This window comes from Pseudomonas soli (assembly GCF_900110655.1).
GTDB lineage: Bacteria > Pseudomonadota > Gammaproteobacteria > Pseudomonadales > Pseudomonadaceae > Aquipseudomonas > Aquipseudomonas soli.
In genome coordinates this window covers 622,987-679,020 of record NZ_FOEQ01000001.1, presented here as the reverse complement: position 1 = coordinate 679,020, position 56,034 = coordinate 622,987, and the positions used below count along the sequence as shown (strand labels likewise).

56 protein-coding genes (2 of these 56 cut by a window edge) are annotated in these 56,034 nt (G+C 63.3%); 35 read left to right on the top strand and 21 right to left on the bottom strand.

All coding sequences use genetic code 11. The annotated features are described in order from the left end of the window. The 4 genes from BMY03_RS03145 to lpxC all read left to right on the top strand — a co-directional run. Positions 1-481 carry the 3' portion of a cell division protein FtsQ/DivIB gene (locus tag BMY03_RS03145; RefSeq protein ID WP_023629819.1) on the top strand. 389 nt of this gene lie to the left of the window's left edge, so 481 of the gene's 870 nt are visible here — the last part of the coding sequence; its start codon lies beyond the left edge, outside the window; its stop codon occupies positions 479-481. Between the two features lie 14 nt (positions 482-495). Continuing rightward, entirely contained in the window at positions 496-1,764 is a 1,269-nt protein-coding gene (gene ftsA, locus BMY03_RS03140) for a cell division protein FtsA (RefSeq protein ID WP_094010215.1), read from the top strand. Positions 1,765-1,819: 55 nt separating this feature from the next. After that, on the top strand, positions 1,820-3,016 hold the full coding sequence (ftsZ, locus tag BMY03_RS03135; protein WP_023629818.1) for a cell division protein FtsZ: 1,197 nt from the start codon (positions 1,820-1,822) through the stop codon (positions 3,014-3,016). A 112-nt stretch (positions 3,017-3,128) separates the two neighbouring features. Then, the gene (gene lpxC, locus BMY03_RS03130; RefSeq protein ID WP_023629817.1) at positions 3,129-4,040 is read left to right on the top strand and encodes a UDP-3-O-acyl-N-acetylglucosamine deacetylase; all 912 of its coding nucleotides are present in this window, start codon (positions 3,129-3,131) and stop codon (positions 4,038-4,040) included. 104 nt (positions 4,041-4,144) lie between these two features. On the opposite strand, the gene BMY03_RS03125 is transcribed toward lpxC, so the two are convergent. After that, positions 4,145-4,594, bottom strand: a complete 450-nt coding sequence (locus BMY03_RS03125; protein ID WP_023629816.1) for a DUF721 domain-containing protein — start codon at positions 4,592-4,594, stop codon at positions 4,145-4,147. A 351-nt stretch (positions 4,595-4,945) separates the two neighbouring features. Between BMY03_RS03125 and secA the strand changes: the two genes are divergently transcribed. From secA to BMY03_RS03105, 4 genes are all read left to right on the top strand, one after another. Next, a complete protein-coding gene (gene secA / locus BMY03_RS03120; protein WP_031314821.1) occupies positions 4,946-7,681 on the top strand; it encodes a preprotein translocase subunit SecA in 2,736 nt (911 codons plus the stop codon). Positions 7,682-7,769: 88 nt separating this feature from the next. After that, the gene (gene argJ, locus BMY03_RS03115; RefSeq protein WP_038707417.1) at positions 7,770-8,987 is read left to right on the top strand and encodes a bifunctional glutamate N-acetyltransferase/amino-acid acetyltransferase ArgJ; all 1,218 of its coding nucleotides are present in this window, start codon (positions 7,770-7,772) and stop codon (positions 8,985-8,987) included. A 54-nt stretch (positions 8,988-9,041) separates the two neighbouring features. Further along, on the top strand, positions 9,042-9,674 hold the full coding sequence (locus tag BMY03_RS03110) for a glutathione S-transferase family protein (protein WP_038707418.1): 633 nt from the start codon (positions 9,042-9,044) through the stop codon (positions 9,672-9,674). Continuing rightward, entirely contained in the window at positions 9,671-10,615 is a 945-nt protein-coding gene (locus BMY03_RS03105) for a Nudix family hydrolase (protein WP_038707419.1), read from the top strand. Before BMY03_RS03110 ends, BMY03_RS03105 begins: the two co-directional genes overlap by 4 nt. A gap of 66 nt (positions 10,616-10,681) precedes the next feature. On the opposite strand, the gene BMY03_RS03100 is transcribed toward BMY03_RS03105, so the two are convergent. From BMY03_RS03100 to BMY03_RS03090, 3 genes are read right to left on the bottom strand one after another with little or no spacing between them, the layout of a single operon-like run. Beyond that, positions 10,682-11,245, bottom strand: coding sequence for a cob(I)yrinic acid a,c-diamide adenosyltransferase (locus tag BMY03_RS03100; RefSeq protein WP_094010214.1), 564 nt, complete (start codon positions 11,243-11,245; stop codon positions 10,682-10,684). Position 11,246: 1 nt separating this feature from the next. Beyond that, complete coding sequence (locus BMY03_RS03095) at positions 11,247-13,274, bottom strand: sensor histidine kinase (protein WP_038707420.1); 2,028 nt, start codon at positions 13,272-13,274, stop codon at positions 11,247-11,249. Between the two features lie 37 nt (positions 13,275-13,311). Then, positions 13,312-14,229, bottom strand: coding sequence for a putative 2-dehydropantoate 2-reductase (locus BMY03_RS03090; protein ID WP_094010213.1), 918 nt, complete (start codon positions 14,227-14,229; stop codon positions 13,312-13,314). A 100-nt stretch (positions 14,230-14,329) separates the two neighbouring features. On the opposite strand from BMY03_RS03090, the gene BMY03_RS03085 reads away from it, so the two are divergent. From BMY03_RS03085 to BMY03_RS03075, 3 genes are all read left to right on the top strand, one after another. Next, complete coding sequence (locus BMY03_RS03085; protein WP_011535522.1) at positions 14,330-14,815, top strand: YajQ family cyclic di-GMP-binding protein; 486 nt, start codon at positions 14,330-14,332, stop codon at positions 14,813-14,815. A gap of 113 nt (positions 14,816-14,928) precedes the next feature. Beyond that, complete coding sequence (locus BMY03_RS03080) at positions 14,929-15,765, top strand: mechanosensitive ion channel family protein (RefSeq protein ID WP_023631294.1); 837 nt, start codon at positions 14,929-14,931, stop codon at positions 15,763-15,765. A 198-nt stretch (positions 15,766-15,963) separates the two neighbouring features. Then, entirely contained in the window at positions 15,964-17,208 is a 1,245-nt protein-coding gene (locus BMY03_RS03075; protein ID WP_094010362.1) for an MFS transporter, read from the top strand. Positions 17,209-17,295: 87 nt separating this feature from the next. Here BMY03_RS03075 and BMY03_RS03070 read toward each other — a convergent pair whose 3' ends face one another. Next, the gene (locus BMY03_RS03070; protein WP_023631292.1) at positions 17,296-18,843 is read right to left on the bottom strand and encodes an AmpG family muropeptide MFS transporter; all 1,548 of its coding nucleotides are present in this window, start codon (positions 18,841-18,843) and stop codon (positions 17,296-17,298) included. 44 nt (positions 18,844-18,887) lie between these two features. Next, on the bottom strand, positions 18,888-19,241 hold the full coding sequence (locus BMY03_RS03065; protein ID WP_038707422.1) for an MGMT family protein: 354 nt from the start codon (positions 19,239-19,241) through the stop codon (positions 18,888-18,890). A gap of 152 nt (positions 19,242-19,393) precedes the next feature. On the opposite strand from BMY03_RS03065, the gene BMY03_RS03060 reads away from it, so the two are divergent. The 5 genes from BMY03_RS03060 (at position 19,394) to groL (ending at position 24,051) form a co-directional block, all read left to right on the top strand. Next, positions 19,394-20,401 (top strand): DUF481 domain-containing protein, encoded by a 1,008-nt coding sequence (locus tag BMY03_RS03060; RefSeq protein ID WP_023629773.1) that lies wholly within the window; start codon positions 19,394-19,396, stop codon positions 20,399-20,401. 133 nt (positions 20,402-20,534) lie between these two features. After that, positions 20,535-21,260 carry a HugZ family pyridoxamine 5'-phosphate oxidase gene (locus tag BMY03_RS03055; protein ID WP_023629772.1) on the top strand — a complete coding sequence of 242 codons (726 nt, stop codon included), beginning with the start codon at positions 20,535-20,537 and terminating at the stop codon, positions 21,258-21,260. A gap of 66 nt (positions 21,261-21,326) precedes the next feature. Continuing rightward, the gene (locus tag BMY03_RS03050; protein WP_023629771.1) at positions 21,327-21,788 is read left to right on the top strand and encodes an FxsA family protein; all 462 of its coding nucleotides are present in this window, start codon (positions 21,327-21,329) and stop codon (positions 21,786-21,788) included. A gap of 280 nt (positions 21,789-22,068) precedes the next feature. After that, entirely contained in the window at positions 22,069-22,362 is a 294-nt protein-coding gene (locus BMY03_RS03045; protein ID WP_003260750.1) for a co-chaperone GroES, read from the top strand. Between the two features lie 48 nt (positions 22,363-22,410). Next, positions 22,411-24,051 carry a chaperonin GroEL gene (gene groL / locus BMY03_RS03040; protein ID WP_023629770.1) on the top strand — a complete coding sequence of 547 codons (1,641 nt, stop codon included), beginning with the start codon at positions 22,411-22,413 and terminating at the stop codon, positions 24,049-24,051. An 82-nt stretch (positions 24,052-24,133) separates the two neighbouring features. Here the strand turns inward: groL and BMY03_RS03035 are convergent, their stop codons facing one another. Further along, positions 24,134-24,862, bottom strand: a complete 729-nt coding sequence (locus tag BMY03_RS03035) for a phosphatase PAP2 family protein (protein ID WP_023629769.1) — start codon at positions 24,860-24,862, stop codon at positions 24,134-24,136. Positions 24,863-25,041: 179 nt separating this feature from the next. Here BMY03_RS03035 and colR point away from each other — a divergent pair, with 179 nt between their 5' ends. The 5 genes from colR to BMY03_RS03010 all read left to right on the top strand — a co-directional run bounded on the left by colR (position 25,042) and on the right by BMY03_RS03010 (position 28,757). Continuing rightward, complete coding sequence (gene colR / locus BMY03_RS03030; protein ID WP_023629768.1) at positions 25,042-25,725, top strand: two-component system response regulator ColR; 684 nt, start codon at positions 25,042-25,044, stop codon at positions 25,723-25,725. Further along, complete coding sequence (locus BMY03_RS03025) at positions 25,715-27,034, top strand: sensor histidine kinase (RefSeq protein ID WP_023629767.1); 1,320 nt, start codon at positions 25,715-25,717, stop codon at positions 27,032-27,034. Before colR ends, BMY03_RS03025 begins: the two co-directional genes overlap by 11 nt. Before the next feature lie 107 nt (positions 27,035-27,141). Further along, positions 27,142-27,822: a class I SAM-dependent methyltransferase gene (locus BMY03_RS03020; RefSeq protein WP_094010212.1), complete on the top strand. Its 681-nt coding sequence runs from the start codon at positions 27,142-27,144 to the stop codon at positions 27,820-27,822. 6 nt (positions 27,823-27,828) lie between these two features. Then, positions 27,829-28,530, top strand: coding sequence for a lipopolysaccharide kinase InaA family protein (locus BMY03_RS03015; RefSeq protein ID WP_023629765.1), 702 nt, complete (start codon positions 27,829-27,831; stop codon positions 28,528-28,530). Further along, positions 28,527-28,757 carry a hypothetical protein gene (locus tag BMY03_RS03010; protein ID WP_023629764.1) on the top strand — a complete coding sequence of 77 codons (231 nt, stop codon included), beginning with the start codon at positions 28,527-28,529 and terminating at the stop codon, positions 28,755-28,757. The genes BMY03_RS03015 and BMY03_RS03010 overlap by 4 nt, the downstream gene beginning before the upstream one ends. Before the next feature lie 57 nt (positions 28,758-28,814). On the opposite strand, the gene BMY03_RS03005 is transcribed toward BMY03_RS03010, so the two are convergent. From BMY03_RS03005 to gatC, 6 genes are all read right to left on the bottom strand, one after another. Continuing rightward, positions 28,815-29,201 (bottom strand): carboxymuconolactone decarboxylase family protein, encoded by a 387-nt coding sequence (locus tag BMY03_RS03005; RefSeq protein WP_023629763.1) that lies wholly within the window; start codon positions 29,199-29,201, stop codon positions 28,815-28,817. Positions 29,202-29,211: 10 nt separating this feature from the next. Next, the gene (locus BMY03_RS03000) at positions 29,212-30,255 is read right to left on the bottom strand and encodes a calcium/sodium antiporter (RefSeq protein WP_038707423.1); all 1,044 of its coding nucleotides are present in this window, start codon (positions 30,253-30,255) and stop codon (positions 29,212-29,214) included. 61 nt (positions 30,256-30,316) lie between these two features. Next, on the bottom strand, positions 30,317-30,691 hold the full coding sequence (locus BMY03_RS02995) for a septal ring lytic transglycosylase RlpA family protein (RefSeq protein WP_031315376.1): 375 nt from the start codon (positions 30,689-30,691) through the stop codon (positions 30,317-30,319). 104 nt (positions 30,692-30,795) lie between these two features. Next, entirely contained in the window at positions 30,796-32,241 is a 1,446-nt protein-coding gene (gene gatB / locus BMY03_RS02990) for an Asp-tRNA(Asn)/Glu-tRNA(Gln) amidotransferase subunit GatB (protein ID WP_094010211.1), read from the bottom strand. Positions 32,242-32,252: 11 nt separating this feature from the next. Further along, on the bottom strand, positions 32,253-33,704 hold the full coding sequence (gatA, locus tag BMY03_RS02985; RefSeq protein WP_094010210.1) for an Asp-tRNA(Asn)/Glu-tRNA(Gln) amidotransferase subunit GatA: 1,452 nt from the start codon (positions 33,702-33,704) through the stop codon (positions 32,253-32,255). Between the two features lie 15 nt (positions 33,705-33,719). Continuing rightward, the gene (gatC, locus tag BMY03_RS02980; RefSeq protein WP_094010209.1) at positions 33,720-34,007 is read right to left on the bottom strand and encodes an Asp-tRNA(Asn)/Glu-tRNA(Gln) amidotransferase subunit GatC; all 288 of its coding nucleotides are present in this window, start codon (positions 34,005-34,007) and stop codon (positions 33,720-33,722) included. Positions 34,008-34,210: 203 nt separating this feature from the next. Here gatC and mreB point away from each other — a divergent pair, with 203 nt between their 5' ends. The 8 genes from mreB to tldD all read left to right on the top strand — a co-directional run bounded on the left by mreB (position 34,211) and on the right by tldD (position 45,281). Further along, positions 34,211-35,248: a rod shape-determining protein MreB gene (mreB, locus tag BMY03_RS02975; RefSeq protein WP_003255163.1), complete on the top strand. Its 1,038-nt coding sequence runs from the start codon at positions 34,211-34,213 to the stop codon at positions 35,246-35,248. A gap of 212 nt (positions 35,249-35,460) precedes the next feature. Further along, the gene (gene mreC / locus BMY03_RS02970; protein ID WP_232888049.1) at positions 35,461-36,450 is read left to right on the top strand and encodes a rod shape-determining protein MreC; all 990 of its coding nucleotides are present in this window, start codon (positions 35,461-35,463) and stop codon (positions 36,448-36,450) included. Next, entirely contained in the window at positions 36,450-36,938 is a 489-nt protein-coding gene (mreD, locus tag BMY03_RS02965) for a rod shape-determining protein MreD (protein WP_023630854.1), read from the top strand. The genes mreC and mreD overlap by 1 nt, the downstream gene beginning before the upstream one ends. A 29-nt stretch (positions 36,939-36,967) precedes the next feature. Further along, complete coding sequence (locus tag BMY03_RS02960; RefSeq protein ID WP_094010207.1) at positions 36,968-37,567, top strand: Maf family protein; 600 nt, start codon at positions 36,968-36,970, stop codon at positions 37,565-37,567. 54 nt (positions 37,568-37,621) lie between these two features. Beyond that, positions 37,622-39,079: a ribonuclease G gene (rng, locus tag BMY03_RS02955; RefSeq protein WP_023630855.1), complete on the top strand. Its 1,458-nt coding sequence runs from the start codon at positions 37,622-37,624 to the stop codon at positions 39,077-39,079. 88 nt (positions 39,080-39,167) lie between these two features. Beyond that, positions 39,168-42,974, top strand: coding sequence for a YhdP family protein (locus BMY03_RS02950; RefSeq protein ID WP_094010206.1), 3,807 nt, complete (start codon positions 39,168-39,170; stop codon positions 42,972-42,974). A gap of 13 nt (positions 42,975-42,987) precedes the next feature. After that, entirely contained in the window at positions 42,988-43,839 is an 852-nt protein-coding gene (locus tag BMY03_RS02945; protein ID WP_094010205.1) for a carbon-nitrogen hydrolase family protein, read from the top strand. A gap of 2 nt (positions 43,840-43,841) precedes the next feature. Beyond that, positions 43,842-45,281, top strand: a complete 1,440-nt coding sequence (gene tldD / locus BMY03_RS02940; RefSeq protein ID WP_094010204.1) for a metalloprotease TldD — start codon at positions 43,842-43,844, stop codon at positions 45,279-45,281. A 97-nt stretch (positions 45,282-45,378) separates the two neighbouring features. Here tldD and yjgA read toward each other — a convergent pair whose 3' ends face one another. Continuing rightward, a complete protein-coding gene (gene yjgA / locus BMY03_RS02935; protein ID WP_023632090.1) occupies positions 45,379-45,900 on the bottom strand; it encodes a ribosome biogenesis factor YjgA in 522 nt (173 codons plus the stop codon). 109 nt (positions 45,901-46,009) lie between these two features. On the opposite strand from yjgA, the gene pmbA reads away from it, so the two are divergent. The 6 genes from pmbA (at position 46,010) to BMY03_RS02905 (ending at position 51,327) form a co-directional block, all read left to right on the top strand. Continuing rightward, positions 46,010-47,356: a metalloprotease PmbA gene (gene pmbA, locus BMY03_RS02930; protein ID WP_038707428.1), complete on the top strand. Its 1,347-nt coding sequence runs from the start codon at positions 46,010-46,012 to the stop codon at positions 47,354-47,356. A 195-nt stretch (positions 47,357-47,551) separates the two neighbouring features. Further along, the gene (locus BMY03_RS02925; RefSeq protein WP_023632765.1) at positions 47,552-47,953 is read left to right on the top strand and encodes a hypothetical protein; all 402 of its coding nucleotides are present in this window, start codon (positions 47,552-47,554) and stop codon (positions 47,951-47,953) included. Further along, entirely contained in the window at positions 47,946-49,322 is a 1,377-nt protein-coding gene (locus BMY03_RS02920; protein WP_094010203.1) for a class II fumarate hydratase, read from the top strand. Before BMY03_RS02925 ends, BMY03_RS02920 begins: the two co-directional genes overlap by 8 nt. Before the next feature lie 25 nt (positions 49,323-49,347). After that, positions 49,348-49,809 carry a hypothetical protein gene (locus BMY03_RS02915; protein ID WP_094010202.1) on the top strand — a complete coding sequence of 154 codons (462 nt, stop codon included), beginning with the start codon at positions 49,348-49,350 and terminating at the stop codon, positions 49,807-49,809. Position 49,810: 1 nt separating this feature from the next. Then, positions 49,811-50,422 carry a superoxide dismutase gene (locus BMY03_RS02910; protein ID WP_023629090.1) on the top strand — a complete coding sequence of 204 codons (612 nt, stop codon included), beginning with the start codon at positions 49,811-49,813 and terminating at the stop codon, positions 50,420-50,422. Between the two features lie 11 nt (positions 50,423-50,433). Continuing rightward, positions 50,434-51,327 carry a ZIP family metal transporter gene (locus BMY03_RS02905; RefSeq protein ID WP_094010361.1) on the top strand — a complete coding sequence of 298 codons (894 nt, stop codon included), beginning with the start codon at positions 50,434-50,436 and terminating at the stop codon, positions 51,325-51,327. A gap of 164 nt (positions 51,328-51,491) precedes the next feature. On the opposite strand, the gene BMY03_RS02900 is transcribed toward BMY03_RS02905, so the two are convergent. The 7 genes from BMY03_RS02900 to lptA all read right to left on the bottom strand — a co-directional run. Next, positions 51,492-51,764, bottom strand: coding sequence for an HPr family phosphocarrier protein (locus BMY03_RS02900; protein ID WP_023629089.1), 273 nt, complete (start codon positions 51,762-51,764; stop codon positions 51,492-51,494). 19 nt (positions 51,765-51,783) lie between these two features. Then, positions 51,784-52,638: an RNase adapter RapZ gene (gene rapZ / locus BMY03_RS02895; protein ID WP_023629088.1), complete on the bottom strand. Its 855-nt coding sequence runs from the start codon at positions 52,636-52,638 to the stop codon at positions 51,784-51,786. Between the two features lie 2 nt (positions 52,639-52,640). Next, positions 52,641-53,105, bottom strand: coding sequence for a PTS IIA-like nitrogen regulatory protein PtsN (gene ptsN, locus BMY03_RS02890; protein WP_023629087.1), 465 nt, complete (start codon positions 53,103-53,105; stop codon positions 52,641-52,643). A gap of 12 nt (positions 53,106-53,117) precedes the next feature. Beyond that, complete coding sequence (hpf, locus tag BMY03_RS02885) at positions 53,118-53,426, bottom strand: ribosome hibernation-promoting factor, HPF/YfiA family (protein ID WP_023629086.1); 309 nt, start codon at positions 53,424-53,426, stop codon at positions 53,118-53,120. A 78-nt stretch (positions 53,427-53,504) separates the two neighbouring features. Beyond that, positions 53,505-55,001 (bottom strand): RNA polymerase factor sigma-54, encoded by a 1,497-nt coding sequence (locus BMY03_RS02880; protein ID WP_023629085.1) that lies wholly within the window; start codon positions 54,999-55,001, stop codon positions 53,505-53,507. A 174-nt stretch (positions 55,002-55,175) separates the two neighbouring features. Next, positions 55,176-55,901 (bottom strand): LPS export ABC transporter ATP-binding protein, encoded by a 726-nt coding sequence (lptB, locus tag BMY03_RS02875; RefSeq protein ID WP_023629084.1) that lies wholly within the window; start codon positions 55,899-55,901, stop codon positions 55,176-55,178. Further along, a protein-coding gene (gene lptA, locus BMY03_RS02870) for a lipopolysaccharide transport periplasmic protein LptA (protein WP_023629083.1) crosses the window boundary here: on the bottom strand, positions 55,902-56,034 show its final stretch. Its footprint extends 392 nt past the window's final position; only the last 133 of its 525 coding nucleotides appear in the window; its start codon lies beyond the right edge, outside the window; its stop codon occupies positions 55,902-55,904.

Below are 56,034 nucleotides of genomic sequence, written 5' to 3'. Positions count from 1 at the left end.
GTGGCCGGACGAGGTGGTTATCCGCCTGGAAGAACAGTTGCCGGTGGCGCGCTGGGGCGACGAGGCCTTGCTCAACAACCAGGGGCAGGCCTTCACCCCGCGCGAGCTGGCCAACTACGAGCACCTGCCGCAGCTGTTCGGGCCGCAGCGCGCTCAGCAACAAGTCATGCAGCAGTATCAGGTATTGAGCCAGATGCTGCGCCCCATGGGCTTTTCCATCGCTCGCCTGGAGCTGCGCGAGCGAGGCAGCTGGTTCCTGACCACTGGCGCGGGTAGCGCCGGCCCAGGCATCGAGCTGCTGCTGGGGCGCGACCACCTGGTGGAGAAGATGCGCCGTTTCATTGCCATTTACGACAAATCGCTTAAAGACCAGATCACCAATATCGCCCGCATCGATCTGCGTTATTCCAACGGACTTGCCGTTGGTTGGCGGGAACCGAATGCACCGACGACGGCCCAACCCGCCGTTGCGAAGAATTAGAGAGAGGCAGGACCATGGCAAACGCGCATAGCGGCAAAATGATCGTCGGGCTGGACATCGGCACCTCCAAGGTGGTGGCGCTGGTGGGTGAAGTCGGCGAGGACGGCACCCTGGAGATCGTCGGGATCGGCACCCATCCGTCACGCGGCCTGAAGAAGGGCGTGGTGGTGAATATCGAATCGACCGTGCAGTCGATCCAGCGCGCCGTCGAAGAGGCCCAGCTGATGGCCGGCTGCCGCATCCATTCGGCGTTCGTCGGTGTTGCCGGCAACCATATCCGCAGCCTGAACTCCCACGGCATCGTCGCCATCCGCGACCGTGAAGTCAGCACCGCCGACCTCGAGCGCGTGCTCGATGCCGCCCAGGCCGTGGCCATCCCGGCCGACCAGCGGGTGCTGCACACCCTGCCGCAGGACTACGTGATCGACAACCAGGAAGGCGTGCGCGAGCCCCTGGGCATGTCGGGCGTGCGCCTGGAAGCCAAGGTCCACGTGGTTACCTGCGCGGTGAACGCGGCGCAGAACATCGAAAAATGCGTGCGTCGCTGCGGTCTGGAAATCGACGACATCATCCTCGAGCAACTGGCCTCGGCCTACTCGGTGCTGACCGACGACGAGAAAGAGCTGGGCGTGTGCCTGGTGGACATCGGTGGCGGCACCACCGACATCGCCATCTTCACCGAAGGCGCGATCCGCCACACCGCGGTAATTCCGATCGCCGGCGACCAGGTCACCAACGACATCGCCATGGCCCTGCGTACGCCTACGCAGTACGCCGAGGAAATCAAGATCCGCTACGCCTGCGCTCTGGCCAAGCTGGCCGGTGCCGGAGAGACCATCAAGGTGCCGAGCGTGGGTGATCGCCCGCCGCGCGAGCTGTCGCGCCAGGCCTTGGCCGAAGTGGTGGAGCCGCGTTACGACGAGCTGTTCACCCTGATCCAGGCTGAGCTGCGCCGCAGTGGCTACGAGGACCTGGTGCCGGCCGGCATCGTCCTCACCGGCGGTACCGCGAAGATGGAGGGTGCCGTGGAACTGGCCGAGGAAATCTTCCACATGCCGGTACGCCTGGGCGTGCCGCACAGCGTCCGCGGGCTGAGCGACGTGGTCCGCAACCCGATCTATTCCACCGGCGTGGGCCTGCTCACCTACGGCCTGCAGAAGCAGTCCGAGGACCTGTCCCTGACCGGTATCAGCAACAGCAACAGCAGCAACAACAGCTATGGCGATGAACCCAAGGGGCCAGTGCTTGAGCGACTCAAGCGTTGGGTCCAGAGCAACTTCTGAGTTTCAAAGCAGTAGTGGTAGGCGCGACAACTAGAGAACTGTAAGGAGAGGGAAAATGTTCGAGCTCGTAGACAACGTCCCGCAAAGTCCGGTCATCAAGGTGATCGGCGTCGGCGGTGGCGGCGGCAACGCCGTCAACCACATGGTCAAGAGCAGCATCGAGGGCGTGGAATTCATCTGCGCCAACACCGATGCTCAGGCGCTGAAAAATATCGGCGCGCGCACCATCCTGCAACTGGGCACCGGTGTGACCAAGGGCCTGGGTGCTGGCGCCAATCCGGAAGTCGGCCGTCAGGCCGCGCTGGAAGACCGTGAGCGCATCGCCGAAGTGCTGCAGGGCACCAACATGGTATTCATCACCACCGGCATGGGTGGTGGTACCGGTACCGGCGCGGCGCCGATCATCGCCGAAGTGGCCAAGGAAATGGGCATCCTCACCGTCGCGGTGGTGACCCGTCCGTTCCCGTTCGAAGGCCGCAAGCGCATGCAGATCGCCGATGAAGGCATCCGCATGCTGGCTGAAAGCGTCGACTCGCTGATCACCATCCCCAACGAGAAGCTGCTGACCATCCTGGGCAAGGATGCAAGCCTCTTGTCCGCCTTCGCCAAGGCTGACGACGTGCTGGCCGGCGCCGTGCGCGGCATCTCGGACATCATCAAGCGTCCGGGCATGATCAACGTCGACTTCGCCGACGTACGCACCGTGATGGGCGAGATGGGCATGGCGATGATGGGTACCGGCTGCGCCAGCGGCCCGAACCGTGCTCGCGAAGCCACCGAGGCGGCGATCCGCAACCCGTTGCTCGAAGACGTCAACCTGCAGGGCGCTCGCGGCATCCTGGTGAACATCACCGCAGGGCCTGACCTGTCGCTGGGCGAGTACTCCGACGTGGGTAGCATCATCGAGGCCTTCGCCTCCGACCACGCGATGGTCAAGGTCGGCACCGTGATCGACCCGGACATGCGCGACGAGCTGCACGTGACCGTCGTGGCCACTGGCCTGGGCGCGCGCATCGAGAAACCGGTCAAGGTGGTCGACAACACCCTGCAGACTGCTCAGCAGGCATATGAGGCCTCCAATCCTGCCCCGGCTCGCCAGGAGCAGTCGGCCGTCAACTACCGTGACCTGGAGCGCCCGACCGTGATGCGCAACCAAGCCCACGCAGGTGCTGCGGCTGCCGCTAAACTCAACCCCCAGGACGATCTGGATTACCTGGATATCCCGGCGTTCCTGCGTCGTCAGGCCGATTAATGGAATTTATCAGGGGTATAAGGGTGATTGGTGTTCAGCAAAGGCCGGGTCTGTTATCATCCCCAGCCTTTGTTGATACCTGTTCGCAATTTGCGCTGAAGCGGCCAATGCCATGATTAGACAACGCACCCTGAAGAATACCATCCGTGCCACAGGCGTCGGCCTGCACTCCGGGGAGAAGGTCTACCTGACCCTCAAGCCTGCGCCTGTCGACACCGGCATCGTCTTCCGTCGCGCCGACCTCGACCCTGTGGTCGAAATTCCGGCGCGCGCGGCCAACGTCGGCGAGACCACCATGTCGACCACGCTGGTCAACGGTGACGTCAAAGTCGATACGGTCGAGCACCTGCTCTCCGCCATGGCGGGCCTGGGCATCGATAACGCCTACGTCGAGCTCTCCGCCTCGGAAGTGCCGATCATGGATGGCAGTGCCGGACCCTTCGTATTCCTGATCCAATCGGCCGGCCTGGAAGAACAGGACGCACCGAAGAAGTTCATCCGCATCCTGCGTGAAGTGACAGTGGAAGAGGGTGACAAGCGCGCCACTTTCCTGCCCTTCGACGGGTTCAAGGTGAGCTTCGAGATCGATTTCGATCACCCGGTCCTCAAGGGCCAGACCCAGAGCGCTGTTGTCGACTTCTCGAGCACCTCGTTCGTGAAGGAAGTCAGCCGTGCCCGTACCTTCGGTTTCATGCGTGACATCGAGTACCTGCGCAAGCACAACCTTGCGCTGGGTGGTAGTGTCGAGAACGCCATCGTCGTCGACGAGACGGGTGTGCTAAACGAAGACGGCCTTCGTTCCGATGACGAATTCGTCAAGCACAAGATCCTCGACGCCATCGGCGATCTGTACCTGCTGGGCAACAGCCTGATCGGCGAGTTCAAGGGATACAAGTCCGGGCACGCGCTGAACAACCAGCTGCTGCGCAAGCTGATCGCGGAAACCGATGCTTGGGAAGTGGTGACTTTCGAAGATGCCAGCACGGCACCGATCTCGTACATGCGCCCTGTTGCGGCTGTGTAAGTTCGAACACTCTCTCTAGTGATTAAGGCCACCCTCGGGTGGCCTTTTTTATACGCGATGATCCAGGTTGCATCTTATTTGGAGTCGGGTTTGAGCAAAACCGATCAAGTCTTGGCATGTGTCGCCAGCCGCTCCAGCGCCGCCTTGAGCTTGGGATCGCTGATGCCCTCGGCGGACCCGCGGATGCTCAACGCGGCAGTTTCCGTCAGCTCCGGGCCTTGGCCTGCGCGCTTCGCTGGGACCAAGGGCGGCTGTACCTTGAATTGGATGCGGCTGAGGTTGGCGAAGGCTTCCATGGCCTGGAGCTGGCGTTGCAGACGCTTCTGCTGGTAGCGCAGGCGGGTAGCCCAATGGCCGTCGGTTACCACCAGCAACAAGGTGCCTTCCTTCCAGGACGCCACGTGGCAATGCTCCCGGGCGGCCGGTTGCAACTGACTCTCGAGCAGACGCTGCAGATGCTCGATGCGCTCGGCTTGGTTGAGCAGCAAGCGCAGTGGCCGCGCCTTGCGCAGCAGGTCGGCGGGTGGGCGGGCAGGGCTAGGTTTGTAGGCCATGGGATTGCGCTGAAAATGACAGGACCATCAGTCTAACAGTTGGTCATTCATCACGGGGCCCGCTCGGCCCACACGCCGTGATCAGGGGCGGGAGCAGACTGGCCCCGCGATCGTCCGTCGGATCTTGATACAAGTCATTGGCGATACGTTTCATCTATGCGCACCTTGAACTTGTGCAAAAAGGCCCTATGTTAGTCAGGCCCCCTAAAAGCGCTGTGCCAGCATCGTGGAAATCCACCACTTTCCTCACCATCGTTTCCGGGTAGAATGCTCGTTCGCATGCGGCCTCTGGGCTGCACGGGCGACTCATGGGGCCGCCCTCCATCCCTACGTGTGGAAGATCCTGCCGATATGTTTGCGCCTTTGTTAAAAAAACTTTTTGGAAGCAAGAACGAGCGTGAAATCAAACGCATGCTCAAGACGGTGAGCACCGTCAATGCCTTCGAAGAGAAGATGGTGGCCCTCTCCGATGAGCAACTGCGGGGCAAGACCGCAGAGTTCAAGGAACGCCTGGCCAAAGGCGAAACGCTCGACCAACTGCTGCCAGAAGCCTTCGCGGTAGCCCGCGAGGCCGGCAAGCGCGTGATGGGCATGCGTCACTTCGATGTCCAGCTGATCGGCGGCATGACCTTGCACGAAGGCATGATCGCAGAAATGCGTACCGGTGAAGGCAAGACCTTGGTCGGTACCCTGGCCGTCTACCTCAATGCGCTGTCCGGCAAGGGTGTGCACGTGGTCACCGTCAACGACTACCTGGCCCGCCGCGACGCCAACTGGATGCGCCCGCTGTATGAGTTCCTCGGCCTGACCGTCGGCATCGTCTCGGCGTTCCAGCCGCCGGAAGAGAAGCGTGCCGCCTACGCCGCCGACATCACCTACGGCACCAACAACGAATTCGGGTTCGACTACCTGCGCGACAACATGGCGTTCAGCCAGGACGAGAAGTTCCAGCGTGAGCTGAACTTCGCGGTGATCGACGAAGTCGACTCGATCCTCATCGACGAAGCGCGTACCCCTCTGATCATCTCCGGCCAGGCCGAGGACAGCTCCAAGCTGTACATCGAGATCAACCGCCTGATCCCGCGCCTGACCCAGCACATCGAGGAAGTCGAAGGCCAGGTGACCCAAGAGGGTCACTACAGCATCGACGAGAAGAGCCGCCAGGTCGAACTGAACGAGGCCGGCCACCAGTTCATCGAGGACATGCTCACCCAATCCGGCCTGCTGGCCGAGGGCGAGAGCCTGTACTCCGCGCACAATCTGGGCCTGCTGACCCACGTCTACGCCGGCCTGCGGGCGCATAAACTGTTCCACCGCAACGTCGAGTACATCGTCCAGGATGGCCAGATCCTCCTGATCGACGAGCACACCGGCCGCACCATGCCGGGCCGCCGCCTGTCCGAGGGCCTGCACCAGGCCATCGAGGCCAAGGAAAACCTGAACATCCAGGCCGAAAGCCAGACCCTGGCCTCGACCACCTTCCAGAACTACTTCCGTCTGTACACCAAGCTGTCGGGCATGACCGGTACCGCCGACACCGAGGCGTTCGAGTTCGCGCAGATCTACGCGCTCAACGTGATGGTCATCCCGCCGAACAAGCCGTTGGCGCGCAAGGATTTCAACGACCTGGTGTACCTGACCGCCGACGAGAAGTACGCGGCGATCATTGCCGACATCAAGGAAAGCATGGCCCAGGGCCGTCCTGTCCTGGTCGGCACCGCGACCATCGAAACCTCCGAGCACATGTCCAACCTGCTCAAGAAGGAAGGTATCGACCACAAGGTCCTGAACGCCAAGTACCACGAGAAAGAAGCCGAGATCATCGCGCAAGCCGGTGCGCCGGGTGCCCTGACCATCGCTACCAACATGGCCGGCCGTGGTACCGACATCCTGCTGGGCGGTAACTGGGAGGCCGAAGTCGCCGCCCTGGACAACCCGACCGCCGAGCAGATCGCCCAGATCAAGGCCGACTGGCAGAAGCGTCACCAGCAGGTGCTGGAGGCCGGTGGCCTGCACGTGATCGCCTCCGAGCGTCACGAATCGCGCCGTATCGACAACCAGCTGCGTGGCCGTGCCGGCCGTCAGGGCGATGCCGGCTCGAGCCGCTTCTACCTGTCGCTGGAAGACAGCCTGATGCGCATCTTCGCCTCCGACCGGGTGAAAAACTTCATGAAGGCCCTGGGCATGCAGTCCGGCGAGGCCATCGAGCACCGCATGGTGACCAACGCCATCGAAAAAGCGCAGCGCAAGGTCGAGGGTCGCAACTTCGATATCCGCAAGCAGCTGCTCGAATACGACGACGTGGCCAACGAACAGCGCAAGGTGATCTACCACATGCGCAACAGCCTGCTGGCGGCCGAGAACATCGGTGACACCATCGCCGAGTTCCGCCAGGAAGTGCTCGATGCAACCATCAGCCAGCACATCCCGCCGCAGTCGCTGCCCGAGCAGTGGGACGTGGCTGGCCTCGAGGCTTCGCTGTCCAGCGACTTCGCCATGAAGCTGCCGATCCAGCAGTGGCTCGACGAGGACGATCACCTCTACGAGGAGACCCTGCGCGAGAAGCTGCTCAAGGAAATCACCGACGCCTACAACGAGAAGGAAGACCAGGCCGGCATCGACGCCCTGCGTACCTTCGAGAAGCAGATCCTGCTGCGCGTGCTGGACGACCTGTGGAAAGACCACCTGTCGACCATGGACCACCTGCGCCACGGTATCCACCTGCGCGGCTATGCGCAGAAGAACCCCAAGCAGGAGTACAAGCGCGAATCCTTCACCCTGTTCCAGGAGCTGCTCGAGTCGATCAAGCGCGACACCATCCGCGTGCTGTCGCACGTTCAGGTCCGTCGCGAAGACCCGGTCGAGGAAGAAGCCCGTCTGCGCCGCGAGGCCGAGGAACTGGCCAGCCGCATGCAGTTCCAGCACGCCGCCGCACCTGGCCTGGAAGGCGAGCAACTGGCCGAGGAGGGCGCTGAAGTCGCCGTCGCATCGGCCCCTGTGCGCAACGACATGAAGCTCGGTCGCAACGAGCCTTGCTGGTGTGGCTCGGGCAAGAAATTCAAGCATTGCCATGGTCAGATTGAATGATCTGAACCACCTGCAGTAACGTGACACATCCGGGGCCGCTTTGCGGCCCCGCTTTTTGTTCTCAACCGATTTATCTAGGAGCGCTCTAATGGCTGTTGGTCTTGGTCCCCTGCCCACCCTGCACCCGGTTCCCGGTTTCGAACTCGGTATCGCCTCGGCGGGCATCAAGCGCCCGGGGCGCAAGGATGTGGTGGTGATGCGCTGCGCCGAAGGCTCCAGCGTCGCCGGCGTGTTCACCCTCAACGCCTTCTGCGCGGCACCGGTGATCCTCTCCAAGCAGCGCGTGCAGGGCACCGTGCGTTACCTGCTGACCAACACCGGCAACGCCAACGCCGGCACCGGCGCCCCGGGCCTGGCCGCCGCCGAGCGCACCTGCGCCAGGCTGGCCGAACTGGCCGGCGTGCCGGCCGAGTCGGTCCTGCCGTTCTCCACCGGTGTGATCGGCGAGCCGCTGCCGGTCGAGAAGATCGAAGGCGCGCTGCAGGCCGCCCTGGACAATCTGTCGGAAAACAACTGGGCCGAAGCCGCCACCGGCATCATGACCACTGACACCCTGCCCAAGGGCGCCAGCCGTCAGTTCCAGTTCGACGGCAAGACCATCACCGTCACAGGCATCAGCAAGGGCGCGGGGATGATCCGCCCGAACATGGCCACCATGCTCGGCTACATCGCCACCGACGCCAAGGTCGCCCCGGCGGTGTTGAAGGACCTGATGCTCGACGGCGCCAACAAGTCGTTCAACCGCATCACCATCGACGGCGACACCTCGACCAACGACTGCTGCATGCTGATCGCCACCGGCAAGGCCGATGTGCCGGAAGTGACCGAAGCCAGCGGCGCGCTGTTCGAAGCACTGAAGCAAGCGGTGTTCGAAGTGTGCATGGAGGTGGCGCAGGCTATCGTCCGTGACGGCGAAGGCGCCACCAAGTTCGTCACCGTGCAGGTCAACGGTGGTGGCAACCACCAGGAGTGCCTGGACGTCGGCTACGCCGTGGCTCACTCGCCGTTGATCAAGACCGCGCTGTTCGCCTCCGACCCCAACTGGGGCCGCATTCTCGCAGCTGTCGGTCGCGCCGGCGTGCCCGAGCTGGATGTCAGCCTGATCGACGTGTATCTGGACAGCGTGTGCATCGCCAGCAAAGGCGGGCGCAGCCCGAGCTACACCGAGGCGCAAGGCTCGGCGGTGATGGCCCAGGAAGAGATCACCATCCGTATCGACCTCGGCCGTGGCCAGTGCAGCGAAACCATCTGGACCACCGACCTGTCCCACGAGTACGTGAAGATCAACGCCGAATACCGCACCTGATGTCACAGGGGCTGCACAGCAGCCCCAATATCCCGAATTTTATGGAGCCGAACCATGAGCTATCACCTGATCATCGGCGACAAGCTGTATTCCTCCTGGTCGCTACGCGGCGCCCTGGCTCTTGAGCTGGCTGGCACCCCCTACGAAGAAACCCTGGTCAAGCTCAACCAGCCCGACACCCGCCAGCGCCTGCTGGCCTTCTCGGCCACCGCCAAGGTGCCGCTGCTCCAGAGCGAGCATGGTGTGATCGCCGACTCCCTGGCCATCGCCGAATACCTCAACGAACGCCACCCTGAGGCTCGCCTGTGGCCTGAGGACATCGCCGCCCGTGCCCAGGCCCGTTCGGCCTGTGCCCAGATGCACAGCGGCTTCTTCGCCCTGCGCGGCGCCATGCCGTTCGACCTGTCCCGCGACCAGGCGCTGGAAAGCGTGCCGCTGGATGTGCAGGTCGACATCGACCGCATCGTCGCCCTGTGGTCCGAGTGCCGCCTGGTGGCCAAGGATAGCGGCCCGTTCCTGTTTGGCCGGCCGACCCTGGCCGATGCCTTCTTCGCCCCGGTGGCCGTGCGCCTGCGCACCTACCGCGTCGAGGTGCCGGCCGAGGCCGCCGCCTACATCGAAACCATCTACCAGTGGCCGGCCTTCCAGGCCTGGCAGCGGGCGGGCCTGGCGGAGCGTGAAGGGTGAAACGGATTCATGTAGTGGCCGCGGTCATCCGCGGTGCCGATGGTCGCATCCTGATCGCCCGTCGTGCGGATACTCAGCACCAAGGCGGCTTGTGGGAGTTCCCCGGCGGCAAGGTGGAAGCGGGGGAGAGCGTCGAAGCGGCGCTGGCCCGTGAGCTGCGCGAGGAGCTGGGCATCGAGGTCACGGGTTCACGCCCGCTGATCAAGGTCAGCCACGATTACCCGGACAAGCAGGTGTTGCTCGATGTGCGCGAGGTGGATGGCTTTACCGGTGAGCCACATGGGGCAGAAGGGCAGCCTTTGGCGTGGGTGGCTCCGCGTGACCTGGGGCAGTATGCGTTCCCCGAGGCGAACAAGCCGATCGTCGCCGCCGCGCGTTTACCTGATCAATACCTGATCACCCCGGACGGTCTGGAAGTGCCCGAGTTGCTCAAAGGTATCCAGAAGGCCGTGGCCAGCGGTATCAGGCTGATCCAGCTACGGGCACCGGACATGTACGACCCCAAGTACCGCGATGTGGCGGTCGACGCGGTCGGCCTGTGCGCAGGCAAGGCGCAACTGATGCTCAAGGGGCCGCTTGAATGGCTCGGCGACTTCCCGTCTGCCGGCTGGCACCTGACCGCCGCGCAGTTGCGCAAGTACGCGGCCAAGGGCCGGCCGTTCCCGAAGGAGCGCTGGCTGGCGGCGTCCTGCCACAGTGCCGAGGAGCTGGCATTGGCCGAGCAGATGGGGGTGGACTTCGTCACCCTGTCGCCGGTGCAGGCGACGCAGACTCATCCTGAGGCTGAGCCGTTGGGTTGGGATGAGGCACAGCGCTTGATCGCCGGGATCAGCCATCCGGTGTTTCTGCTGGGTGGGGTGGGGCCGGGTGAGCGGGAGCAGGCGTGGGATGCCGGTGCCCAGGGCGTGGCGGGGATTCGGGCGTTCTGGCCTGGGGCTTGAGTCATCCGCCAATCGCGGGGCAAGTCGGGGCGCCGCAGCGCCGCTCCGACTTGCCCCGCGATGCTTTCAGACGGGCTTCTCGGCCGCCTGCCACAGCACTTCGTCGACACCTTGGCGTCGTCCAATGATCCGTGCTGCGACAAACAGCAGGTCCGACAGCCGGTTGATGTAGGCCAGCCCCACTCCCTCCAGCGGCTCCAGCGTGTTCAACTGCTGGCAGCGTCGTTCAGCTGCGCGTGCCGCGCTGCGACATACATGGGCCTGGGCCACCAGCATCGAGCCTCCGGGGAGGATGAAGTTCTTCAGTGGCCCCAACTCGTCGTTCCAGCGGTCTATCGCAGCCTCCAGGCGCTCCACTTCAACGCTGTTCAGCGCCTGGTAAGTGGGCATCGCCAACTCGCCCCCCAGGTCGAACAGCCGATGCTGACAAGGCGCCAGCACCTCGATCAGCTCGCTCAGCCCTGCCTCGGCCAGACCCGCCAGCAACACGCCGAGCTGGCTGTTGAGGCTGTCGACCTCGCCGATCGCCTCGACGCGCGGATGGTCCTTGGGCACCCGGCGCCCGTCGCCCAGGCCGGTTTCACCTTTGTCGCCGGTGCGGGTATAGATCTTCGACAGGCGATAGCCCATGTCATGTCTCCGTGTTCAGGGGGGCCGGTTGGGCCTGGTTCAGGGGCAGGCGCAGGGTGAAGCAGGTACCCTGGCCGGGGGTGGACTGCACTTCCATCTGCCCCTTGTGGTTGTTGGTGATGATGAAATACGACACCGACAGGCCCAGGCCGGTGCCCTGGCCGATCTCCTTGGTGGTAAAGAATGGCTCGAAGGTGCGCTTGCGCACCGTCTCGGGCATGCCGACGCCGTTGTCCTCGACCTGGATTTCCGCCCAGGGCGGGTTGAGCCTGGTGCGCAAGGTGATACGCCCAGGCTCGCTGGGTTGCGGGCGCTGGTGGATGGCCTGGGCGGCATTCTTCAGCAGGTTCAGCAGCACCTGCTCCAGTTCGTTGGCGGTGCAGGGCACCGGCCCCAGCTGTGGGTCGAACTGGCGGACGATGGCCTGTCCCTTGAAGTCGAAGCCGATGGCCAGGTCGAAGTCATTGCCGGCAATCTCCACCGCCTGGTCGATCAACGCCGGCAGGTCGCAAGGGACTAGCTGGCGGTTGCTGCGGCGGCTGAAACTGAGCATATGAGTGACGATCTTCGCGGCCCGCGCGCCGGCTTGCTGGATGCCGTCGAGCAACTGTGGCACCTCGCGGCTGGCCAGGTAGCGATTGATGGTCGGCAGGTCGATGCCCAGCTCGTTGGCCTGCTCCTGATTGCGCGGCAGGTCCGGCGACAGACGGCGGCGGATGTTCTGCACGTTGTGCAGGATCGCGCCCAGCGGGTTGTTGATCTCGTGTGCCATGCCGGCCGCCAGGCCGCCGACAGAGAGCATCTTCTCGGATTGCACCATCATTTCTTCCAGCGATAGACGCTGGGTGATGTCGTCGATACGGATCACCACGCCGCGTCCGCCACCGCCCATCAGCGGGTAGAAGGTCAGCGCGTAGTGACGCAGGTCCTCGCCCTTTGGCCAGGTGACCCGCTCGATCTTGGCCACCCGGTGTTTCTCCACGCTCTCCTTGAGCTGCGGCAGGAACGGCTTGAGCGGCTCGAAGGCGAGGAAGATCGGTTGGTTCAGCGCTTCGTCCAGCGGTGTCCCGGAGAGTACCGTGGCCTCGTGGTTCCACTGGGTGACGTAGAGCTGTTCATCGAGGGCGATCAGCGCCGAGGGCATTGAGTCGATGATGCTGTTGAGGTAGTTCTGGAAACCGGTGAGCTTTTTCTCGATCTTGCTGCGGACCTGGACTTCCAGCTCCAACTTGCGGTTGGTGTGGCGGGTTTCCTCAGCCAAGCCCTGGGCCTGGTCGTAGGCGTTTTGGAATTCGTCCCGGGTGCGTTTGAGTTGCTGTTCACGGGCTTCAATGCGCGACAGCATGGTGTTGAACGCTTCAGCCAGGCCGCCGATCTCGTCGTCATTGCCGCGCTGGGCGCGCAGGGCATAGCTCTCCTCACGGGTGACCTGGCGGGTCAGCTCTTCGAGGCGGTTGATCGGCAGTGTGATCAGGCGTTTGATCTGCCGAGCGATGACTAGCCACAGCAGCACGCTGAAAACCAGGATCGCCAGGCTGGCGGAGAGGGTGCCGGTGTAGAACGCGGTGGGCAACTCGCTGCTGGCCACCAGCAGCAGATGTGCGGGTGGGGCGGCGCTGCGCGGCAGGCGGATCAGCTGAGTACTGCGAAACTCCATCAGGCGCCAGCCATCGATGTTGCGGTAGCGCTTGGGCAGGGTCAGCGGGTCGCCATGCTGTAGTTGCGCCAGCAGGCGGCCATCGCCGCCATAGATCGCCGCGGCACGCAGGGGGGCATAGCTGTCGAGTTCCTTGAGCAGCGCGCTGGCGGTCTCCGGTGTGTCGCCGGCGCGGGCCGACAACTGCGGATTGGACACCAGCTTGCCGATGGTCTGCAGGGCCTGGGGGGCCATACTCTCCTGGGTGATCCAGTAGGCGGCGCTGATGAATGCCAGGTTAGCCACCAGCAGAATGGTCACCAGCAGCACCAGCAGGGCCGCCAGCAGTTTCTGCCCGACCGGGAGGTTTTCCAGGCGTTGACGCAGGGTCATGGGTCTGAGTGTGTCCGTTTCCGATGAATGGGCAGGATCAGTCGCTGCGCAGGCCGCGGGCCTGCAGGTTATCGACAAGGCGTCGGTGCAGGTGTTCCAGTTGCGGCACTGCCAGGCCGTGTCTGCCGGCGGCACGACAGGCGTGGCCGAGCAGGTAGTGGACCTCGGTGCGCCGGCCATGGCGGACATCCTGGTACATGGAAGAATAGTTGGCCGCGGTGGCCAGGATCACTCGCTGTACTTCCTCGTGCAGGTCGCTGGCCGCTTCGGGCTGGCCGCAACGATGCAGCAGGTTGACCAGTTCGTCGCACAGCGGGTCGACTTCGGTCAGGTGCCCGAGCAGGCCGCCATTCTGGCAGTCGTGCAGTACCGTCAGTGGGTTGATCGCACAGTTGAGCGCCAGTTTGCGCCACAGGCGAGCAGGGATGTCGAGCGCCCACTCGGCCGGTATGCCGGCCTCGTGCAGGTCGTCGAACCAGGTCGGCATGCCCGGGCTGGCCGGATCACCCAGCCAGTTGAATCCGTGGCCGGCAAAGCGAACCTGCCAGTCGGCTTCGCGGAACGCGCCCTCGGTGCTGGAGGCGAAGATGCAGCGGGCGTGGGGCACCTGCTCGGCGACCTCGTCCTGGCTGCCCAGGCCGTTCTGCAGCAGTATCAGCTCGGCGCCATGGGCCAGCCTGGGGGCCAGGCGCGCCACGGCAGGCGCGGCGTCATAGGCCTTGCAGGCGACCAGCAGGCGATGGATCGGGCCGGGCGCGTCGAAGCTCTCCGCGGGGATCGCATAGTGGTGCTGGACATCCTGCTCCATCAGGGTCAGCCCGCCCTTGCGTTCATAGGCGGCCAGGCGCTGCTGGTCGCGCAGGATAAGGCGGACTGCCTTGCCCGAGCGGGCCAGGCGGCAGGCCCAGAGGCTGCCGAGGCTGCCGGCGCCGAGAATATGCCAGGTGCTGCTCATCTGCGTTTCGCAACCCGTTATAATGAGTCCGCATTTTAACCATCAAACCCGACGCGCTCCATCTTCAGGCCGAGCGCGCTTTTTTTTCTGGAGATCAACCATGCCTTCGTTCGACGTGGTATCGGAACTGGACAAGCACGAAGTGCAGAACGCTGTCGACAACGCCATCAAGGACCTCGACCGTCGCTACGACTTGAAGGGCAAGGGCACCTTCGAGTTTAAGGACAAGGAGCAGACCGTGCTGCTGACCGCCGAGGAGGAGTTCCAGCTCGAGGCCATGCTGGAAATCCTGCGCCTGGCACTGGTCAAGCGCAAGATCGACGTCAAATGCCTGGAAACCAAGGATCCCTACGCTTCGGGCAAGGAGAAGAAGCAGGAAGCCAAGTTCCGCGAAGGCATCGACAAGGACCTGGCCAAGAAGATCGTTGCCACCATCAAGGACGGCAAGCTCAAGGTCCAGGCCGCCATCCAGGGCGAGCAGGTTCGCGTCACCGGCAAGAAGCGCGATGACCTGCAGGAGGCCATTGCCTTGCTGCGCACCAAGGAATTCGACATGCCGCTGCAGTTCAACAACTTCCGCGACTGATCGTACAGCGGCCCGGAACCTTGATGGCGCATTGATGTCCATCGGGGTCAGGGCCGCTGGCTTTGCGCTGCCCGCTTCACTGTGTACTTGCCGTTCGGCATCAGGAGATAAACATGGATTTGAACGCTGAAGTCGATCAGCTTGTTCGCCAATCGCAGACCTGGGTTCCCTTGATCATGGAGTACGGCAGCCGCCTGTTGCTGGCGCTGCTGACGCTGGCCATCGGCTGGTGGATCATCAACAAACTCAGCGCCCGTCTCGGCAAGCTGGTGGGCCTGCGCGCCGACGCCGCACTGCAGGGCTTCATCAGCACCCTGGCCAATATCGTGTTGAAAGTGCTGCTGATGGTCAGCGTGGCGTCGATGATCGGTATCGAGACCACCTCGTTCGTCGCCGCCATCGGTGCCGCCGGCCTGGCTATCGGCCTGGCCTTGCAAGGCAGCCTGGCCAACTTCGCCGGCGGCGTGTTGATCCTGATGTTCCGCCCCTTCCGTATCGGTGACTGGATCGAGGCCCAAGGGGTCAGCGGTACCGTGGACAGCATCCAGATCTTCCACACCGTGCTGCGCACTGGCGACAACAAGACCGTGATCATGCCCAACGGCAGCCTGTCCAACGGCATCATCACCAACACCAACCGCCAGCCGACCCGTAAGGTGGTGTTCGACGTGGGGGTGGATTACGACGCCGACCTGCAGAAGGCTCGCAATGTACTGCTGGAGCTGGCCCAGGATCCGCGTGTACTGCAGGACCCGGCGCCGCAGGCGGTGATTTCGACCCTGGGCGACAGTTCGATCACCGTGTCGCTGCGCATCTGGACCAAGACCGCCGACTATTGGGACGTGATGTTCATGCTCAACGAACATGCCCGTGATCGGCTCAAGGCCGAAGGCATCGACATTCCCTTTCCACAGCGAGTGATTCGCGTGGTGCAGGAGACCGTGGCGTAACATAAGCGTCCGCGAAATCGGGGCCGCTTCGCGCCCCATCGCCGGCAAGCCGGCTCCCACAGGGTCAACAGTCAACCTGTGGGAGCCGGCTTGCCGGCGATGGGGCGCGAAGCGGCCCTGTTTTTTACACTTGTTCACAGCCAGGCGCTGCCATATCTGGCATACACCCTGATCTTGCCTGCCAATCCGATGTCCGCCATGAAACCTCTGCTGTATATCACTCCCCTGCGCGCCCTGCTGTTCGGCCTCACCCTGGCGCTGTTCGAACTATTGACCTATCTGGCGAGCGACGCGGTCATGCCCGCCATGCCGGTCGTGGTCGGCGATCTCCAGGCCAGCCCCGAATACATTCCCCATGCCCTCAACCTCTACCTGCTGGGTGGCGTGCTGCTGCAATGGCTGATCGGCCCGTTGGCCGACCGCTATGGCCGGCGCCCGCTGTTGCTGGCGGGCTGTGTGTTCTTCGGGGGGGCGTGCCTGGCAACCTTCTGGGCCCAGGATATCGGTGGGTTCAACCTGCTGCGGCTGTTGCAGGGCATCGGCCTGGGTTTCGTCGTCACAGTCAGCTACCCGGCGCTCAACGAGGCATTCAGCGAGGCCGACGCGGTGCGCATGATGGCGCTGCTGGCCAACATCGCGCTGCTGTCGCCGTTGCTTGGCCCACTGGTGGGCACCCTGATGCTGCAGTGGCTGGACTGGCGGTGGCTGTTCGTGGCCTTCGCCGGCGGCGCGGTGCTGTGCTGGCTGCTGCTCTACCGGCTGATGCCGGAAACTCTGGGGGTGGAGCGCCGCGACGGCTCGTGCCTGCCGTTCACGCCCATTCATCTGCTGCCATTGCTGGCAGGTTATGGCCAGTTGCTGGGCAATCGTCGTTTCGTGGCCGGTAGCGCGGCGCTGGGACTGGTAGGTTTGCCTCTTATTGGCTGGATCGGCCTGTCACCTGTGCTGCTGATCCATGATGAAGGCCTGAGCACGATGGAATACGCGCTTTGGCAATTGCCGGTGTTCGGCGGGCTGATCCTGGGTAACCTTATCATCAACCGTATCGCCGATCGCTACCCGCTGCCGGCCTTGGTGCGTGGCGCTCTGTGGCCTTACCTGGCTGGCTTGTCGCTGATGGCCCTGGCAACCTGGCTCTGGCCAACGGTGACCAGCGTGGTTTCCGGCATGTCGCTGTACGCCTTGGGGTTGGGCGTGGCCAACGCGGTGCTGTACCGCATGACGCTGTTCTCCAGTGAGCAGAGCAAGGGCCTGGTGTCGGCGATGCTGGGCATGATCACCATCGCTTTGCTGGGATTGGGCGGTGCGGTGTTGGCGATGCTGGGGGGCGGTGCCAGCCTGATGCACTTTGCCCTGGCTGCGGGCGTGGCGGGCGCGCTTGCGCTGTGGCCCTTGTGGTTCGTGGTAGGCGGGCGTTCGGGGGACGGAACTGCGACACAGTAGAAACATCGCGGGGCAGGCCCGCTCCCACGCAGTCCTCAGACTGAATACGTGGGAGCGGGCTTGCCCCGCGATGAGGCCAGTGAAGGCCTAGTGTTGTTCAGCCGCCGGGCTCTCCACCGGCGCCGGCTTTCCCCGACCGACTTCCTGGCGCCAGTGCAGCGCGATCAGCACCAGCGTCGGCACACCCAGCAGCGCGGTGACCAGGAAGAAGTCGTGATAGCCGAACTTTTCCACCATGACCCCGGAATAGCCGCCGATCAGGCGTGGCAGCAATAGCATGATCGAGCTGAGCAGGGCGTACTGGGTGGCCGAGAACTTCAGGTTGGTCAGGCTCGACAGGTAGGCGACGAAGGCCGAGGTGGCAAGCCCCGAACTGAAGTTGTCCAGCGAGATGGTGACCACCAGCATTTCCAGGTTCGGGCCCATGTCGGCCAGCATCAGGAACAGGATATTGGTGGCTGCCGAGGCCGCGCCGCCGATGAACAGGATCGGCAGGATGCCGAAGCGCACGATCAGCAGGCCCCCGGCGCCGGCGCCGACCAGGGTCATGATCAGGCCGAAGATCTTGCTGACGCTGGCAATCTGGTCCTTGGTGAAGCCCATGTCGATGTAGAACACGTTGGCCATCACGCCCATCACCGTATCGGACATGCGGTAGGTGGCGATCAGCCCAAGCAACAGCAGCGCCTGCCAACGATAGCGCACGATGAAGTCGTTGACCGGCGTGAGTACCGGCGCCAGGCCGCGACGGCCAAGGGATGACAGGCAGGCCCAGGTCAGCAGCACATAGAGGATCAGGCGTAGGAAGGCCCGATCTTCGAGCAGCAGGTCGAGCATGGTCGCGTCGCCGAACGCCACGCTGCCCCAATCGGTGTTGAACATCTGGGTGAAACTTGCCGGCACCGAGACCAGCAGGATGATCAGTACGAACACCGACGCCAGCTGGTGCATCAAGCCATAGCGCGCGGCCGACAGCTGGGTGCGCAGGGGGACCGGCGGCTCACGCATCACCAGGGTGGTGAACACGGCGGGCAGCATCAGCACGCCGAACAGCACGTAGGTGCCGGTCCAGGCTTCGTGCAAGTAGCTGAAACCGGTGGAGCCGAACCACTCGGCGAAGAACAGCGCACCGGCAGTGGCCAGCAGTGCGGCGACCCGGTAGCCGGCCATGTAGCTGGCGGCCAGGGCGGCCTGGCGCTGGTCGTCGGCAATCTCCAGGCGGTAGGCGTCGACGGCGATGTCCTGGGTGGCCGAGGCGAAGGCCACCAGCACTGCCAGGGCGACAAGCCACGACAAGTGTTTCTGCGGATCGCAGAAGCCCATGCCGACCAGCCCTAGCACCACCAGGACCTGCGACAGCAGCAGCCACGAACGGCGCCGGCCCATGCCGCCGAGCAGTGGCAGGCGCCACTGGTCGAGCAGCGGCGACCAGACCCATTTGAAGGCGTAGGCGAGGCCGATCAGGCTGGCGTAGCCAATAGTCTCGCGGGCCACGCCGGCCTCGCGCAACCATACAGAAAGCGTCGAGAACACCAGCATGTACGGTAGGCCGGCGGCGAATCCGAGCAGCAAAAGCACCAAAGTTGACGGGCTGGCATAGGCAGCGAGCGCAGCGCGCCAGGTTTTACGGGGCATGGGCCAACATCTGCCTCAAGGTTTGCGAAAACAAAGCGCGCACTCTAACCGCTGTGCTCCATCGGACGCCAGCCATGGCGCGCCATATCCACACGATTATTAGCCACATTCACGCCTTCTGCGCGTAGCCGGGCGCGTTGTTCGTCGCCCGAGGGCGTGCCCAGGGCCAGGCTCAGCCTGCCACCCGCGCCCAGCACCCGGTGCCAGGGCAGGCGAGTGTCCTGCGGTAGCTGCGAAAGTGTGCGCCCCACCCACCGCGCCGCGCGGCCAAGGCCTGCAAGCTCGGCCAGTTGCCCGTAGCTGACGACTTTTCCCTCCGGTACCTGGCCGAGTACAGAATACAGCGCCATTCGTCGGGCATCTGCATCTTGCGCCGCAGCTGGATCGAGGGCGCACATCAGGAGATCCCTGTCCTGCAGATGAAACCGGACAGAAGGTCGCGGCAAATGCGAGTGGAACTCATCGGCATGGTCTGGGTCTGTCCTTGCTCAGGTTGTCGGTATCTGGATAATGCCCGGCTTTTTCGTCGAATCGAACCCATATTGCGCTTATGTCTTCTAGAACCCTGCTGTGTTTCATCGCTGCATCCCTTTGTACGCCCGTGCTCGCTGACACCGTGTGGATGAAGAACGGTGACCGCCTGAGCGGCAAGATCAAGGTCTTCGATGGCGGCAAGCTGCTGCTGGAAACCCCCTATGGCGGTTCGATCGCCTTGGATTGGAAACAGGTGAAGACGCTGGAAAGCGATCAGGAACTGCTGGTCAAGCAAGATGCGTACAGCGGCGAGAAGGCCAAGTCGCTGAAAGCCGCTGAACCCGGCAAGGTGACTCTGGCCAATGGCGAGGCGCCAAAGACCGTGGAGCTGGCCAGCATCGAGCAGATCATGAAGCCGCGCCCCGTGGTCGAAGACTTCCTGTGGAAGGGCAACGTCGATGTGGCGATGGACTACAAGCGCGCCGAGAACAACACCGACGACTATGACGTCAGCTTCAAGACCACCGCCCGTCATGGCCGTTGGCGGCACAACGCCGAGGGCGAGTACAACCGCGAGACCAAGGACGATGTCACCACCACCAATAACTGGAGCGCCGAGTACGCGCTCGACCGTTTCATCACCGAGAAGTGGTTCTGGCAGGGGCGCCTGGAATACAAGCGTGACCATATCGAGGATCTGGCCCGCCAGCGCACCGTCGGTACCGGCCCGGGTTATCAGTTCTGGGACGACGAACTCGGCGCGTTCTCGCTGGGTTCGCTGATCAACCGCACGGACTTCGAGTACCGCGATGGCGGCAAGGACAATTTCTATTCCGCCGCGGTGAAATGGGACTACAACCGCTACCTGATCGGCAAAAAAGTCGAGTTTTTCACCAATGGCGAGTTTGGCAAGCCGCTGGGCGGCGTCGCCGACTACTCGCTGGATGCCGAGATGGGGCTGCGTTACAAAGTCACGGAGTGGGCCTCGCTCAACCTCAAGGCCGAAAAGGACCTGATCAAGGGCACCCGCGACAGCGATCTGGACAAAACCCGCTATACCGCCGGATTCGGCGTTACCTGGTAAAAACAGGCGTTAGCAGTAAGCTACAAACGGCAAGCAAGCGTCGTGTGTGCGGTCTCAACGGACGGTGCCGCCTTGCTTTTTCTTGTCGCTTGTAGCTTATAGCTTGCAGCTGATTTTTTCAGGAGCCTCTCCAGTGAGTACCAACGCCCTTCGCCCCGCCCGGGAACTGCTGCTCAAGGAATACCGCGGTGTCCTCTCCACGCATTCCAAATCGATGCCAGGGTTCCCATTCGGCTCGGTGGTGCCGTATTGCCTCGACGCCGACGGTCATCCGCTGATCCTCATCAGCCGCATCGCCCAGCATACCCATAACCTGCAGCGGGATCCCAAATGCTCGCTGTTGGTGGGTGAGCGCGACGCCGAGGATGTCCAGGCAGTCGGGCGGCTGACGGTAATGGCCGAGGCCCGCAAACTCACTGACGATGCCGCTATCGAGGCTGCTGCGAGTCGCTACTACCGGTATTTCCCCGAATCTGCGAACTACCATAAGGCTCACGATTTCGACTTCTGGGTGCTTGAGCCAGTACGCCACCGCTACATCGGTGGTTTCGGCGCGATCCACTGGCTAGATCAGGTGACGCTGGCCAATCCCTTTGCGGGCCAAGCCGAACAAAGCATGATCGAGCATATGAATGACGACCATGCCAATGCTATTGACCACTATGCAAAACTGTCAGGGCTACCGCGTTCGGCACACATGGTTGGTATCGACAGCGAGGGCATGCACTTGCGTATAGGCCAGGGCATCTACTGGTTGCCTTTCCCCACTACTTGCAACACCCCGACACAAGTTCGCGAGGCCTTGGTTTCGCTGGCTCGTGCGGATGTATGGCCCGGTTCGTCGCAAGGCGAGGGTTGAAAACCTGCGTCGAGGCATCCATCTGATGGTCTTACAGGAAGATTCTCTTCCGTCGAGGAACCCTTGATGCGTGCTTTTCTATTGCTGTTACTGCTTTTCCCCGTGCTGGAGCTGTTCGTCTTCGTCAAGGTCAGTGCGGCAATCGGTTTCTTCCCGGCGCTGCTGCTGATCATCGCCGGTTCCGCCCTTGGGGTGCTGGTGATGCGCGTTGCTGGCCTGGCCACCGCCCTGCGTGCCCGGGAGAGCCTGCAGCGCGGCGAACTGCCAGCCGAGGACATGTTCCAGGGCTTGATGCTCACCGTCGGTGGTGGCCTGTTGCTGCTGCCGGGCTTCATCAGTGACTTGCTGGGCCTGCTGTGCCTGCTGCCGTTCACTCGACGCCTGGTGGTCGGTCGGCTGCGTCGCCGCGCCGAAGAGCAGGCCCTGCGCCAGCGGGCGTTCCAGGACGATCCGCTCCAGGCCCAGCCCCGCGATGGCGGGCATCGTCCGAATGTGATCGAGGGCGAGTACGAGCGACGCGATAAATAATACCCAGGGTGTGTTGCAGGAGCGGGCTTGCCCCGCGATGGCTGAAGCTGTCGCGAGGCAGGTCCGCTTTTGCGATGGGGGGCTGAAAATTTTTCCTCTCAAGCCTTGTAATCGATTTTGGCGGCCTCATGTATGTGGTCACCGCAAGGTTTCTGGTGGCAACACCAGACATGACACAGGTGGTTCGCCATTTGCGGGCCATCCCCGGCAACGCCGGATCGAATCAACCCGCCGGTGCTGGCACCGGCCGATGAAAACCACAATTTGGGAGAGATCGACAATGAAGCTTCGTCCTCTGCATGACCGCGTCGTCATCCGTCGCAGCGAAGAAGAATCGAAAACCGCTGGCGGTATCGTCCTGCCGGGTTCGGCCGCTGAAAAACCAAACCGCGGTGAAGTCGTTGCGGTAGGTACCGGTCGCATCCTGGACAACGGCGAAGTACGTGCGCTGGCCGTGAAAGTGGGTGACAAAGTGGTTTTCGGCCCTTACTCGGGCAGCAACACCGTGAAAGTCGATGGCGAAGACCTGCTGGTCATGGCCGAGAACGAAATCCTCGCCGTCATCGAAGGCTGATTTCCCCGACTTCCCGTTACTCCAAAGAATTCCAAGGATTAAACGATCATGGCTGCTAAAGACGTAAAATTCGGCGATTCCGCTCGTAAGAAAATGCTGGTTGGTGTCAACGTTCTGGCTGACGCGGTAAAAGCGACCCTGGGCCCGAAAGGCCGTAACGTGGTTCTGGCCAAGAGCTTCGGCGCGCCGACCATCACCAAGGACGGTGTTTCCGTCGCCAAAGAAATCGAGCTGAAAGACGCCTTCGAGAACATGGGCGCCCAGTTGGTCAAGGAAGTTGCTTCCAAGGCCAATGACGCTGCCGGTGACGGCACCACCACCGCCACCGTTCTGGCTCAGGCCATCGTCAACGAAGGCCTGAAGGCCGTCGCTGCCGGCATGAACCCGATGGACCTCAAGCGCGGCATCGACAAGGCCACCGCTGCCGTTGTCGCCGAGCTGAAGAACCTGTCCAAGCCATGCGCCGACTCCAAGGCCATCGCCCAGGTAGGTACCATCTCCGCCAACTCCGACAACTCCATCGGTGAAATCATCGCCGAAGCCATGGAAAAAGTCGGTAAAGAAGGCGTGATCACCGTTGAGGAAGGCTCGGGCCTGGAAAACGAACTGTCTGTCGTCGAAGGCATGCAGTTCGACCGTGGCTACCTGTCGCCGTACTTCGTCAACAAGCCGGATACCATGGTGGCTGAGCTTGAAGGCGCGCTGCTGCTGCTGGTCGACAAAAAGATCTCCAATATCCGTGAGCTGCTGCCGGTACTGGAAGCTGTAGCCAAAGCCGGTCGTCCGCTGCTGATCGTTGCCGAGGACGTCGAGGGTGAGGCCCTGGCTACCCTGGTGGTCAACAACATGCGTGGCATCGTCAAGGTCGCCGCAGTCAAGGCACCAGGCTTCGGCGATCGCCGCAAGGCAATGCTGCAGGACATCGCTGTCCTGACTGGCGGCACCGTGATTTCCGAAGAGATCGGCCTGTCCCTGGAAACCGCCACCCTGGAGCACCTGGGTAACGCCAAGCGCGTCATCCTTTCCAAGGAAAATACCACCATCATCGACGGTGCTGGCGAAGAGTCCGACATCCAGGCGCGCGTTACCCAGATCCGTGCCCAGGTTGCCGACACTACCTCGGACTACGACCGTGAGAAGTTGCAAGAGCGTCTGGCCAAGCTGGCTGGCGGTGTTGCCGTGATCAAGGTCGGTGCAGGCACCGAAGTCGAGATGAAAGAGAAGAAGGCTCGCGTTGAAGACGCCCTGCACGCTACCCGTGCAGCCGTTGAAGAAGGCGTGGTGCCTGGCGGCGGTGTTGCCCTGGTTCGCGCCCTGGCGGCCATCGTTGACCTCAAAGGTGACAACGAAGACCAGAACGTCGGTATTGCCCTGCTGCGTCGCGCAGTCGAAGCGCCGCTTCGCCAGATCACTGCCAACGCCGGCGACGAGCCAAGTGTTGTCGCTGACAAGGTCAAGCAAGGTTCGGGCAACTACGGTTACAACGCCGCTACCGGCGAGTACGGCGACATGATCGAGATGGGCATCCTGGACCCAGCCAAGGTCACCCGTTCGGCCCTGCAAGCCGCAGCTTCGATCGGCGGTCTGATGATCACCACCGAGGCCATGGTTGCCGACCTGCCGGAAGACAAGCCAGCTGCTGGCATGCCTGACATGGGTGGCATGGGTGGCATGGGCGGCATGATGTAAGCCAGCCTTACCCCCGGTACCAAGAAGAAGCCCCGGTTCGTGAGAACCGGGGCTTCTTCGTTTTCCTTGTCCCTGCCAGGGATCAGGCTGCGCTGCGCTCGACAGCAGGTAGCTTGGTCGTCGCGTGGCGATACAGAATCAGGTAGTACGACCCCAGCCCGATTAGCCAGCAGAACACCGCTGTCCACACGTTGTGTGACAGGAAATGCGCGCCCTGCATCATCCGCCCGATCGACAGCACCGACCCGGCGACGAAGGCCACTGCCAGCGCGACCCGGGCCAGACGTGGCTTGCGGTCACGCAGCATGAAGAACAGGCCGAACAGGCAGAACCCGGTCGCCGCATGCCCACCGGGCCAGCACAGGCCAGGCTTGTCGGTGGCCGGACGGGCTTCGAGCAACTTGCTGTAGGTCTCCTTGCCACCGAACTGCGTCAAGCTCCAGGGGCACTGCACCTGGGTAACCTTCTTAAGTGGCGTGACGAAGGCCGTCGACAGCGCCAGCGCCAGTACCAGGCAGCCTAGCTCGCGGCGCCAGCCCGCCACTCGGTTCCAGAAGAAGCTCAGGGCGAACCCGGTCAATGCCAGCAGACCGAACAGGATCACACCCTGCTTGACGCGGTCATGCAGGATGTTTTCCAGCAGATAGCTGTGGCGGCCAATGAATCCGCCGGCGGTCGGTTCGTAGAACAGGTTGGCAAGGTCCATGTCCAGCGAAGTCCATTCCAGCAAAACAAGGGTCACGACAGTGATAAACGGGATGCCCAGGTAAAGCCATGGGTTGATCGGACGAGGGGAGACGCTAGCCTGCATGGTGACTCCAGAGGGTGGACGAGACGGTGCATTGTCCTCGGGCCGCTATCCTGTGTCCGTGAATGATCGGTGAAAAAACTGTCAAGGCCGGTGTTTTAGCTTCAGGGCATGGCACCATGCGCGCAATGGCCGTAAGCTGCGCCTGCCGCGCCCGGCGAAGCGCCGCAAAGGAGATCTTGATGCGCATTCTTTTGGTTGAAGACAACCGCGATATTCTGGCCAACCTGGCCGACTACCTCGGCATGAAGGGCTACACCGTCGACTGTGCCCAGGATGGCCTGTCTGGCCTGCACCTGGCCGCGACCGAACACTACGACCTGATTGTGCTCGACATCATGCTGCCGGGCATCGACGGTTACACCCTGTGCAAACGTCTGCGCGAGGATGCCCGCCGCGACACCCCGGTGATCATGCTCACCGCCCGCGACCAGCTGGACGACCGCCTGCAAGGCTTCCGCTCGGGCGCAGACGACTACCTGCTCAAGCCGTTTGCTTTGTCGGAGCTGGCCGCGCGCATCGAGGCAGTGCTGCGCCGTGCCCAGGGGGGCGGCCGGCGCACCTTGCAGGTGGTCGACCTGACCTACGACCTCGACACCCTCGAGGTGACCCGCCAGGGCCGTCTGCTCAAGCTCAACCCTGTGGGTCTGAAACTGCTGGCCGTACTCATGCAGAAGAGCCCCCATGTACTGCGCCGCGAAGTACTGGAAGAAGCCTTGTGGGGCGATGACTGCCCCGACAGCGACAGCCTGCGCAGCCACGTGCACCAGCTGCGCCAGGTGATTGACAAGCCTTTCGAAAAACCGTTGCTACATACCGTCCATGGCGTCGGCTATCGCCTCGCCGAGGGCCGTGATGGAGTTTAAGCAGAGCCTTGCCCAGCGCATCATCATCGCCTTTGCGCTGATGAGCGCGCTGGTGGCCGGGGCCTTTGCCTTCGGCATTGTCGCCACAGTGCACCTGGTTGAAGAGCGGTTGATCTCTTCTGTGCTCGGTGGCGACTTGCAACGCTTGCTGCGCATGGACAGCGTCAGCGACTGGAGCCACCGGCCGCGTCCCGACCAGTTGTTCTACTTCAGCGGCGGGCGCGACGATTTCGAACTACCCAAGGACCTGCGTCACCTGGATGCAGGTTTTCACGAGGTATTTCGTGATCAGCTCTCGTACCACGCGATGGTCGAGATCGTTGACGGCCGACGTTATGTGCTGCTGCAGGATCAGAGCGACTTCGAAGAGCGCGAGCGAGTGTTGTTCGCCGTTGTCGTGGTCGGTTTCGTGCTCAGCCTGGCCCTTGCGGTGATTCTCGGCTGGCTGCTGGCGCGACGTGTGATGGCACCGGTGATCCGTCTGGCGCGCCAGGTCCGCCACCGTGACCAGTTGCTGGGATTGGCGCCGCCATTGGCACCGGATTATGCGGCGGACGAGGTCGGCCAGTTGGCCGTCGCTTTCGACGATACCCTGGGCCGCCTGCGTGATGCGTTGACCCGTGAGCGCTTGTTCACCAGTGATGTCAGCCACGAGCTGCGAACGCCGCTGATGGTCCTGGCCACTTCGTGCGAGCTGTTGATGGAGAACCCCAATCTCGAACCCCGTGCTCGCAGCCATGTCGAGCGTATCGTCCGGGCGACCGAGGAGATGCGCGAATTGGTCAAGACTTTCCTGATGCTCGCCAGGGCGCAGCGAGACGAGGGCGCTGTGGCCTCACGGGCGTCGCTGCGCGAGGTAGGTGACGACTTGATCGGCGTTTGGCGCGACACCATCGAACAGAAGGGACTGGCGCTGTATTACGACGGCCGGGTAAGCGCCAGCCCGGTGCTGTACAACGCTACATTCCTGCAGTCGGTGATGGGCAACCTGTTGCGCAATGCCGCCCACTACACCGATAGCGGTTATATCCGTCTCAGCCTGGAGGCCAATGGCTTCAGCGTGGAAGATAGTGGGGTAGGAATCCCTGAGGAGCAGCGCGAAGCGATGTTCCGGCCCTTCGTGCGAGGCGACGAGCGTCGGGGCGAAGGGTTGGGGCTGGGCCTTTCACTGGTGCAGCGCATCTGTGACGACCAGGGCTGGCGCGTGACCCTGACGACAACGCTGCCCCATGGTTGCCGTTTCCGGGTCGACCTGAGCCAGGGAGCCCCACTGCCGCCGGGACCCGACGGGATATTGGATCCGGATTAACTTCCGGTAACACCTGCTGATTTTTCCTACGGATTTTTCACATAGGCATGACCTGACGCCAACGTCCGCCTGCATAAGGTGGGCGCACTGGAGTCAGGAGATGCCCAATGCGTAGCCCCATCAAACTCGAATTCTCGGAAAAATACGACCGGGATCATGCTCGTCAGTATTTTCTCAAGCACCAGGATGGCCTGGCTCGGCGCCTTTCCCACCAGCGCGACGAACAACTGGCGCGACGAGCCCTGGCGCTTGCCGGCGAGCCGGGGCTGGTGCTCGATCTGCCCTGTGGTGCAGGACGGTTCTGGCCTTTGCTGGCGGAAAAAGCCAACCGGGTCATCATCGGGGCAGATAATTCTGCCGCGATGATTGAGACAGCCTGTGCGGCACAACCGCCAGAGATCGTCAAGCGGGTACGGCCCTTGCAGACTTCCGCCTTTGCGATCGATCTGCCGGACAACGCGGTGGACAGCATTTTCTGCATGCGCCTGTTCCATCACATAGGTGATCCCGCGCATCGAAAGACAATTCTCTCTGAATTTCAAAGGGTTAGCCGTGATAGTGTGATTTTGTCGTTGTGGGTGGACGGCAATTTCAAAGCTTGGCGTCGGCGCAAGCTTGAGGCTCGGCGCAGCCTCCGGGCTGCGCAGGACAGCTACCAAAATCGATTTGTGTTACCTGCGGCTACAGTGGAAGAAGAGTTTTCCTCAGCTGGCTTCAGAATCCAGGAACGTCTCGACTTTCTGCCGTTCTATGCCATGTGGCGAGTTTACGTATTGCGCAAGGGGTAAAGGGTCATGGCGGTAGCGCAGCATCAATCCAGACAGTTCGATTTTTACTGGCAGCAGCAAGGGGAATGGGTCGAGGAACCCAACCAGCGGCGTGGCGGCGAGAGCGGCGTGCAACGACTGAGTGATGACCACGGCCACATGCTGTATGCGAAACGCCAGGTCGGGCATATCTACCGCAGCCTTCTGCATCCCTTCGGGCGCCCCACGGTGTTGCGCGAACTTGATGCGTTGCACAGTTTCGAGCAACTGGGCGTGCGGGTACCCCGTATCGTCTATGCAGGTGCCGAGCGTGACGCCGATCACCAGTGGCGTGCGTTGCTGGTCAGTGAAGCCCTAGACGGCTTTGTCGATCTTGACACCTGGCATGCCTCGGGGGCTCGCGAGCGATACCCACAGGCAGTGCAAGAGCGCATGTTCAAGGACCTGGCCGACAATCTGGCGCGCATGCACCTGGGCCATTGGCAGCATGGTTGCCTGTATGGCAAGCATGTGTTCGTCAAGGTATATGGCGAAGGCGAGCAGGCCCGGGTGGAGGTCGCATTGCTGGATTTGGAGAAATGCCGTCGGCGCATCAGTTGCCAGCGGGCGGCGTACAACGACCTGCGTCAATTGCGTCGCCACTCGTCGTTCAGTGAAGCGGAGTGGCAAACCTTGCTCTACTTTTACCAAATGGCGTTTGGCAGCGCTGTCAAAGGTTTAGGGCAATGAAACTAGAAATCGCTCGAGCTTTGTTCCTGGTTGCGGCGTTAGCGGTGACTACCGCAGCGGCGGCGGCCTGGGAGCAACCGCGGCCCATGGTGTTCAGCAAGGCCGGGGAGGGTGGGCAGTGCCCGTTGCCTCGTGTGGTGAAGGCTGACCAGGCGCAGGCTCAGCCAGATCATGATCTTTTACTGTTTCTGTTCGGAATGAGCCAGGGCCTGCGGCCGGTTGGTTGAGGCAGGTCGTCTTGACGGGCGCCAGGGGATCTCCATGAGCCTCTGGCGTTTCGCCGTTTAATCCGCGGTACTCGCCTGATAGCTGTCGATCACTTCCTGCGCCGCGCGAAACGCATCGATCGCCGCCGGCACCCCTGCATACACCGCGCAATGCAGCAACGCCTCGCGAATCTCCTCGACCGTGCAGCCATTGTTCAACGCCCCACGTACGTGGCCCTTGAGTTCCTGCGGGCACTTGAGCGCGGTCAGAGTGGCCAGGGTGATCAGGCTGCGGGTCTTCAGCGGCAACCCGTCGCGGGCCCAGACGCTGCCCCATGCATGTTCGTTGACGAAGTCCTGCAGCGGTTGGGTGAACGCCGTTGCGTTGCCCAGGGCGCGATCGACGAACGCATCGCCCATCACCTGGCGGCGAATACGTTCACCCGTCTGTTTCGTGTCGGCCATGTTGTTTTCCTTAGTGTTGGCGGCGCCAGGCGCGGATCGTCGTGTAAAGCAGCACGACCCCGAGCACCGGCATTACATAGAACAGCATCAGTTGTTCGAGGCGTCCGGCCAATGGCAGGCCGGTGGTGAAGGTCACCACGTGCAGGCCGTAGGCCAGGTAAAGACACAGGAATACCAGGCCTTCGGCGCGGGTTACCCGGTAGCCTGAATAGAATACTGGCAGGCACAGCGCGGCGACGCCGAGCATCACCGGCAGGTCGAAGTCCAGTGCATTGGGTGAAATCGACAAGGGAGCGGGTGCGGTCACTGCCGTCAGCCCCAGCACCGCCAGCAGGTTGAATAGGTTGCTGCCGATCACCGTGCCCACGGCGATCTCCCGTTCGCCACGCAGGGCCGCGATCAGCGCGGCGGCCAGTTCCGGCAGCGAGGTGCATACCGCAACCACGGTCAGGCCGATGATGCGTTCGGACAGGCCCAGGTCGGTCGCCACCTCGACGGCTGCCTCCAGTACCAGGTAACCCGCCAGGCTCAGCAGCCCCAGCCCCAGGAGAATCTGCAGCAGTGCCCCGCTCCAGAAGCGCAGCGGGCTGGCGTGCTTGGTGCATGGCGCCGGGTAGGTGCGGGCGTAGTGGCGCGACTGATGCCAGAGCATGGCCAGGTAACCGGTCAACCCGAGCAGTAGCAGGCCGCCTTCGAGCCGCCCCAGTTCACCGTTGAGCGCGAGCAGGTATACCAGGGCGCTGGCGAGGATCATCAATGGGATATCCAGGCGCACCAGCTGGCGTGACACACGCAGCGGAATGATCAGTGCGGCAAGGCCCAGGATCACCAGCACGTTGAAGATGTTGCTGCCCACGACGCTGCCCACAGCGACATCCGGCGCGCCCTGGTAGGCGGCTTGCAGGCTCACGGTCAGCTGTGGCGCCGTACTGCCGAAGGCGACCAGGCTCAGGCCAATGATCAGAGGGCGCACGTGCAGGCGGCTGGCCAGGCGCAGAGCGGCGCGTACCAGTAGCTCGGCACCAAAGATCATCAGCAGCAGGCCCAGGCCCAGTTGCAGCAGGCTGAAGGCGGGGAGGGTGGCCAGGTCGAAAATGGCGAGGGCTCCAGTCAGGTCAATCGCTCAGACCTTGTACCCGGACTCGCGCGGTTCCGCTACGGAGCATGTCGATTTTTTCTGCGGCTGCGCGTGAAAGGTCGATCAGCCGGCCGCGGGTGTGCGGGCCACGGTCGTTGATGCGTACCACAACGCTGCGCTGGTTGGCCAGGTTGGTGACCAGCACACGGCTGCCAAAGGGCAGGCTGCGGTGGGCGGCGGTGAGGCCATGCTGGTTGAAGGGCTCGCCGCTGGCAGTGCGTTTGCCATGGTGGCGTGAACCGTAATAGGAGGCGGTGCCGGTTTCGTTGTAACCGCGGGGGTCGATGTCGTGGCTGGCGCAGCCGGCCAGGACGGAGAAGAGGGTGAGGGTGGTGAGGGATCGTTTTAGCAAGTCGGACACTCCGGTGTTGCCGCAGACGATCGCGGGGCAAGCCCGCTCCCACGACAGATCGTGGGAGCGGCGGTGCGCCGATGCGACTTGCACCGCGATTGGGGTCACCCTTCGAGCTTGGCCTTGAGCAATTGGTTCACTTGCCCCGGGTTGGCCTTGCCTTTCGACGCTTTCATCGCCTGGCCGACGAAAAAGCCGAACATCTTGCCGCGCTTGGCTTCATCGGCGGCGCGGTATTGTTCGACCTGTTCGGCGTTGGCGGCGAGCATCTCGTCGAGCATCTTGTCGATCGCGCCGGTATCGGTGACCTGCTTGAGGCCGCGGCTTTCGATGATGCTGTCGGCATCGCCTTCGCCGGCGGCCATGGCCTCGAACACGGTCTTGGCAATCTTGCCGCTGATGGTGTTGTCACGGATGCGCAGCAGCATGCCGCCGAGGTATTCGGCACTGACCGGCGACTGGTCGATCTCGACGCCGAGCTTGTTCAGCAGGCTGCCCAGTTCCACCATCACCCAGTTGGCGGCCAGCTTGGCATCGCCGCCGATCTTCACCACCTGTTCGAAGTAGTCGGCCTGCTCTCGGCTGGAGGCCAGCACGTTGGCGTCATAGGCCGACAGGCCGTACTGGCTCTGGAAGCGCTCGACCTTCTGTGGTGGCAGCTCCGGCAGGGCGGCGCGCACGCTGTCGAGGAAGCCTGGCTCGATGACCACCGGCAGCAGGTCCGGGTCGGGGAAGTAACGGTAGTCGTTGGCTTCCTCCTTGCTGCGCATGGAGCGGGTCTCGTCCTTGTTCGGGTCGTACAGGCGGGTTTCCTGCACCACCTTGCCGCCGTCCTCGATCAGGTCGATCTGGCGCTGGATCTCGCTGTTGATCGCACGTTCGATGAAGCGGAACGAGTTGACGTTCTTGATCTCGCAGCGGGTGCCGAACTCGGTCTGGCCCTTCGGCCGGATCGACACGTTGCAGTCGCAGCGCAGCGAACCTTCGGCCATGTTGCCATCGCAGATGCCCAGGTAGCGCACCAGGGCGTGGATGGCCTTGACGTAGGCCACGGCTTCCTTGGCGCTGCGCATGTCCGGTTCGGAGACGATCTCCAGCAGCGGGGTGCCGGCGCGGTTCAGGTCGATGCCGGTGGCGCCGTTGAAGTCTTCGTGCAGGCTCTTGCCGGCATCTTCTTCAAGGTGCGCGCGGGTCACGCCGATGCGCTTGATGGTGCCGTCTTCCAGGGCGATGTCCAGGTGGCCCTTGCCGACGATCGGCAGGTCCATCTGGCTGATCTGGTAGCCCTTGGGCAGGTCGGGGTAGAAGTAGTTCTTGCGCGCGAACACGTTGCGCGGCCCGATCTCGGCATCGATCGCCAGGCCAAACATGCACGCCATGCGCACGGCCTCCTGGTTGAGCACCGGCAGCACGCCAGGCATCCCCAGGTCGACCAGGCTGGCCTGGGTGTTCGGCTCGGAGCCGAAGGTGGTGGCGCTGCCGGAGAAGATCTTCGACTGGGTGGCGAGCTGGGTATGAATCTCCAGCCCGATCACAACTTCCCATTGCATGTGTGAACTCCTCAGAAGCCGTTGGGGGCGCGGGTGTGCCAGTCGGTGACTTGCTGGTAACGGTGCGCGATGTTGAGCAGGCGGCCTTCCTGGAAGTACGGGGCCAGCAGTTGCACGCCCACCGGCAGGCCGTCGACGAAGCCGGCTGGCATCGACAGGCCCGGCAGGCCGGCCAGGTTGGCGGTGATGGTGTAGACGTCTTCGAGGTAGGCGGCGACCGGATCGCTGCTCTTGGCGCCAAGTTTCCAGGCCGGGTTCGGCGTGGTCGGGCCGAGGATCACGTCGACGTCGGCGAACGCGGCCATGAAGTCGTTCTTGATCAGGCGGCGGATCTGTTGCGCCTTGACGTAGTAGGCGTCGTAGTAGCCGGCCGACAGGGCGTAGGTGCCGACCATGATGCGGCGTTGCACTTCCGCGCCGAAGCCTTCGCCACGGGAGCGTTTGTACAGGTCGGTCAGATCTTTCGGATCTTCACAGCGATGACCGAAGCGCACGCCGTCGAAGCGCGACAGGTTGGAGGAGGCTTCCGCCGGGGCGATCACGTAGTACGCCGGGATGGCATGCTGCATGTTCGGCAGGCTGATTTCCTTGACCACCGCGCCGAGCTTTTCCAGCTCCTTGACGCTGGCCTGAACCAGGTCGGCGATGCGCGGGTCGAGGCCGGCGCCGAAGTATTCCTTCGGCAGGCCGATGCGCAGGCCTTGCAGCGAGGCGTTCAGGTTGGCGCTGAAGTCCGGTACCGGCTCGTCGACCGAGGTAGAGTCCTTGGCGTCGAAGCCGGCCATGCCCTGCAGCAGCAGGGCGCAGTCTTCGGCGGTACGGGCCAGCGGGCCGCCCTGGTCGAGGCTCGAGGCGTAGGCGATCATGCCCCAGCGCGATACGCGGCCATAGGTCGGCTTGAGGCCGGTCAGGTTGGTGAAGGCTGCCGGCTGGCGGATCGAACCACCAGTGTCGGTACCGGTGGTGGCCGGCAGCAGGCGCGCGGCCACGGCGGCGGCCGAGCCGCCGGAGGAACCGCCGGGCACGTGCTCGAGGTTCCACGGGTTCTTCACCGCGCCGTAGTGGCTGGACTCGTTGGCCGAGCCCATGGCGAATTCGTCCATGTTGGTCTTGCCCAGGGTGACCATGCCGGCTTCGGCCAGCTTGGCGACCACGGTGGCGTCGTACGGGGCGGTGAAGCTGTCGAGCATCTTCGAGCCGCAGCTGGTGCGCACGCCGTTGGTGCAGAACAGGTCCTTGTGGGCGATCGGCGCACCGAGCAGCGCGCCGGTCTCACCAGAGGCACGGCGGGCGTCGGCGGCGCGCGCCTGGTCCAGGGCCTGTGCTTGGGTGACGGTGATGAAGCTGTTGAGCTGCGGGTCGAGCTGCTTGATGCGCGACAGCAGGGCACCGGTCAGTTCTTCCGAGGAGAACGACTTGTCGGCGAGACCGCGGGCGATTTCGGCCAGAGTGAGTTGATGCATGGCAGGCGCTATCCCTTAATCGATGACTTTCGGAACCAGGTACAGACCGTTTTCGGTCGACGGGGCGACGGCCTGGTAGCGGTCGCGCTGGTTGCTTTCGGTGACCTGGTCGGGGCGCAGGCGCTGGGTGGCTTCCAGCGGGTGGGCGAGGGGCTCGATGCCAGAGGTGTCGACGGCTTGCATCTGGTCGACCAGCCCGAGAATACTGTTCAAGGCATCGGTGAAGCGTGGCAATTCGCCTTCATTCAGGCCCAAGCGGGCCAGATGGGCGATCTTTTCCACGTCGGAGCGTTGAAGCGCCATGGGGATCTCCAGGGAAACGAAAAACGGAATGGGTCCGCAGATGAGGAACATGCCGGCATTCTGGCGGTCAAAGGGCCGCGAACATCGGCAGGCATGCTCGGAAAAACAACCAATTTAACATATTGGCTCCTTGCCCAAAATCCCTGCCATTGTTAGAGTTTGCCGCACTTTTTTACCCACGCTTTCCCCAGGGTCACTTTCCCATGTTCAAGAAACTGCGTGGCATGTTTTCCAGCGATCTGTCCATCGACCTGGGTACTGCCAACACCCTTATCTACGTGCGTGAGCGCGGTATCGTCCTGAATGAGCCCTCGGTTGTTGCCATCCGTACCCACGGCAACCAGAAAAGCGTCGTCGCAGTCGGTACCGAAGCCAAGCGCATGCTGGGCCGCACCCCCGGCAACATTGCTGCCATTCGTCCGATGAAGGACGGCGTGATCGCCGACTTCAGCGTTTGCGAAAAGATGCTGCAGTACTTCATCAACAAGGTGCATGAGAACAGCTTCCTGCAGCCCAGCCCTCGTGTGCTGATCTGCGTGCCGTGCAAGTCGACCCAGGTCGAGCGCCGCGCCATCCGTGAATCGGCCCTCGGTGCCGGTGCCCGTGAAGTATTCCTGATCGAAGAACCCATGGCCGCCGCCATCGGTGCCGGCCTGCCGGTCGAAGAGGCCCGCGGCTCGATGGTCGTCGATATCGGTGGCGGTACCACCGAGATCGCCCTGATCTCGCTCAACGGCGTGGTCTACGCCGAATCCGTGCGCGTCGGCGGCGACCGCTTCGACGAAGCCATCGTCACCTACGTGCGCCGCAACTACGGCAGCCTGATCGGCGAATCCACCGCCGAGCGCATCAAGCAGGAAATCGGTACCGCCTACCCGGGCGGCGAAGTGCGCGAAGTCGACGTCCGTGGCCGCAACCTGGCCGAAGGCGTGCCGCGTGCTTTCACCCTGAATTCCAACGAAGTGCTCGAGGCGCTGCAAGAATCGCTGGCGACCATCGTCCAGGCGGTCAAGAGCGCCCTGGAGCAGTCGCCGCCGGAGCTGGCCTCGGACATCGCCGAGCGCGGCCTGGTGCTGACCGGTGGTGGCGCGCTGCTGCGCGACCTGGACAAGCTGCTAGCCCAGGAAACCGGCCTGCCGGTGATCGTCGCCGAAGACCCGCTGACCTGCGTCGCCCGCGGCGGTGGCCGTGCCCTGGAGATGATGGACAAGCACGCCATGGACCTCCTCTCCAGCGAGTGATCGCTGAAGCAGTAGTGTATGTCCAGGTTTACAGGTGGCACGCACAGTGCTACCTGTAAGCGCTGTGCTGGCGCCCGCCCGGGCGCCTTTTCCGTCAATCCGCAGCAGGCCGGTGCATTGCCCCATGTCCAATGACCTCCTGAGTCGTCCACGAGGAACGGCCCATTAAACCGCTTTTCTCCAAGGGCCCCTCGCTGGGCGTTCGCCTGCTCGTGCTGGTCGTGCTGTCGGTCGCGCTGATGGTGGTCGACTCGCGCTTCGACCTGCTCAAGCCAGTGCGCAGTCAGATGGGCCTGGTGCTGATGGAATCCTACTGGATCACCGATCTGCCGCAGCGCACGTGGCAGGGCGTGGCTGGCCAGTTCGGCAGTCGCACCGAACTGATCGCCGAGAACGAGAAACTCAAGACCGAGGCCCTGCTGCTGCAGGGGCGCCTGCAGAAGCTGGCCGCCTTGACCGAGCAGAACGTGCGCCTGCGTGAGCTGCTCAACTCTTCGGCGCTGGTCAACGAGAAGGTCGAAGTTGCCGAGCTGATAGGTGTCGATCCCAATCCGTTCACCCACCGTATCCTGATCAACAAGGGCGAGCGCGATGGCGTGTTCCTCGGCCAGCCTGTGCTCGATGCCCGTGGCCTGATGGGCCAGGTGGTCGAGCTGATGCCTTACACCTCGCGGGTGCTGCTGCTCACCGACACCACCCACAGCATCCCGGTGCAGGTCAACCGCAACGGCCTGCGCGCCATCGCCAGTGGCACGGGTAACCCGGAGCGCCTGGAGCTGCGCCACGTGGCCGACACCGCCGACATCAAGGAAGGTGACCTGCTGGTCAGCTCCGGCATGGGCCAGCGCTTTCCGGCCGGCTATCCGGTGGCGACGGTCAATGAAGTGATTCATGACTCCGGACAGCCTTTCGCCATTGTCCGTGCCATCCCCACCGCCGCGCTCAACCGCAGTCGCTATATGCTGCTGGTGTTCAGCGACCGGCGCACGCCCGAGGAGCGCGCCACCGAGGCCGCGATCGCTCAGGAAGAAGCTGATCGCCAGGGGGCCAGCCACAACCAGGTGCCGGCCGCGCCAGCTCCCGCGGTACCGGCTGGCGCCCCCCAGCAACCACCTGGTTCGCCCTCCGCGACCCCAGCGCCGGCTGCAGGCACGGCGCCGGCCCAACCGGCCGCCGCGCCCGCCCAACCCCGGAGACAATAATGGCCAGCACCCGTAGCAGAAACGGCTGGGCCATCTGGCTGACCTTCGCCATTGGCCTGTTGCTCAGCGTTTCGCCCATGCCGCAGTTCATGGAAGTGTTCCGGCCGATGTGGCTGGCCCTGTTGCTGGCCTTTTGGACCCTTGCGGTACCGGGCAAGGTCGGTATGACCACCGCGTTCCTGCTGGGTTTGGCCGAGGATGTGCTGTATGGCACCCTGCTCGGCCAGAACGCCCTGATCCTTACCTTGATCACGTTCCTGGTGCTGTCATTGCAGCAGCGCCTGCGCATGTTCCCCATGTGGCAGCAGAGCCTGGTGATCCTGGTGATCTTCGGTATCGCCCAACTGATCCAGCTGTGGCTCAGCGCGCTGACCGGTAATCGCCTGCCGACCCTGGCCCTGGTCTGGTCGGCGGTGATCAGCGCCTTGCTCTGGCCGTGGGTCAGCTTTGCCCTGCGCGGCCTGCGCCATCGTCTGCATATCCACTGACGCGCCGCCACTGACAGGGAGATGTCCACATGACCCAGCTGTACCTGGCCTCCGGCTCGCCACGCCGCCGTGAACTGCTGACCCAGATTGGTGTGCCGTTCACAGTGGTCAGCGCGCCCATCGATGAAACCCCGTTGCCGGGCGAAGCGCCGGCGGCCTACGTCGAGCGCCTGGCCCAGGCAAAGGCGGTTGCGGGCTTCGCCCACACCGATGGCGCAGGGGTGGTACTGGGCGCCGACACCACCGTGGTGCTCGATGGCCAGATCCTTGGCAAGCCGGAGGAACGTGAGCAGGCGTTGGCCATGCTTGGCGACCTTTCCAAGCGCGAACACCAGGTGCTTACCGCCGTTGCGCTGACCGATGGCCAGCGCAGTATCAGCCGCTGCGTCAGCACCACCGTGCGCTTTCGCACCATCTCTTTCGAAGAGGCGCTGCGCTACTGGAACAGCGGCGAACCGCTCGACAAGGCCGGTGGCTATGCGATCCAGGGCTTGGGCGCGGTGTTCGTCAGCGGCATCGAGGGCAGCTACTCGGCCGTGGTCGGGCTGCCCCTGAGTGAAACCGCCGAACTGCTCGAGCAATTCGGCGTGCCATGTTGGCAACTGCAAGAGGGTTCCGCACAGCGCTAGCCAGCCACGCCGCAGCAATCCATCATTACCCCAGACCACTGACGAGAGCGCGCCATGAGTGAAGAGATCCTGATCAACATCACCCCGATGGAATCACGCGTGGCAGTGGTGGAGAACGGAGTCCTGCAGGAGGTGCACGTAGAGCGCACCCAGCGCCGTGGCATCGTCGGTAATATCTACAAAGGCAAGGTGGTGCGGGTGTTGCCGGGCATGCAGGCAGCCTTTGTCGATATCGGCCTGGAGCGGGCCGCGTTCATCCATGCCTCGGAGATTTCCCAGCGCGAAGGGTCTGCGGTGGAGACCATCACCGCACTGGTCCATGAGGGCCAGGCGCTGGTAGTGCAGGTCACCAAGGACCCCATAGGCAGCAAGGGCGCTCGCCTGACCACTCAGCTGTCTATTCCGTCCCGCTACCTGGTTTACATGCCGCGCAGCAGCCATGTCGGTATCTCCCTCAAGATCGAAGATGAAGCCGAGCGTGATCGCCTCAAGCAGGTGGTCACCGACAGCATGGCCCAGGAGGAGATGAAGGACGCCGGTGGCTTCATCCTGCGTACCGCGGCCGAGGGCGCACGTGCCGAGGATATCCTTCAGGACATCCGCTACCTGCGCCGCCTGTGGGAGCAGATCGGCTCGCAGATCAAGACCAGCGGAGCGCCCGTGGTCATCTATGAGGACCTCGGTCTGGCGCTGCGGACCCTGCGTGATCTGGTCAACCCGAAGATCGAGAAGATCCGCATCGACTCGCGGGAGACCTTCCAGAAGACCACCCAGTTCGTGGCCGAGTTGATGCCGGAAATCGCCGATCGCCTGGAGCATTACCCTGGCGAGCGGCCGATTTTCGACCTGTACGGCGTGGAAGACGAGATTCAGCGTGCGCTGGAGCGCAAGGTACCCCTCAAGTCCGGTGGCTATCTGGTGGTAGACCCGGCCGAGGCGATGACCACCATCGACGTCAACACTGGTGCGTTCGTCGGTCATCGCAACCTCGAAGAGACCATCTTCAAGACCAACCTCGAGGCGGCCACCGCGATTGCCCGGCAACTGCGCCTGCGCAACATCGGTGGGATCATCATCATCGACTTCATCGACATGGAGGACGAGGAGCACCAGCGCCAGGTCCTGCGTACCTTGGAGAAGCAGCTCGAGCGTGATCACGCCAAGACCAACATCATCGGCATCACCGAACTGGGCCTGGTGCAGATGACGCGCAAGCGCACCCGGGAAAGTCTTGAGCAGGTGCTGTGCGAACCATGCGCGGCGTGTCAGGGGCGCGGCAAGCTGAAGACACCGGAGACGATCTGTTACGAAATTTTCCGCGAGATTCTTCGGGAAGCCCGTGCCTACCAGGCCGAGGGCTATCGTGTGCTGGCCAACCAGAAGGTCGTGGACCGCCTGCTCGACGAAGAGTCGGGCAATGTCGCCGAACTTGAAGCTTTCATCGGGCGAACCATCCGCTTCCAGGTGGAGTCCATGTATTCCCAGGAACAATACGATGTGGTGCTGCTCTGACCCTTTCTAACAGCGGTCGCCCCATGGATGGGCTGGCAAAGCGCTATACACCGGCCATAGTTAAGGGACGACTTGGAGGGCCTCGGCCATGGAACGTCTGACCCGCGTTCTGAGCGCCTTGACCCGCTGGGGGCTGGTTATCTGCGCCCTGCTGGCGGTGCTGGTGGCGCTGTATGTCAGCCTCGGTCGGCAACTGGTGCCTCTGGTCGCCGAATACCGTGCAGACGCCGAACTCAAGGCCGAACAGGCCTTGGGCATGCCCGTGCACGTCGGGGCGCTCGAGGGGCGCTGGAGCGGCCTGGCACCGATGCTGCGGGTGCGCGACCTGCAACTGGGCGAGGGGGCCACAGGGTTGCGTCTGGACGACGTCAAGCTGGTGCCTGACCTGTGGGCCAGTCTCAAGGCGCGTGAAGTGCGTCTGGCGCGGATCCAGCTCAGCGGCCTGCAATTGATCCTGCGTGAAAACCAGGAGGGTGTCTGGGCCCTTGAAGGCCTGCCGCAGCAGCAAGATGCTCCGCTTGACCCGGCGCAGGCACTCACGCGTCTGCGCCAACTTGGACGAGTCGATGTCTTCGACAGCCAGGTCACCCTGCATCCATGGCAGCGCGATCCCCTGACCCTTACCTACGTCAGCCTCGGCGTGCAGGCGGGGGCCTCACGCCAAAGCGTTGATCTGCGCGCCACGTTGCCCGACGGCCAGCCCCTGGCGATGAGCCTGAACAGCCGCGCCACAGCCAAGACCTGGCGCGACGGACGTGTACAAGCCTATCTCAGCCTGCCGCAGAGCGACTGGGCGCGTTGGTTGCCGCCGCGATTGCTAGGCCAATGGCAGGCCAGTGCCTTGCGTGCCGGTGGTGAGTTCTGGATCGACTGGAGTCAAGGGCAACTGCAACGGGCGATGGTTCGTCTCAATGCTCCGCAGCTCAAGGGGGCCTATACCGGGCGCAAGGCCATCACCGTGGACAACCTGGCGCTGTCGGCCTGGTTCCAGCGACAGGACCAGGGCTTTGACGTCGCTGTCGACTCTCTGGCCATGACGCTTGGCAAGGCGCGTTGGGAGTCGCACCTGCAACTGGCTCAGCGTCCGGGGCAGGGCCCAGCCGAGGAAAGCTGGCAAGTGCAGGCTGACCGGCTCGACCTGACACCGCTGACGCCGCTGATCGACGCCCTGGCGCCATTGCCGGACAAACTGATGACGGTGGTCGACGCGCTCAAGGTGACGGGTGCCCTGCGCAATGTGCGCCTGGACATCCGCCCCAAGGCCGAAGGTGACCAACGGCTGCAGTTCGCCGCCAATCTGGAAAAGGTCGGCTTCGATGCCTATCACGGCGCGCCTGCTGCCGGTAATGTCACCGGGGCGATCAGCGGTGACCTCGGGCAAGGCGAGCTACGCCTGGATACCCAGGCATTCATGCTGCACCTGTACCCGATTTTCGGCAAACCCTGGCATTACCCTAAAGCCAATGCCCGCCTCACTTGGACCCTGGACAAGGAGGCCTTCACCCTGGTCGCCCCCTATATCAAGGTGCTGGGCGACGAGGGCAAGATTGCCGCGGACTTTCTGATTCGTATCCACCTGCAGCCGGGCCATGAAGACTACATGGACCTGCGGGTAGGCCTCACCGAGGGCGACGGGCGCTACACCGCCAAGTATCTGCCCGAGGTGCTAAGCCCCGCTCTGGACGAATGGCTGCGCAGTGCCATCGTCAAGGGCAGCGTCGACGAGGGCTACTTCCAGTACCAGGGGTCACTGCATCATGATGCACCCCCTCACGCTCGCGATATCAGCCTGTTCTTCAAGGTGCATGACGCGGCGCTGGATTTCCAGCCGGGCTGGCCGCAGGTGCAACAGGTCGATGGCAATGTCTATATCGAAGATACCGGCGTGCGCATCCAGGCTCACAAAGGGTTGCTGCTGGACACCCAGGTCAGCGATGTCAGTGTCGACATCCCTCATGTGGAAGGTGGACAGCCCAGCCACCTGCTTTTGGAGGGTGATTTTGCGGGCAGCCTCGGCGACGGGCTGAAGATCCTCAAGCAAGCGCCTATCGGCACCGAGGAAATATTCGCCGGCTGGGAGGGCGAGGGGCCGCTCAAAGGCAAGGTCAAGCTCGATGTTCCTCTGGCTCACGGGCAGCGGCCCAAGGTGCTGGTGGATTTCGCGACTGCCGACGCCATCTTGAAAGTGGCGCCTCCGTCCCTGGAGCTGAGCCAGCTGAAGGGCAACTTCAGCTTCGATATCGACAAGGGCCTGAGCGGCAAGGACATCAGCCTGCACGCCTTCGGCAAACCGGTCAGTGCCCAGATCACCGCCGAAGGGCAGGGCCAGATCCAGACCCGGATCAATGCCAGTGGCCAGGTTGCCCTCAAGGCCCTGACCGACTGGTTGCAGTACACGCAGCCACTGCCAGCCTCGGGCGAGCTGCCGTATCAGTTGCAAGTAACACTGGGCAGCCGCGATAACCGCTTGATCGTGAATTCATCACTCAAGGGCCTCGCTATCGACCTGCCGGCGCCGTTTGGCAAAGCTGCCGGGGAGACGCGCGACAGCCGCTTCGGCCTGACCCTGCAGGGCCCCGAACGGCGTATTGATGGCAGCTACGCAGATCTGGCCCGTTTCGCTTATGCCGCTCCTGCGGACAGGCTGGCCCAGGGCCGTGGCGAGCTGTTGTTGGGCACAGGCGAGGCCAGTTTGCCGTCTGGCCAGGGCCTGAGGGTGCGTGGCCGGCTGGAGACACTGGACCTGGCCCCTTGGCAGCAACAGATGGAGCGCCTCGCCGGCAAGGATCCGGGCGGCAGTGCCCGGCAGAACTTGCAGAGCGTTGACCTGAGCATCGGCCAGCTCAAGGCATTCGGCATGGACCTCAACCAGGCAGTGATTCGCCTGCTGCGTGGCGGCCCAGCCTGGGACCTGCGCGTGGACAGCAGGGAGGTCATCGGCAACGCGCGTATTCCCGATGCCAAGACCGCGCCAATGTCCATCCGCCTGCAGAGCCTGCGCCTGCCGCCGGCCGACCCTAACGAAGCCCAGGCTGAGAATGCGCCTGACCCCCTGGCTGATGTCGATCCGCGCAAGGTGCCCGCGCTGGATCTGACCATCGACAAACTGTACCGCGGCGACGACCTGTTTGGCAGCGCTACGCTGAAGCTGCGCCAGGGAGCCCGGGGCATGCTGATGAGCGACATCGACCTGGACCTCAAGGGGCTGCATATCGACGGCACTGGTGGCTGGGAAGGCGAGCCGGGCAGTAGTTCGAGCTGGTACAAGGGGCGCATCGACGGCAAGGATCTCGGCGATGTCCTCAAGGCCTGGGGTTTCGCCCCTACGGTCACCAGCCGCGATTTCCGCATGGATGTGGATGGCCGCTGGCCAGGCTCGCCGGCCTGGGTAAGCCTCAATCGGTACTCCGGCAGCCTCGACGCTGCCCTGCGCAGCGGCCAGTTCGTGGAGGTCGAGGGCAGCGCCCAGGCTTTGCGGGTGTTCGGTCTGCTCAACTTCAATTCGATTGGCCGACGCCTGCGTCTGGACTTCTCCGACCTTTTCAGCAAAGGGCTGGCCTATGATCGGGTCAAAGGCTTGCTGGTAGCCAGCGAGGGGGTCTACGTGACGCGCAAGCCGATCACCGTCACCGGGCCCTCGAGCAACTTCGAGCTTGATGGCACCATGGATTTTGTCCGGGACCGGGTCGATGCCAACCTGCTGGTGACATTGCCTGTGACCAACAATCTTCCGCTCGCCGCATTGATTGTCGGCGCACCGGCGGTGGGTGGCGCGCTGTTCCTCGTTGATCGCCTGATCGGTGATCGGGTGGCGCGCTTCGCCAGCGTGCACTATCGCGTCGAAGGACCGGTCAAAGAGCCTAAAATCACCTTTGTGAAACCCTTTGATAAATAACCCAGGGGTGGTCATGACGTCAGCAGTGATCCAGATGGTCAGCCAGGACGATGTGCTGGCCAACCTGCAACGTGCCACGGTGCTGATCGAGCAGGCTGCCGCTGGTGGCGCGCGGCTGGCGGTGCTCCCGGAAAACTTCGCCGCCATGGGCCGGCGTGACGCCGCGGTCATTGGTCGGGCCGAGGCGCTGGGTGAGGGGCCGATCCTGCCATGGTTGAAACGCACCGCCCGCGACCACAGGTTATGGATAGTCGCGGGTACCTTGCCGTTGCCGCCGGCCGGTCAGCCTGAGGCCAAGGCTCATGCCTGCTCGCTGTTGATCGACGAGGATGGCGAGATCGCCGCTCGCTACGACAAGCTGCACCTGTTCGATGTGGACGTGGCCGATAACCGTGGCCGCTACCGCGAGTCGGACGATTATGCCCACGGCAGCCGGGTAGTGGTGGCCGACACACCGGTGGGCCGCCTGGGCCTGTCGGTGTGCTACGACCTGCGCTTCCCCGAGCTGTACAGCGCTTTGCGCGCCGCTGGGGCCGAACTGATCAGCGCGCCAGCGGCGTTCACCGCGGTGACCGGCGCCGCGCACTGGGAGGTGCTGATTCGCGCACGGGCCATCGAGACCCAGTGCTATGTACTGGCGGCCGCCCAGGGCGGCGTACATCCGGGGCCTCGGGAAACCCACGGCCAGGCGGCGATCGTTGATCCCTGGGGGCGGATCGTCGTGCAACAGGCGCGAGGCGAGGCGGTGTTGCTTGCCACGCGCGATATCGAAGAACAGGCGTCCATTCGGGCGCGCATGCCGGTTACAACACACCGGCGCTTTTTCTCGCAGGACGCCTTGCGGCCTGCGCATACCTCGGAGTGACTATGAGCCAGATGTTATCCACCGTCAGTGAGCAGCTCCTGGCCCCGGGCGGGTTGACCCTCGACAGCCTGCAGACGGTGCTGGGCGAGTTGGCCGGTCCCGGCATTGATGCCGCCGACCTGTATTTCCAGGGCCAGATCTCGGAAACTTGGGCACTGGAGGACGGTATCGTCAAAGAAGGCAGCTTCAACCTCGACCAGGGCGTTGGCGTGCGTGCCCAGTCCGGCGAGAAGACCGGGTTTGCCTATAGCAATGCGATCAACCTTGAAGCCCTGACGTCGGCGGCGCGTGCCGCCCGCTCGATCTCCCGCGCCGGGCAGAACGGCACTGTGCAAGCCTTCCGCAGCCAGGACGTGACCGCCCTGTACGCGCCTGACAACCCCCTGGATGTACTGACCCGCGCCGAGAAGGTCGAGCTGCTCAAGCGCGTCGATGCCGCCACCCGTGCCCTCGACTCGCGCATCCAGCAGGTCAGCGTGAGCATGGCTGGGGTGTGGGAGCGCATCCTGGTAGCTGCCGCCGATGGCAGCCTGGCCGCCGACGTGCGTCCTCTGGTGCGTTTCAACGTCAGCGTGATCGTCGAGCACAACGGACGTCGCGAACGTGGTGGGCAGGGCGGCGGTGGGCGCACCGACTATCGCTATTTCAGTGAAGAGCGGGTGATGGGCTACGCCCGTGAGGCGCTGCGCCAGGCGCTGGTCAACCTCGAGGCGATTCCCGCTCCGGCCGGCACGCTGCCGGTGGTGCTCGGCCCGGGTTGGTCGGGCGTGCTGCTGCACGAGGCGGTCGGCCACGGCCTGGAAGGCGACTTCAACCGCAAGGGCAGCTCGGCGTTCAGTGGTCGCATCGGTGAAAAGGTGGCTTCAAGCCTGTGCACTATCGTCGACGACGGCACGCTCGAAGGCCGTCGCGGCTCGCTCAGTGTCGATGACGAAGGCACGCCAACCGAGTGCACCACGCTGATCGAGAACGGCATCCTCAAGGGCTACATGCAGGACAAGCTCAATGCCCGCCTGATGGGCATGGCGGTAACTGGCAATGGCCGGCGCGAATCCTACGCGCACCTGCCGATGCCACGCATGACCAACACCTACATGCGTGCCGGGGACAGCGACCCGCAGGAGATCATCGCCTCGGTGAAGAAGGGCATCTACTGCGCCAACCTTGGCGGTGGCCAGGTGGACATCACCAGCGGCAAGTTCGTGTTCTCCACCAGTGAGGCCTATCTGATCGAGGACGGCAAGATCACCGCGCCAGTAAAAGGCGCGACCTTGATCGGCAATGGTCCGGAAGCGATGCGCGGTGTGTCGATGGTCGGCAACGACCTGGCGCTGGACAGCGGCGTGGGCACGTGCGGCAAGGATGGGCAGTCGGTGCCGGTGGGCGTTGGCCAGCCGACCCTGAAGCTGGATGCGATCACCGTCGGTGGTACCGGTGGGTGATGTTCAATCGCGGAGCAAGTCGCACGGCGCACCGCCGCCCCCACGGTTTCGAGCGTGGGGACGGTGGTGCGCCGATGCGACTTGCCCCGCGATGGCCTCAGCGCAAGCCGCGCTGGGTTTCGTCGAGGTCGCGGATGTACTTGAACACTTTACGCGCTGCCGCTGGCGGCTTGTTCCGCGCCTTTTCATGCTGGGCATGACGGATCAGCGAGCGCAGATGCTGGCGATCGGTGTCGGGGAACTCGTTGACGAAGCGCTCGAGGTCTTCGTCGTTACCGTCGATCAGGCGATCGCGCCAGCGCTCGAGACCGTGGAAACGCTCGTTGTACTGGCGGCTGGAGCTGTCGATCTGCTCGAGCACGGCATGGATGGCGTCCAGATCCTGTACGCGCATCAGCTTGCCGACGAACGACATGTGGCGCTTGCGAGCGCCGTGGGCGGTGTGCTTGCTGGCCTCGTCCAGCGCCTTGCGCAGCTCGTCGGTCAATGGCAGGCGAGCCAGGGTGTCGGCCTTGAGAGTGGTGAGGCGCTCACCAAGCTCGACCAGCGCATGCAGCTCGCGCTTGATCTGGGTTTTGCTTTTTTCGCCATCGAAGGCGTCGTCGTAAGAATCAACCATGGGGGCCGTCCGCAAGAAATCGCCGCCATGATAACCAGTCGGGGGCCGCTTGTCCGGCCCGGTCGTAGAATGACCCAAGCCGTACGCAGAATTTTCAGTGGAGAAAACCATGAGTGCAGTCCAGAGCGTAGGCCCCAAGGACCTGCCGGCGTTGCAGGAGCAGGTCGAGGCGATTGTCGCCGAGGCGCGCCGCCAGGGCGCCAGCGCCTGCGAAGTGGCGGTGTCGCTGGAGCAAGGGCTGTCCACCACGGTGCGCCAGCGCGAAGTCGAGACGGTCGAGTTCAATCGCGACCAGGGGTTCGGCATCACCCTTTACGTAGGCCAGCGCAAGGGTTCGGCCAGCACTTCGGCCAGCGGCCCTGAGGCGATCCGCGAAACGGTTGCCGCTGCGCTGGCAATCGCGAAACATACCTCCGAGGACACTTGCTCGGGGCTGGCCGATGCCGCGTTGATGGCCCGTGAGATCCCCGACCTGGACCTCTACCATGACTGGGACATCGAACCGGAGAAAGCCATCGAGATGGCGCTGGCCTGCGAGGCGGCGGCGTTCGATGCCGACAAGCGCATCAGCAACGCCGACGGCACCACGCTCAATACCCATCAGGGTGTGCGGGTGTACGGCAACAGCCATGGTTTTATCGGTGGCTACGCCTCGACCCGTCACAGCCTGAGCTGCGTGATGATCGCCGAAGCCGATGGGCAGATGCAGCGTGACTATTGGTACGACGTCAATCGCCAAGGCCAGTTGCTGGCCGACCCGCGTAGCATCGGCTTGCGTGCCGCGCAGCGCGCGGCAAGCCGCCTGGGTGCCCGTCCGGTACCTACCTGCGAGGTGCCGGTGCTGTTCTCGGCCGAGCTCGCCGGCGGCCTGTTCGGCAGCTTCCTGTCGGCAATTTCCGGCGGCAACCTGTACCGCAAGTCGTCGTTCCTCGAGGGTACCCTTGGCCAGCGCCTGTTCCCCACCTGGCTGACCCTCGACGAGCGGCCACACATCCCGCGTGCGCTGGGCAGTGCAGCGTTCGATGGCGATGGCCTGGCCACTTACGCCAAGCCGTTCGTCGACAAAGGCGAGCTGGTGTCGTACATCCTCGGCACCTATTCGGGGCGCAAGCTGGGTTTGCCGAGCACCGCCAACTCAGGTGGCGTGCACAATCTGTTCGTCACCCACGGCGTCGAGGACCAGGCCGCACTGATCCGGCGCATGGGCCGTGGCCTGCTGGTAACCGAGCTGATGGGCCATGGGCTGAACATGGTGACCGGCGACTACTCGCGGGGTGCGGCTGGCTTCTGGGTGGAAAACGGCGAAATCCAGCACGCCGTGCAAGAAGTGACCATTGCCGGCAACATGAAGGACATGTTCCAGCAGATCGTCGCCATTGGCAGCGATATCGAGACGCGTAGCAATATCCACAGCGGCTCGGTGCTGATCGAGCGCATGACGGTCGCGGGTAGCTGACAGCGCGGCGGGTGGGAGCGGGTTTGCCCCGCGATAGGCCATTGCAGCTATCGCGGGGCAAGCCCACTCACACGCATCAGCATTTTCCGTGACGAACGACCCGGCCATCGCGCCGGGTTTATTTTGCCTATTGTCTAGCTTGAACTGATTCTATTTATCACTTAATAATGAATATCATTATCCAGTAACTCGGCGATGATGTTCATGAAAACCGTCCTCCACGAACTGCCCTACCTGGAAAACTGGCGCTGGCTCAGCCGGCGCATCCGTTGCGCGCTGGAACCCGACGAGCCACGCCTGATCGAGCACTACCTCGCCGAAGGCCGCTATCTGGTGTGCTGCACCGAGACCTCGCCGTGGTCGGTGGCCTTGACCGCCTTGCGTCTGCTGCTAGATACCGCCAACGATCGCATGCTGCCCTGGCACTGGCGCTGCCTGTGCCTGGACCAGGCCTGGCGTCCGCTGCTCGACCTGCGCAATCTCGACCGCCTCGAACAGAACCAGCGTTGGCAGCCCTACGCGATGCAGCTCGCCAATTGCGTGCTGCTGCCGTCGATTTCTCCCGAAGAACTGATGCAAGGACTTGAAGATGAGTGATACCCGTATCGAGCGCGACAGCATGGGTGAACTGCAGGTGCCGGCCCAGGCCCTGTACGGTGCCCAGACCCAGCGCGCGGTCGACAACTTCCCGGTCAGCGGCAAGCCGATGCCGACCCAATTCATCCGTGCCTTGCTGCTGGCCAAAGCCGCAGCGGCCAAGGCCAACGTCGAGCTGGAACAGCTCAGCGCAGGGCAGGGCGCGGCCATCGTCAAGGCGGTGGAACAGCTGCTCGCCGAGGATTTCATCCAGCACTTCCCGGTGGACGTCTTCCAGACCGGCTCCGGCACCAGCTCGAACATGAACGCCAACGAGGTCATCGCGACCCTGGCCAGCCATGTGCTGGGCGAGCCGGTCAATGCCAATGACCACGTCAATTGTGGCCAGAGCAGCAACGACATCATCCCCACCACCATTCACGTCAGCGCCGCCCTGGCCCTTCACGAACAGCTGCTGCCGGCCTTGCGCCACCTCACCCAGGTGATCGAGGCCAAGGCAGTCGAGGTGCACAAGCACGTGAAGACTGGCCGCACCCATTTGATGGACGCGATGCCGGTACGCATGAGCCAGGTGCTTGGTGGCTGGGCCGCCCAGATCAAGGGTGCCCAGGCGCATATCGAAGCCACGCTGCCGAGCCTGCAGGCACTGGCCCAGGGCGGCACTGCCGTGGGCACCGGGATCAATGCCCACCCGCAGTTCGCCGCAGACTTTGCCCGCCAGTTGAGCGGCCTGACCCAGGTCGAGTTCACCCCTGGCGAGAACCTGTTTGCCCTGATCGGCTCCCAGGACACCGCCGTGGCGCTGTCGGGCCAGCTCAAGACGGCTGCCGTGGCGCTGATGAAGATCGCCAACGACCTGCGCTGGATGAACTCCGGCCCGCTCGCCGGCCTTGGTGAAATCGAGCTGCAGGGCCTGCAACCAGGCTCTTCGATCATGCCGGGCAAGGTCAACCCGGTGATCCCGGAGGCCACCGCCATGGTCGCCGCCCAGGTGATCGGCAACGACGCGACCATCGCCGTGGCCGGCCAGTCGGGCAACTTCGAGCTCAACGTGATGTTGCCGGTAATCGCCCGCAACCTGCTGGAGAGCATCGAGCTGATGGCCAACGTCAGCCGTTTGCTGGCCGACAAGGCGATTGCCAGCTTCAAGGTCAACGAGGCCAAGCTCAAGGAGGCGCTGTCGCGCAACCCGATCCTGGTCACCGCGCTGAATCCGATCATCGGCTACCTGAAGGCCGCCGAGATCGCCAAGACCGCCTACAAGCAAGGGCTTCCGATCATCGATGTGGCACTGGAGCACACCGACCTGTCGCGGGACCAGCTCGAAGCACTGCTGGACCCGGAAAAACTTACCGCCGGCGGCATCTGAACCCGGGCCACCCAGGAGGCACGTCATGCAGCATTGGAAACGCACCACCCAAGATGCAAACCGCCTGTTCGAGCTGGGCGAGCTGGTCGACGCCCGGGAGCACTACCTGCAAGCACTGGCCTTGGCCCAGGTGCTGTTCGAGCGCTGGCATGACGTCGACGAGGCGGTGGCTGCACTGGTCATCGCCCACCACAACCTGGCCGACCTGCACCTGCGCCTGAACCAGCCGCACGAAAGCGCCGACTACCTGTGCGCGGCGCACCAGCGGCTGCTCCAGGCCAGCCAGGATCCGCGCCTGCCCCAGGCCCTGCGCGACGCGGCCTTGCGCCACAGCGGGCGTACCTACACCGAACTGCTGAGTTTCATCGCCGAGTATGGCCAATACCCGCGTACCGAGCGCCTGCTTAACCGCCAGGCGCCCGCGGCCAGCGAGCTGGTTGCGCTCGCGGACATCACGGATCGCAAACCTGCCTACGGAGTCCATTGACATGCCACATACCTTGCCTGCGTTGCCCTACGCCTACGATGCGCTGGAACCGCACATCGACACCCAGACCATGGAGATCCACCACAGCAAGCACCATCAGACCTACATCAACAACCTCAACGCCGCCATCGAGGGCTCCGAATGGGCCGAATGGCCGGTGGAGCGACTGGTGGGCGCAGTCAAGCAACTGCCCGAGAAACTGCAAGGGGCGGTGGTCAACCAGGGCGGTGGCCATGCCAACCACACGTTGTTCTGGTCCGTCATGTCGCCCAAGGGCGGTGGCCAACCCGAGGGTCAGGTAGCCAAGGCCATTGACCAGCAGCTTGGTGGTTTCGAGGCGTTCAAGGAGGCCTTCACCAAGGCAGCGCTGACCCGGTTCGGCAGTGGCTGGGCCTGGCTCAGCGTGACCCCGCAGAAAACCCTGGTTGTGGAGAGCAGCGGTAACCAGGACAGCCCGCTGATGCACGGCAACACGCCGATCCTAGGCTTGGATGTCTGGGAGCACGCCTATTACCTGAAGTACCAGAACCGCCGTCCTGAGTACATTGGCGCTTTCTACAACGTGGTCGACTGGACCGAAGTGGAACGCCGCTACCTTGAAGCCCTGAAGTGAGTCTGACCGGTATGCGCTCCGAGGTGATGTCTGTCAGCAGTGTGCGCCTGTTCCGCCTGGCGCTTGGGACCGTGCTGTTGCTGGTCGGCACCGCATTGCTGGTGTCGCGTGGCATCGCCTGGCTGGACCTGCAACCGCGCATGTTGCGAGCCCTGGAGGGCGGAGCCCTGTGCGCATTGGGGACGGCCTTGGGCGCAGTGCCGGTGTTGGTAATCCGCAACATGCCAGTGGCCGTGGCCGACACCTTGCTCGGTTTTGGGGCCGGGGTGATGTTGGCGGCCACCGCGTTCTCGCTGATCATTCCCGGGCTGGATGCGGCCCAGGCCATTGGCTTCAGCCCATGGGGCGCCGGTGGTGTGATCAGTGGCGGCCTGCTGTTCGGCGCACTGTGCCTGTTTCTGGTCGATCTCAAGGTTTCAGGCGCCTCACCGGAGGCTTTGGTCGGCAGCGATCAGCAACCGGTGATTGCTGCCAGGATCTGGCTGTTCGTCATTGCCATCATTGCCCACAACATCCCCGAAGGCATGGCCATCGGGGTTTCCGCTGGTGGCGGAATGCCTGATGCCGATAGCCTGGCCATGGGCATCGCGCTGCAGGATGTGCCGGAGGGCCTGGTGATCGCGCTGGTGCTGGCAGGGGCGGGCATGCCGCGCTTCAAGGCGTTCCTGATCGGTGCGGCATCGGGGCTGGTCGAGCCGCTGGCCGCGGTGATCTGTGCCTGGCTGGTGAACATCGCCGAACTTTTGCTGCCGCTGGGCCTGGCCTGTGCGGCGGGGGCGATGCTGCTGGTGGTGACCCAGGAGATCATTCCAGAGTCACGCAGCAACGGGCATCACCGCCTGGCGAGCCTGGGGTTGTGTGTCGGGTTCTGTCTGATGATGGTGATGGACACGGCGATGTCCTGACGCCGCAGTTCAGAAACTGCTGGAGCCAGCCTTGCTGGCGAAGCAGTCATCGCAGTATTGGCGTGGGAGCGGGCTTGCCCCGCGATGCATCGCACCGGCGACACTGGTATCGCTGGGCAAGCCCGATCCCACGCTCCAGTTTCCGTTTGCAGTCCTCGCCTGGCTCATTCGCCTTCGTCGAAGAAGTTCTCGATCAACGTGACCAACGCTTCCATGGCGTCGGTGTCCTGCTCACCCTCGGTGAGCAGGTGCACCTGGGTGCCCTTGCCGGCGGCGAGCATCATCACCGCCATGATGCTCTTGCCGTCCACCAGCTTGTCCGGCGCGCGCCCGACACGTACCTGGCAGGGGAAGCGCCCGGCCACGCCGACGAACTTGGCGGCCGCCCGCGCATGCAGGCCCAGCTTGTTGATGATGGTGATTTCGCGGGCGGGCATCGTGGGGCGGATCCTGTGGCTAGAGGTCGCGGTGGCGGACCTGGACGTTTTTCAGGGATTGCTGGAGCAGTTGGCCAAGCCGTTCGGTAATGTACACCGAGCGGTGGTGGCCGCCGGTACAGCCGATGGCGATGGTGACATAGGCACGGTTGCTGGCGGCGAAGCGCGGCAGCCATTTGAGCAGGTAGCTGGAAATGTCCTGGAACATCTCCTCGACGTCCGGCTGCGCGGCCAGGTAGTCGATCACCGGCTGTTCGAGGCCGGAATGTTCGCGAAGTTCCGGCTTCCAGTACGGATTGGGCAGGCAGCGCACGTCGAACACCAGGTCGGCGTCCACCGGCATGCCACGCTTGAAACCGAACGACTCGACGAGAAACGCAGTGCCGGGCTCGGGCTGGTTGAGCAGGCGCAGCTTGATCGAGTCACGCAACTGGTACAGGTTCAGGTTGGTGGTGTCGATCTTCAGGTCGGCAAGATCGGCAATCGGCCCCAGCAGCTCGCTCTCCACCCGAATTGCCTCAGCCAGCGAACGGCTGTCGTTGGTCAGTGGGTGGCGGCGGCGGGTTTCCGAGAACCGCTTGAGCAGGGTGTCTTCGTCGGCATCCAGGTACAGCACGTCGCACTGGATATGCCGGGAACGTGCCTCCTCCAGCAACTGCGGGAAGCGTGACAGATGGCTGGGCAGGTTGCGCGCATCGATGGAGACCGCAACCTTGGGTTGCAACAGCTCTGTGTTGATCAAGGCGTTTTCGGCCAGCTGCGGCAACAGCCCGGCGGGCAGGTTGTCGATGCAGTAGTAGCCGTTGTCTTCCAGTACGTCGAGGGCGGTGCTCTTGCCGGAGCCGGAGCGACCGCTGACGATGATCAGGCGCATGTTCAGTGCTCGTTCTGTACGTCCAGGACGACCTGGTAGAGGGTCTCGCTGCTGTCGGCGGCACGCAGGCGATCGCGGACCTCCTTGCGATCGAGCATGCTGGCGATCTGGCGCAGCAGTTCAAGGTGGGCGTCGGTGGCGGCTTCCGGGACCAGCAGGACAAACAGCAGGTCGACCGGGGCGCCATCGATGGCATCATAATCGATGGGGGCATCCAGGTGCAGCAGGGCGCTGACAGGCGCGCTGCAACCTGTCAGGCGGCAGTGGGGAATGGCGATGCCATTGCCAAAACCGGTGGAGCCCAGTTTTTCGCGAGCCCACAGGCTGTCGAAGACGTCTTGCATCTCCAGCTCGGGTACTTGCTCGGCGATCAGGTTGGCGACCTTTTCCAGGGCGCGCTTCTTACTGCCGCCCGGCACGTTCACGAGGGAACGGCCGGGGGTCAGGATGGTTTCAAGTCGGATCATGGATGAGGGGGATCAGCGGGCGGCTGCGCCTTGCAGCAGGCTTTGCTGTTTTTCCTTGTGCTTTTTCAGTTGACGGTCGAGCTTGTCGGCCAGGGCATCGATGGCTGCATACATGTCTTGGTGTTCGGCGTTTGCCACCACCTCACCGCCGGGAATCTGGAGCGTGGCTTCGATCTTCTGCTGGAGCTTCTCGACTTTCATGATCACCGTCACGTTGGTGATCTTGTCGAAATGACCCTCCACCCGGGCGAGCTTCTCGAGCACGTAATCGCGCAGTGGTTGGGTGACTTCTACATGCTGTCCACTGATGTTGACTTGCATACAGCTTCTCCTTTGTTGCCCGTGCATAAAGAGGCAGGTGTTGCACCTGCCACTGAAACGCTGTGGCACATCCGGGGGCTACATCAGCCGCTTACGCTCGCTCGAGGGTGCGATCCCCAACGACTCGCGATACTTGGCGACGGTGCGACGGGCTACCTGGATGCCTTGTGCCTCCAGTAAACCAGCGATCTTGCTGTCACTCAATGGCTTTTTCTGATTTTCCGCAGCCACCAGTTTCTTGATGATCGCGCGGATAGCCGTAGACGAGCATTCGCCGCCTTCGGCGGTGCTCACGTGGCTCGAGAAAAAGTATTTCAGTTCGTAGATGCCGCGTGGGGTGTGCATGTATTTCTGGGTGGTTACCCGGGAAATTGTCGATTCATGCATGCCTACCGCTTCGGCGATGTCATGCAGGACCAGCGGTTTCATCGCCTCGTCGCCATGGTCGAGGAAGCCACGCTGGTGTTCGACGATCTGCGTCGCCACTTTCATCAGCGTCTCGTTGCGGCTCTGCAGGCTCTTGATGAACCAGCGCGCTTCCTGCAACTGATTGCGCATGAACGTGTTGTCGGCGCTGGTGTCGGCACGACGGACGAAGCCGGCGTACTGCGGATTGACGCGCAGCTTCGGCACTGCCTCCTGGTTGAGCTCGACCAGCCAGCGCTCGCTGTCCTTGCGCACGATGACGTCGGGCACGACGTACTCGGGTTCACTGGACTCGATCTGCGAGCCTGGGCGCGGGTTGAGGCTCTGCACCAGTTCGATGATCTGGCGCAGCTCGTCTTCCTTGAGCTTCATGCGGCGCATCAGCTGGCTGTAGTCACGGCTGCCGAGCAGGTCGATGAAGTCGGTGACCAGGCGCTGTGCCTCGCTCATCCAGGGTGTCGAGGCCGGCAGCTGGCGCAGTTGCAGCAGCAGGCATTCGCCGAGGGTGCGGGCGCCAATGCCGGCAGGCTCGAACTGCTGGATGCGGTGCAGTACTGCCTCGACCTCGTCCAGCTCGATGTCCAGCTCCGGGTCAAAACCGGCGCAGATTTCTTCGAGGGTGTCTTCCAGGTAGCCCTGGGCGTTGATGCTGTCGATCAGGGTGACGGCGATCAGGCGGTCGGTGTCGGACATCGGCGCCAGGTTGAGCTGCCACAGCAGGTGGCTTTGCAGGCTCTCGCCCACCGATGTGCGAGTGGTGAAGTCCCATTCGTCATCATCGTTGCTTGGCAGGCTGCTGGCGCTGGTCTGGTAGATGTCTTCCCAGGCGGTGTCGACCGGCAATTCGTTGGGGATCCGCTCGGCCCACTCGCCGTCCTCGAGGTTTTCCGTATTGCTGCTGGAGGTTTCCTGGAAACTGTTGTCCTGGGCTTCGGCGACCGGCTTGTTCTCGGCGTTGTCCGCCATCGGGTCGCTGTTGTCGAAGTCCTCGCCGTCTTCCTGACGTTCGAGCATCGGGTTGGACTCCAGCGCTTCCTGGATTTCCTGCTGGAGGTCCAGGGTGGAGAGCTGAAGCAGGCGGATGGCCTGTTGCAACTGAGGTGTCATCGTCAGTTGCTGGCCCATTTTTAGGACGAGCGATGGTTTCATGGCTGGGGCTTAATACCTTGTTGCCGGCGCGCATGCGCCATCCACTACACGTAGGGCGCTTGGGCGCCGACTTTAAGCAAGTTATATGCCTGAAATTGCAGCGTTTGCCTAGAGCACTGTAACAACTTAAGCCCCGATCAGGCGCATTCGCCAGTGCTCCGGGCAGGCCTGCGGTCAGAGTCGGAACTCATGCCCCAGGTAAACTTCCTTGACCAACTGGTTGGCCAGGATGGTCTCGGCATCGCCTTCGGCGATCAGTTGGCCATCGTTGACGATGTAGGCCGTCTCGCAGATGTCCAGGGTCTCGCGAACGTTGTGGTCGGTGATCAGTACGCCGATGCCCTTGTTCTTGAGGTGGTGGATGATCTGCTTGATATCGCCGACGGAAATCGGGTCGACACCGGCGAACGGTTCGTCCAGCAGGATGAACTTGGGTGCGGTGGCCAGGGCGCGGGCGATCTCGACCCGGCGACGTTCGCCACCGGACAGGCTCATGCCCAGGTTGTCGCGGATGTGGCTGATGTGGAATTCCTGCAGCAGGCTTTCCAGCTCTTTGCGTCGGCCTTCGCGGTCGAGGTCCTTGCGGGTCTCGAGGATGGCCATGATGTTGTCGGCCACCGACAGCTTGCGGAAGATCGAGGCTTCCTGCGGCAGGTAGCCGATACCGGCCTGTGCGCGCCCGTGCATGGGCTGGTGGCTGACGTCGAGGCTGTCGATCAATACACGGCCCTGGTCGGCCTGGACCAGGCCGACGATCATGTAGAAACAAGTGGTCTTGCCGGCGCCGTTGGGGCCGAGCAGGCCGACGATCTGGCCGCTGTCGATGGACAGGCTGACGTCGCGCACGACTTGCCTGCCCTTGTAGCTCTTGGCCAGGTGCTGGGCTTTGAGGGTTGCCATTTACTCGGCCTTTTTCTTCGGTTGAATGACCATGTCGATACGCTGACGCGGTGCAGTCACGTTGCCACCGCGCCCGGCGGTAGCCACCTGGGTCTTGGTGTTGTAGACGATCTTCTCGCCTTCGGTGGTGTTG

Coding starts and splice junctions, on each gene's coding strand:
- ftsA (WP_094010215.1), top strand. CDS start 496: ATGGCAAACGCGCATAGCGGCAAAATGATCGTCGGGCTGGACATCGGC.
- ftsZ (WP_023629818.1), top strand. CDS start 1,820: ATGTTCGAGCTCGTAGACAACGTCCCGCAAAGTCCGGTCATCAAGGTG.
- lpxC (WP_023629817.1), top strand. CDS start 3,129: ATGATTAGACAACGCACCCTGAAGAATACCATCCGTGCCACAGGCGTC.
- BMY03_RS03125 (WP_023629816.1), bottom strand. CDS start 4,594: ATGGCCTACAAACCTAGCCCTGCCCGCCCACCCGCCGACCTGCTGCGC.
- secA (WP_031314821.1), top strand. CDS start 4,946: ATGTTTGCGCCTTTGTTAAAAAAACTTTTTGGAAGCAAGAACGAGCGT.
- argJ (WP_038707417.1), top strand. CDS start 7,770: ATGGCTGTTGGTCTTGGTCCCCTGCCCACCCTGCACCCGGTTCCCGGT.
- BMY03_RS03110 (WP_038707418.1), top strand. CDS start 9,042: ATGAGCTATCACCTGATCATCGGCGACAAGCTGTATTCCTCCTGGTCG.
- BMY03_RS03100 (WP_094010214.1), bottom strand. CDS start 11,245: ATGGGCTATCGCCTGTCGAAGATCTATACCCGCACCGGCGACAAAGGT.
- BMY03_RS03095 (WP_038707420.1), bottom strand. CDS start 13,274: ATGACCCTGCGTCAACGCCTGGAAAACCTCCCGGTCGGGCAGAAACTG.
- BMY03_RS03090 (WP_094010213.1), bottom strand. CDS start 14,229: ATGAGCAGCACCTGGCATATTCTCGGCGCCGGCAGCCTCGGCAGCCTC.
- BMY03_RS03085 (WP_011535522.1), top strand. CDS start 14,330: ATGCCTTCGTTCGACGTGGTATCGGAACTGGACAAGCACGAAGTGCAG.
- BMY03_RS03080 (WP_023631294.1), top strand. CDS start 14,929: ATGGATTTGAACGCTGAAGTCGATCAGCTTGTTCGCCAATCGCAGACC.
- BMY03_RS03075 (WP_094010362.1), top strand. CDS start 15,964: ATGAAACCTCTGCTGTATATCACTCCCCTGCGCGCCCTGCTGTTCGGC.
- BMY03_RS03070 (WP_023631292.1), bottom strand. CDS start 18,843: ATGCCCCGTAAAACCTGGCGCGCTGCGCTCGCTGCCTATGCCAGCCCG.
- BMY03_RS03065 (WP_038707422.1), bottom strand. CDS start 19,241: ATGTGCGCCCTCGATCCAGCTGCGGCGCAAGATGCAGATGCCCGACGA.
- BMY03_RS03060 (WP_023629773.1), top strand. CDS start 19,394: ATGTCTTCTAGAACCCTGCTGTGTTTCATCGCTGCATCCCTTTGTACG.
- BMY03_RS03050 (WP_023629771.1), top strand. CDS start 21,327: ATGCGTGCTTTTCTATTGCTGTTACTGCTTTTCCCCGTGCTGGAGCTG.
- BMY03_RS03045 (WP_003260750.1), top strand. CDS start 22,069: ATGAAGCTTCGTCCTCTGCATGACCGCGTCGTCATCCGTCGCAGCGAA.
- groL (WP_023629770.1), top strand. CDS start 22,411: ATGGCTGCTAAAGACGTAAAATTCGGCGATTCCGCTCGTAAGAAAATG.
- BMY03_RS03035 (WP_023629769.1), bottom strand. CDS start 24,862: ATGCAGGCTAGCGTCTCCCCTCGTCCGATCAACCCATGGCTTTACCTG.
- colR (WP_023629768.1), top strand. CDS start 25,042: ATGCGCATTCTTTTGGTTGAAGACAACCGCGATATTCTGGCCAACCTG.
- BMY03_RS03025 (WP_023629767.1), top strand. CDS start 25,715: ATGGAGTTTAAGCAGAGCCTTGCCCAGCGCATCATCATCGCCTTTGCG.
- BMY03_RS03020 (WP_094010212.1), top strand. CDS start 27,142: ATGCGTAGCCCCATCAAACTCGAATTCTCGGAAAAATACGACCGGGAT.
- BMY03_RS03015 (WP_023629765.1), top strand. CDS start 27,829: ATGGCGGTAGCGCAGCATCAATCCAGACAGTTCGATTTTTACTGGCAG.
- BMY03_RS03010 (WP_023629764.1), top strand. CDS start 28,527: ATGAAACTAGAAATCGCTCGAGCTTTGTTCCTGGTTGCGGCGTTAGCG.
- BMY03_RS03005 (WP_023629763.1), bottom strand. CDS start 29,201: ATGGCCGACACGAAACAGACGGGTGAACGTATTCGCCGCCAGGTGATG.
- gatB (WP_094010211.1), bottom strand. CDS start 32,241: ATGCAATGGGAAGTTGTGATCGGGCTGGAGATTCATACCCAGCTCGCC.
- gatA (WP_094010210.1), bottom strand. CDS start 33,704: ATGCATCAACTCACTCTGGCCGAAATCGCCCGCGGTCTCGCCGACAAG.
- gatC (WP_094010209.1), bottom strand. CDS start 34,007: ATGGCGCTTCAACGCTCCGACGTGGAAAAGATCGCCCATCTGGCCCGC.
- mreB (WP_003255163.1), top strand. CDS start 34,211: ATGTTCAAGAAACTGCGTGGCATGTTTTCCAGCGATCTGTCCATCGAC.
- mreD (WP_023630854.1), top strand. CDS start 36,450: ATGGCCAGCACCCGTAGCAGAAACGGCTGGGCCATCTGGCTGACCTTC.
- BMY03_RS02960 (WP_094010207.1), top strand. CDS start 36,968: ATGACCCAGCTGTACCTGGCCTCCGGCTCGCCACGCCGCCGTGAACTG.
- rng (WP_023630855.1), top strand. CDS start 37,622: ATGAGTGAAGAGATCCTGATCAACATCACCCCGATGGAATCACGCGTG.
- BMY03_RS02950 (WP_094010206.1), top strand. CDS start 39,168: ATGGAACGTCTGACCCGCGTTCTGAGCGCCTTGACCCGCTGGGGGCTG.
- BMY03_RS02945 (WP_094010205.1), top strand. CDS start 42,988: ATGACGTCAGCAGTGATCCAGATGGTCAGCCAGGACGATGTGCTGGCC.
- tldD (WP_094010204.1), top strand. CDS start 43,842: ATGAGCCAGATGTTATCCACCGTCAGTGAGCAGCTCCTGGCCCCGGGC.
- yjgA (WP_023632090.1), bottom strand. CDS start 45,900: ATGGTTGATTCTTACGACGACGCCTTCGATGGCGAAAAAAGCAAAACC.
- pmbA (WP_038707428.1), top strand. CDS start 46,010: ATGAGTGCAGTCCAGAGCGTAGGCCCCAAGGACCTGCCGGCGTTGCAG.
- BMY03_RS02925 (WP_023632765.1), top strand. CDS start 47,552: ATGATGTTCATGAAAACCGTCCTCCACGAACTGCCCTACCTGGAAAAC.
- BMY03_RS02920 (WP_094010203.1), top strand. CDS start 47,946: ATGAGTGATACCCGTATCGAGCGCGACAGCATGGGTGAACTGCAGGTG.
- BMY03_RS02915 (WP_094010202.1), top strand. CDS start 49,348: ATGCAGCATTGGAAACGCACCACCCAAGATGCAAACCGCCTGTTCGAG.
- BMY03_RS02910 (WP_023629090.1), top strand. CDS start 49,811: ATGCCACATACCTTGCCTGCGTTGCCCTACGCCTACGATGCGCTGGAA.
- BMY03_RS02905 (WP_094010361.1), top strand. CDS start 50,434: ATGCGCTCCGAGGTGATGTCTGTCAGCAGTGTGCGCCTGTTCCGCCTG.
- BMY03_RS02900 (WP_023629089.1), bottom strand. CDS start 51,764: ATGCCCGCCCGCGAAATCACCATCATCAACAAGCTGGGCCTGCATGCG.
- rapZ (WP_023629088.1), bottom strand. CDS start 52,638: ATGCGCCTGATCATCGTCAGCGGTCGCTCCGGCTCCGGCAAGAGCACC.
- ptsN (WP_023629087.1), bottom strand. CDS start 53,105: ATGATCCGACTTGAAACCATCCTGACCCCCGGCCGTTCCCTCGTGAAC.
- hpf (WP_023629086.1), bottom strand. CDS start 53,426: ATGCAAGTCAACATCAGTGGACAGCATGTAGAAGTCACCCAACCACTG.
- BMY03_RS02880 (WP_023629085.1), bottom strand. CDS start 55,001: ATGAAACCATCGCTCGTCCTAAAAATGGGCCAGCAACTGACGATGACA.
- lptB (WP_023629084.1), bottom strand. CDS start 55,901: ATGGCAACCCTCAAAGCCCAGCACCTGGCCAAGAGCTACAAGGGCAGG.